Source organism: Microbulbifer sp. S227A (assembly GCF_049800935.1).
Genome location: NZ_JBNAFZ010000005.1, coordinates 285215 through 342082 on the forward strand (window position 1 = coordinate 285215; position 56868 = coordinate 342082).

Genomic DNA, 56868 nt, shown 5'->3' on the forward strand with positions numbered 1-56868 from the left:
CTGTCGCCGCCCTTTGGCCCCGCCGCCTTTTACCTCAAGAGCGTCGCGCCCCCGGACATCACGCTAGGCGACATCTTTCGCTCGATGGCCCCGTTCATCGCGCTCCAGGTGCTTGCGGTTGGCCTGTTGATCGCCTTTCCGGGCCTGACCGGGCATTGACGCCCGGCCTGCGCCATCGGGGTCATCCGCCCCGCTGAGCAACGGGTTTCAGGCCGCGTCGGGGGACCCGGCACGGGCGTGTTCAGGCAATGCGCGCCCGGCCATGCCCTCGAACCAGCGGGCAAATTCCCGCTGCTCGCCCCCGGTCAGGTGCAGCTGGTGCTTGGTCCGACGCCAGAGCACATCCTCGGCCGTCTGCGCCCATTCCTCGCGGTGCAGGTAACGCGCCTCGGCCTCGTAAAGCAGGCCGCCGAAATGCCGCCCCAGCCCGTCAACCGAGCCGGCCGCGCCAATCAGGCGGTGCATCCGCGTGCCATAAAGCCGCGCATAATGCAGCAACAGCGGCCGCGGCAGCCAGGGGAAATCGCCCTTGGCCCGGTTGACGAACAGGTCGAAATCCGCGCCATCCATATCGCCACCGGGCAGCGGCGCATCGGCGGTCCAGTCGCCCCCGATCCGCAGCGCGGTCTTGTCCAGCCGATGCAACGCCTTTTCGGCCAGTTCGCGATAGGTGGTGATCTTGCCGCCGAATATATTGAGCAACGGCACGTTGTCGGAGTCGTCCAGGTCGAGCACATAGTCGCGCGTCACCGCCGAGGGGTTGCCCTTGCCGTCATCAAAAAGGGCGCGCACCCCGGAATAGACCGCCAGAACATCGTCGCGCGACAATTGTTCCTTGAAATACCGGTTCACCACGTCCAGCAGATAGGTGATCTCGGCCTCCTCCGCCGCCACCGCATCCGCCGGGCCGTCATGGGCGATATCCGTGGTGCCGATCAGCGCCTTGTCGCCCTCGTATGGGTTGACAAAGATCACCCGCTTGTCGTGGTTCTGCACCAGATAGGCCTGTTCGCCACGCCAGAACTTGGGCACGATGATATGGCTGCCCTTGACCAGCCGCACGTTGCGGCGGCTAGAGGAGGCGGCGACATTGGTGATGACATCGCGCACCCAGGGCCCGGCGGCATTGACAAGCACCCGCGCCTCAAAATTGCGGATCTCGCCGGTCACGCTGTTGCGGGTTGTCACATGCCATTTGCCCTGTTCGCGCCGCGCCGAAACACAGGGTGCGCGGGTCAGGATGGTGGCGCCGCGCTCGGCCGCGTCCATCGCGTTCAGAACCACCAGCCGCGCATCATCGACCCAGCAATCGGAATATTCGAACCCCTTGCGGTACATGTCCTGAATGGCCTGCCCTTCGGGCGCGCGCCCCAGGTCCAGCACGCGGGTGCCGGGCAACCGGGCACGCCCGCCGAGGTAGTCATAGAGAAACAGCCCCAGCCGCACCAGCCATGCCGGGCGGTCGTTTCGCGAATGCGGCAGCACAAAGCGCATCGGCCAGATGATATGCGGCGCGTTGCGCAACAGCACCTCGCGTTCGATCAGCGCCTTGCGTACCAGCGAGAACTCGAAATATTCCAGATAGCGCAGCCCGCCATGCACCAGCTTGCCCGAGCGCGACGACGTGCCTTCGGCCAGATCGTCCTTTTCGCACAGCGCGACGCTCAGCCCCCGCCCGGCGGCATCCCGCGCAATGCCCACGCCATTGATGCCGCCGCCGATCACGAACAGATCGACCTCTTGCGTTTCCGTCATGTTGTCGCGCCCTCTTGCAATCTGTCCCTGGCCTCAGTCCTGATCTTGCAGCCCGTAGCCGCCAAAGGCCTCGTGCGTTTCGGCGATGTCGCGTTCACTCAACAGCACCGGCCCCCCGATGCACAGCGACAGGTAATATTGCTGGGCAATCGCCTCGAGTTCGACCGCGCGCCACAACGCCTTGCGCAGATCCTCGCCCAGGGCCAGCGCCCCGTGATTGGCCATCAGACAGGCGGTGCGATCACGCATCGCGTCCTTGACCAGCTCGGACAGTTCTTCGGAACCGAACCGCGCATAGCCGGCACAACGCACGTCATCGCCGCCAAAAGCCGCGACCATGTAGTGACAGCGCGGGATGGATTTGCGCGCGATCGCCAGCGCGGTGCAATAGGTCGGGTGGCCATGTACCACCGCGTTGATCTCGGGGCGGGACTGCAACATGTCGAGGTGAAAACGCCACTCGGTCGAGGGTTTCAACGGACCCGACCATGTGCCGTCATTCCGATCCAGTGGCATTTCCGCGATCAACTCGGGCGTCAGATCTTCGTAGGGCGTCGCCGAGGGCGAAATCAGCATTCGGTCGCCACAGCGCACCGAGACATTGCCGGAGGTGCCCTGGGTCAGGCCCAGCCCGGCGAGGCTCTGGCAGGCGTCGATCAGCGATTGGCGGAGGGAGGTTTCGGTATCTTTCATCTCTGTCTTTCTCAGCAAGGGTTCAGGGGAGGTTCACCGGCAAGCCAGCGCCGCACTTCGTCGGCGGCCTTGCTTGCGGCGACCCGGACGGTACGCAGCGATGCCCCGGCGATATGCGGGGTCAGGGTGACGTTCGGCATGGTCAACAGGGGCGAGTCCAGCGGCACCGGCTCGACCGGAAAGGTCTCAAGCATCGCGCCACGCAGGTGCCCGTCCTGCAGCGCGGCGATCAGGGCATCGTAATCCACCAGCGGGCCGCGCGCGGTGTTGATCAGCGTGCTGCCCCGTTTCATCGCCGCAAAGGTCGTGGCGTTCATCATGCCGGTGGTTTCCGCCGTCACGCGCGGGTGCAGCGACACGATGTCGGACTCGGCCAGAAGGCTGTCAAACGACACCATCTCGACCCCCGCCCGCATGTCTTCGGCGGTCAGTTGAACATAGGGGTCATAAACCATGATCCGGCATCCAAACGCCCGCAACAGCGTCACCACACGCTTGCCGATCTCGCCATAGCCGATGATGCCCACGGTCATGTCGCACAGCTCGTCCCCGGTGACATCGGCGCGATAGAGATCGGTGCGATAGTCCCCCGCCCGCAGGGATTCATGGCCCCGTGCGAGGTTGCGCAGTTCGGCGATGATGCCGCCTATGGTAAATTCGGCCACGGCGCTGGCATTGCGCCCGGGCGTGTTCACCACGGTGATGCCGCGGGCCCGCGCCGCCGCCATGTCGATATTGACCGGCCCGCCCCGGCTGACCGCCACGAGCCTGAGATCGGGCAGGGCCTCCATCATCGCCCCCGAGAGCGGCGCGTGGTGCAGGACCGCGATCCGGGCCGCGCCGATATGTGCCACCACCTCGTCGGGATCGCCCTGGAATTCCTGTATTCCTTCGATCCGCGAGCCGGCATACCCCTGTTCCAGCGGCGCGTCGGGCCAGTCGTAATCCATCCGGCGCACCGAGACACTGTCACCGCAAGCCGCGAGAATGTGCTCTTCAAAGGTCTCGGACAACATGAACCTGTCGCCGATGATCGCAATTTCCGTCGTCATGACAATTCATCCCTGATTTGCGCCTGGCTCTGCCACAGCGGCTGCATGGTGTGTCGCCCGGCCAGAAACACCGGGAACAAGCGGTTGTAGATCGGGGTCAGTTCGGCATCCGGCAGCACCGCCTCGCGCAGGAGCGGCGTGACCCAGGTGTCGTTCGCGGCGTCAAGCGACGGAAACACACCGGCCTGAACCGCCGCGATCATCGCCGCACCGGCGGCGCCGGTTTCCTCCTGTGCCACCGCGCGAACCGGCCGGTTCAGGGTCGAGGCCAGGATCAGGGCGAGTTGCCGCGAGCGCGCCGCGCCGCCCGCAATGCGGATCTCGCCGGGGATCTCGCCCATCGCCGCATAGCAATCGCGCGCCGCCATCGCCAGGCCTTCATAGACCCCGCGCACCATCTCGCCCCAGCCGACGGTGCGATCGAGCCCGCAAAAGCTCGCCCGGGCACAGGGGTCGGAGAACGGGCCGCGCTCGCCCGTGGTGGCAATATAGGGGTGATAGATCGCCCGTCCCGGACCGGCATCGGCCACAAGCCCGTCAAACCCCGCCACAATCTCCGGCAGGCTGCGCGCCTGCCCGGCATTGGCCAGAACATCACGGGCCAGCCCGGCAATCCAGTCGATATTGATCGCGGCGGCCATGTTGGTCTGCACCTGCCCAAAGGCCCCGTCCGCCAGCGCCACGGTATAGCCGGTGCGGTCCGGGTTGAGCACGATGTCATCGGCGCTCGCCGCGTGGCGGGTATGCACGCCGGTCGAGCCAAAGATCGACAATCCGGGCTGTCTTTCGCGGTCGCACAGGCCCGAGGCAATCCCCGAGGTGACGATATCCATGTATCCAAGACAAATCGGCAGCCCCGCGCGCAGGCCGGTTTCGGCGGCGGCACATGCGGTGAGCCCGTGGGCCGTCCGGCCGCCGTCGATGATCGGCGGCAGCAGGTGGCGCAACCCGTCAAGGCCAAGGGCCGCGATCACCTCGTCACTGTAGCCGCGCGTTCGGGTATCGCCGAAATTCAGCACCGCCTCGCTCACATCTGCGACGGTCTCGCCGGTCAGGCAGTGATACAGCCATTCCTTGCAATGCAGCGCATGGGCCGCCGCGTTCAGCCGCTCGGGCGCGTGGCGCTGCAACCACGGCATCTGGGCCCGCATCTGGCACAGGTTCACGCCGGTTGCCGTCGCCCGATAGATGCCGTCATACCGGTCCGATCCGGTGATCGCCTGCGCCTGTTGCACCGCGCGCGAGTCGAGCCAGAGCATTGCCTCGCCCACCGGCATGCCATCGCCATCGATCAGCCACGTGCCGTCCCCCTGCGCCGTCACCCCCATCGCCAGCGCCCGCCGCGCGAGGTCGGGGACGGTCTCGGACAGCTGGTACAGCATCTGCGCCGCAAGCTGCCAGGTCTGCGCCATGTCCTGCACCGCCCTGCCGTCAGACGCACTGTGATAGCGATTGCGCACCCCCGCCACGCCCAGTTGGCGGCCGTTCAGATCAAAGGCAACCGCCTTGATCACCGAGGTGCCCGCATCCAGCCCAATCAGGATATCCCGGCTCATCCCGCCTCTCCCCGCGCGGCGCGTTGCAGGGCGGTAAAGCGGCGATAACGGTTGAGATGCAGCGCGCGGATCTCGCCGCTGGCCGGGCGATAGAACCTGTCGAGGCTGGACATGTCGGCCATCGCGGTTTGCAGCGTGTCAAAATGCCCGCCCGCCACCGCGCCGAGCATCGCACTGCCCAGCAGCACCGGTTCCGCCGCGCCGGGCCGGGCCATGGTGATCCCGGCCGCGTCCGCCAGCACCTGTTTCACGAGGTCACTCGCCCCCGCGCCACCGCTGACCACCACCGTGTCCGGCGCGATTCCACAGGCGGCCTGGGCGTCGAGGATCTGGCGCAGCCCATAGCCGATCCCGGTCAGCCCGGCGATGTAGAGCGCGATATGCGACGCCAGGTCCGCGCGCAGGTCCAGCCCGGCGATGATCGCGCGTGCGGCAGGATCCGCCAGCGGCGCGCGATTGCCCAGGAAATCCGGCACCACGATCATTTCACCGGCCAGACGCCCGGCATCCTCGGGGCGGTCGATCATTTCGCTGGCCCGGGCCAGCAGGTACGCGATGACCGACACCCCCTTCCCGCGCGCCGCTTGTTGCGTTTCGGGATAATGCGGGTGCATCCGCACCAGGTGCGCGATCGCCTCGCCCGCCGCCGATTGCCCGCCCTCGTTCAGCCAGAGATCCGGCAGCATCGCCCCGTGATACGGCCCCCAGACACCGGGCACGGTGGTTTCACGCGCCGAGGACGTCATGGTGCAGGCCGAGGTGCCAAAGACATAGGCCATCCGGGTCTGCGCCGGCGCGCCACGGGCCCCCACCGTGCCGACCCCGCCCGCATGGGCGTCGATCAGACCGGCGGCTACCGGGATCCCGGCGGGCAGGCCGAGGGCGCTGGCCGCGTCCTGCGTCAACCCGCGCCCGAGCGCGGTGCCCGGCGTCACCACATCGCGCCCGATCCGGGCAAAACCATCATCGCACAGATCCGACAATCCGATCGCGTGGAAATAGCTGGCGTCATACCCGCCCGCATGGGCCAGGTAGGTCCATTTGCAGGTCACGGTACAGCTCGACCGCGACAAATCCCCCGTGGCCCGCCATGTCAGGAAATCGGTCAGGTCAAGAAAATGCCCGGCGGCGGCATATTGCGCAGGCAGGTTTTCCTTGAGCCAGAGCAGCTTGGGCGTTTCCATCTCGGGCGAAATCCGGCCTCCGACATAGTCGAGCACACGATGACCGGTGGCGTTGATCCGTGCGGCCTGTGCCCCGGCGCGCTGGTCCATCCAGACGATGATGTTGCGGGCCGGCTCGCCCGATGCGCTGACGCTCAGCGGGGTACCGTCGGCGGCCAGCGCCACCAGCGAACAGGTGGCATCAAAGCCGATCCCCGCCACCCGTTCGGCGGGAATCTCGGCCTGAATCAGTGCCGCGCGCACCGCAGCGCAAACCGCGGACCAGATGTCATCCGAGGATTGCTCGGCCCTGACACCATCACGCCAGATACGGATGTCGCGCTTGCCGGTGCCCAGCATCCGGCCATCCGGCGAAAACACCCCGGCCCGCGCGCTGCCGGTGCCGACATCGACCCCGAGAAACACCGGCTGTGTATGCTGCATTCCGGTCATGACGGCTCAGAGCTCGACACTGTTGGGCAGGATCACGATGTCGCGGATCGTGACATTGCGGGGCCGGGTCAGCATGAATTGCACGCAATCGGCCACTTCGCCGGGCTGCATCAGGCTGCCATTGGCAAGGGCCTCGTCCATCTTGGCCTGGGGCCAGTCATCCAGCAGCGCCGTCACCACCGGGCCGGGCAGAACCGCGCCGACGCGGATGCCATGCGGGGCCATCTGGCGGCGGACCGTATGGGTAAAGGCCTGAACCGCGTGTTTGGACGCGGTATAGATCGGCTCCCACATCACCGGCACGACACCGGCGATGGAGCTGGTCATGATGATGTCGCCGGTCTGGCGTTCTTTCATATGTGGCAACACGGCGCGCACGGATCGAAACGCCGCGTTGATATTGAGGTTCAGCATCCGGTCCCATGCGTCCGGGTCGCCTTCGGAGACATCGCCGCCGACATAGCCCCCGGCATTGGCGTGGAACACGTCGAGATGCCCGAACCGGTCAAGGATCTGCGGCAACATCCGATCGACGCTGGCCGGGTCCAGCAGGTCGGTGACAATCGGCTCCGCTCCCTCGCCCAGCTCGTCGCAGAGCGCCACCAGACGGTCCTCTGCCCGATCCACCAGCGCCACACGCGCCCCCGCCGCCAGCCCCATCCGGGCGCATTCCAGCCCGATCCCCGAAGCGGCACCGGTGATGGCGATGGTTTTTCCTGTCAAGTCCTGAGCCATGAAGCCCCTCGTCAGTTGTCAGGCATCAAAGGCGATGCGAAAGCCCTGATGCGATGTTGTCGATCCGGGCGGCACGCCAATTCGCGCCGCGATTCTGTAGCGATGGCAATAGCTTGGGTGACACAGGAACGATCCGCCCTTGAGCAGCGCGCGCGTGGGATCATCCCCCATGCCGTTGTTGAACCCGTCGCGGGTCCATTCCCAGACATTGCCGCACATGTTGTGCAACCCGGCCCCGTTGGGCCGCAGCGCCCCCGCCGGACATGTGCCCGCATCGGCGCGGGGCGTGGGAAAGTCGCCGCGAAAGATATTGCAGAACGCCCCGCCGCCTTCGGGCGGCTCGTCGTCCCCCCAGGGGAAGGTCACCCCGTCCAGCCCGCCCCGCGCCGCATGTTCCCATTCCGCCTCGCTGGGCAAACGTCCCCCGGCCCAGGTGGCAAAGGCCATGGCGTCGGCCTGCGAGACATGCACGACGGGGTGGTCCGGCCTGGCCGGGGTATCGCCGCCATGGGGGTGCCGCCAATTGGCCCCCTGCACCAGCCGCCACCATTCCGTGCCCCACGGCGCGCCCAGCACCGTCGCACCCGGCGCAAGCTGGCTGTGAAACACAAAGGATTGCCCGGCGCTTTCGGCTTCGGTCACATATCCGGTTGCATCGGCAAAGGCGGCGAACTGCGCCACGGTTGTTGCCGTGCAGGCCATGGCGAACGGGGCCAGGGCGACCGGTCCGCGCAACCCCTCACCATCCCCGGCGATCCGGGGGGTGGCAGTGCCGAGCATGATCCTGCCCCCCGGCAAGGCCGCACCGTCGATTGTGATCTGCCCCGCCGCAGCGCGCCGCCCATGGCGGCGCATGTGCAGCGCGGCCGAAACCGGCGCGGGCGCCATACAACACCCGCGCGGCGCAGGGGTTGGCTCAGTCCTGGGATTCATAGTCATTGGGTCCGGCGATATCGTTGCCCAGCGTCACACGAACCCGGTCGATTTCACCGGTAAAGGCAAAGCCCTGCCGCCCCTCATACACCGGGCTGACCGGCGAACCGGCATCGCGGCCAAGGCTGAACCCTTCCCAATCCATGAAATACCGATAGGTTTCGGGCAGCGCGATCTCGCCCGCCTGCTGGCCATTCAGGAACAAGGTTCCCTTGCCCTGGCGAATGCCGGTCTTGTCGAACTTGTACAGGATGTCGATCCACGCGCCGCCGGGCGGCACGTCGCCTTCGACCCGGTGCATGCTCTGGTAATAGTTGTATTCGTGGATGATGCGCCCGTCCTTCACATAGAGCGTATACCCTCCGCACAGCCCGCCACAGGCCGCGATCACCCCTTCACCACCCTCGGGCACCCGAACCCGGGCGGCCAACTCATAAGACCGGTCCATGGTAAAGGGCGATGCGCCGCCGGGAATGTTGGTCATGCCGGGGTAGAACACGAATTCCTGCTGGATCCGCGGCGATTCCTCGCGTGGGCGCGACATGGCGCGGCGTTCGGCAAACCCCCGGTCATCCAGCGGCAGCACATCGTATCGTCCGGCCTCGGCCCACCAGAGTTCCACCAGCTTGTTCAGGCGCTCGGGCTCCTGCTGTGCCAGGTCGGTGCTTTCAGAGAAATCCTCGGCCACGTGGTAGAGTTCCCACTGGTCCTCGTCATAATCGGAATAGCGCTTGTGATAGGCCACCGCCTTCCAGCCATCATGCCAGATCGCCCGGTGCCCGAACATCTCGAATATCTGGGCGTGTTTGCGGGTCGGCGCGGCGGCATCGTCAAAGGAATACTTCATGCTGGTGCCATGAATATTCATCTGCGGGATGCCCTTGATCCGGGCCGGGGCCTCGGTGTCGATCACCTCGAGAATGGTGGGCACGATGTCCATCACGTGATGGAATTGGTTGCGGATGCCGGTTTCTTTCAACCCCCTGGGCCAATGCACGATCAGCGGATCCTGCACCCCGCCCGCATGGGTGTTCTGCTTGTAGCGGCGCAGCGGCGTGTTCTCGACCTGCGCCCAGCCGATCGGATAGTTGTTCTTGGCATACATCGTGCCGATCTGGTCGATGCGTTCGAGGTTATAATCAAAGCTCTCGGCGTCCATGTTTTCATAGAACGTGGTGCTGGTCGATCCGTGGATCTGGCCTTCCTGGCTGGCCCCGTTGTCGGACATCAGAAAGATGATCGTGTTGTCCAGCTTGCCCAGCTTATCCAGGTGGTCGAACACCCGGCCCAACTCTGTGTCGGAATGGTCAAGAAAGGCGGCATAGGCCTCTTCGAACTTGCAATATACGCGCTTCTGGTCGTCCGACAGGCTGTCCCACGGTTCGACACCCTCGTTGCGCGGCACCAGTTTCGTGCCCTCGGGCGCAATGCCCATCTCGATCTGGCGGGCCAGACGACGTTCGCGCGCCACGTCCCAGCCTTCGTCGAACCGGCCCTTGTACTTGTCCAGATAATCCTGCGGCGCCTGATGCGGCGAATGCATGGCCCCCAGGGCGTAATACATGAAGAACGGCTTGTTCGGGGCCAGCGATGCGTGGTCGGTCAGGAACTTGCAGGCATTGTCGGCCAGATCCTCGTTCAGGGTATACCCCTCTTCGGGGGTGCGGGGCGGCTCGATATGCTGGTTGTCGCGCACCAGCGAGGGGCGAAACTGGTCGGTCAGCGCCTCAAGGAAACCGTAGAACTTGTTGAACCCCCGCCCCAGCGGCCAGTGGTCAAAGGGGCCAACCGCCGACATCTGGTCAGCCGGGGCAAGATGCCATTTGCCCACCGCATAGGAATTGTACCCCTCGGGGGCCAGCATGTCGGCCAGCGTCCCGGCATTGTGCCGGATCGCGCCGCGTTTGCTGGGAAAACCGCTGTCGGCATTGGCGATGATCGACATGCCGACAGCGTGGTGATCCCGCCCGGTTAACAGGGAGGCCCGGGTCGGGGAACACAGGGCGGTGGTGTGAAAATTGTTGTACCGCAGCCCGCCCTGGGCCAGACGGTCGATATTCGGCGTTTCCGCATCGCCGCCATAGCAGCCAAGGCTTCCGAACCCCAGATCATCAAAGAGGATCACGAGAATATTCGGGCTGTCCGCCTTCGGGCCCTTGACCTCGGGCCACCAGGGGGTCGAGTCCTTGTAGGTGCGGCCGATCTGGCCCTTGAAAACCTCGGTCACCGTATCGCTCGTGATGCTCATTCTTGATGTCCTTCTCTGGGAGTTACGGTCTTATTTTCGCAAGGCTTTCGCGGCCAACAGCACGTCGAGCGCCACCGGCTGCATCGATCCGAGATCGGGCACTTCGTCATAGGCGCCCGCCGCCACCAGCACCTCGGCCCCGGCGATCAGCGTGTTGATCGTGGCCCCGGATTCCATGTCGGCTATGGCCTCGTCCAGCGTCTGGAAATCGCGCAGGCCAAAGGCATAGGCGGCGGTTTCCTTGTCGCCCTCGATGCCGGTATCCGCGTAATATTGCAGCGCCAGGTCGACCGCCTTGTCCGGGTTTTCACGGATGTATTCATTGGCGCGATAGGCGGCCTCGACGAACTTGGCCGCCGCCTCGGGATCGTCCTGCCAGAACCGGCTGGTGATGATCCACGGCGCGATCACCGAGGTGCCCGCGATCTCGCCGTCACAGATCACCTCATAGGTATCCTTGTCCATCACGATGTCGAAATCCGCGCTTGCGGCGGTGGTGCCCGCGCCGACCTCGCCATTGCGCAGCGATTGCCGCGTCACCGGGGGATCAAGCGGCACGATCTCGAGATCGCCATGGGCCACGCCGAAATGATCGGCACAGGCAAAGAGAACCTGGCTCCAGGTCGAATTGGGCACCGTCCCGATCCGCACCTTGGCCAGCGCCTCGCCGGGCGTCATGCCCTGCATCGCATCCTTGCGCATGATCAGCTTGATGTTGCGATCTTCCTTTTGCATCGTGCCAAAGGAAATCAGCTTGAACTTGTCCCAGCCGGAAATCGCCGGCGGGCCGCCGGTCCAGCCGGCCTGCCAATCGCCGGAAACACCCGACGCCAGCGCCGCGCCGCCATTGGGGAAATAGGTGGTTTCCACCACCAGCCCGTTATCGCCGAAATAGCCCAGGTGATCGGCCAGCCACATCGGGTATCCCGCCTCGTTGGGCTGGCTGTTCAGGTGCAGCTTGGTCTCGGCAATTGCTCCGCCCGCGGCGAGCGCCGCGATGGCGACTCCGGCGGCAAGCTGCCTGATACGATTGAAAGTCATGGGTTTCTCCTCCGGTTGTTGGGTCGTTTTGATGGTTGCGCCCGCTTCACGCCGCCATGATCTCTTCGCGCACCAGCGCCCAGATCTCGCGGCGGGCCTCGATGAACTCGGGATGTTCGGCGGCCTGTTCGATGTCGCCGCGTTTCCAGACCACGTCGCGCGGCAGCTGGATTTCCTTCTTGATGCGTCCGGGGCGGCGCGACATCACCACCACCCGGTCGCTCAGGTACACGGCTTCTTCGACCGAATGGGTGATGAAAAGAACGGTGTAGTGCATCTCGTGGCTGAGCCGCTGCACCTCTTCCTGAAGGATCGTGCGGGTCTGGGCATCGAGCGCGCCAAAGGGTTCGTCCATCAACAGGATCTCTGGCTGCATCGCCAATGCCCGCGCGATGGCAACGCGTTGCTGCATCCCGCCGGACAATTGGCTGGGAAAGCTGTCGCGGAACTGGGTCAGGCCCATGATCTCGAGCTGCTCGCCCAGGCGGCGTTCCTGTTCCGCGCGCGGCACATTGGTCATTTGCAGGCCGAACTTGATGTTCTGGGCCACGGTTTCCGACGGGAAAAGGGCGAATTTCTGAAACACCACGCTGCGGCGCGGGCCCGGCTTGCCGGCCGGTTCGCCATCGATCAGAACCTCGCCCCGCGTCGCCTCTTCCAGCCCGGCCCCCACGGTCATCAGGGTGGATTTACCACAGCCCGACGGCCCGACGACACAGACGAATTCGCCCTTTTGCACCGATACCGAACAATCATCCACCGCCAGCACCCCCGACCCTTCGGGCCCGTACCATTTGGTGATGTTGCGCAGCTCCAGCTTGGGCGGAACGATGGTCTGGGACATGGCGATTTTCCTTGAATGGCTTGGGCCGGTTTGCGGTGAAATCCCGGCGGCGGTCATGATTGTTTCCAGGGCATCAGGCGGCGTTCGAGCCGTTGCACGCACAGGTCGATCACCACCCCCAGAACACCGATGGCGATGATCCCGACAAAGATCGTCGAGACCGAGTCGTTCTGCTGGCCCTGGGCGATCAGGAACCCGAGACCGGTCTTGCCAACCACGAGCTCGGCCCCCACCAGCGCCATCCAGCCATTGCTGATGGCGATGCGGATGCCGGTGAAAATGCTGGGCGTCGCCACCGGCACCACGACCCGGCTCAGGGTGCGGAACTGGTTGGCGCCAAAGACGCGCGCGGCCTGGATCAGGATGTTGTCCACATGTTGCACGCCCAGCTGCGCATTGATCACACAGGCCGGAAACGCGGCGATGAACACCACCATCGCCTGGGTCGCGGTCGAGGCCCCGAACCACAGGATCGCAATCGGCACCCAGGCAAAGGGCGGGATATAGCGCAGGGTTTCAAACACCGGGTTGACCACGGCTCGAAACCACGGGGCCCAGGCGAAAAAGATGCCGATCGGCACGCCAAAGACAATGGCCAGCAACACCCCATAGGACCAGCGTTCGAGCGAGGCCAGCACATGCCCCATCAGCGCCGCGCCGGCAAAGGGTTCGACGATCAGGCCGGCAAAGCGCGCGATCACCTCGAAGGGCGACGGCAGAACCTCGGGCCCGACCCAGCCCAGGACGCTGGTGGCCAGCACCCAGGCAAGGCCCAGGATCCCCAGCGACACGGCACCATAGGCCAGCGGGCGCGACAGGGTAGCGGCGTTTGTGTTGGCGGCCATGGTTCTTATCCCTTCTGCTGCGACAGCGACCACGGCGCGAGAATGCGCGTCGCCAGTTTCATCAGCGCCGACAACAGCACCCCCAGCAATCCGATCAGCAGCATCGCCACCACGAGCACATCGGTATCGAGCATCCGCGAGGCGTTGAGCGCCACATAGCCAAGCCCCGCCGTCGCGGCGAGCAGCTCGGCCGCCACCAGCGTCGTCCAGGCATTGCCAAGCGCGATCCGCGCCCCCGCGATCAACGTGGGCAGCGCCGTGCGGCACACGATGCGGGTCAGGATCCGGCGATCATTCGCCCCCAGCGTCCGCCCCGCGTCGATCAGCAACGGATCGACCGAACCGACTGCCTGCATCGAATTCATCAGCCAGGGCACCAGCGCCGCGATGAACACCACGAAAATCCGCGCCGGCTCGCCGATGCCCATCCACACCAGCGTCAGCGGGATCCACGCAAGTGGCGGCACCGGGCGGATCAGCTGAAAGATCGGAAAGACCAGCCATTTGACACGCGGCCACCACGCCATCGCCACCCCCAGGGGGACGCCGACAATCCCGCCAAGCGCCCAACCGGCAAGCACGATCGACAGCGAACTGAACACGTGGCCCAGCAGGGTCGAGCCGATATAGGGCTTGATCCACATCCGTCCGAACCGTTCGGCCACATCGCCGGGAGACGGCAGGAACAGGGACGACACCGGGCCACCGCTGCGCGTGATCCAGGCCCAGACCGCAATCCATGCGACACAGGCGATCGCGCTGACCAGGAACAGATTTCCATTGGCTAATCGTCGCATCGGCCCCTCCCCTTACCGATTTCCCGTTGCTCCGACTCGTCGGGCAATTGGCAATCTCTAGGTTAATCGTTTAACTGTCAATGCGGATTCCCCAGCACGCCGGCGAAATGACACCTTACCGGCATTCATTTCTATGTTTTTAAACGATTTAATTCGCCATGATTTTTCCTTGATCCTGCGCCCGCCGTGGCTTGAACCAGCGGAGCATCGCATCATCATTTGCATGAATGCGGCAAATGGTGTAACTGTTTAACAAGTCAGCCAGAGGGACAGAATGGGATCGGGAAAGGCGAAAAAGAAACCATCAATCAAGGATGTCGCCCGCGAAGCCGGCGTCTCGACGGCGACGGTATCACATGTCTTTTCCGGCAAGAAACATGTCAACGAAACCTCGGCCCAAAAGGTGCGAGAGGCCGCCGACAGGCTGGGCTATACAATCGACCGGGTTGCCGCCCAGCTGCGCGCGCGCCGCACCCGCATCATCGCGGTGCTGGTGCCCAACCTCGAAGACCTGTTCCTGAACCGGTTCATTTCGCTGATCGAATCCCGTGCCGAGAACGCCGGATACCAGGTGATCGTGTCGTGCTCGCGAGATGATCTGAAGACGGAACAGGACCGGCTGCGGGCGCTGATGGGCTGGCGGCCCAGCGGGCTGATCCTCGTGCCCTGTGTCGATACGGTGCCCGCGATGCTGCCCCGCGAACATCCCGACGTGCCGGTGGTGGCGGTCGACCGGGTCAACCCGGCCCTGTCGAAACACGACACCATCACCATCGACGATTTTGCCTCTGGTCGCGATGTGGCCCGGCACCTGATCGACCTTGGCGCCAGCTCGATCCTCGTGCTTGCGACCAGCGACGCGATCTTTACCCAGCAGGAGCGTATCCGCGGTTTGCAGGATTGCGCGCACGAGGCGGCGGGCGTGACGGTTGACACGCTGGTGGCGGGCCCGGACGCGGCGCTGGCGGCGGACCGGCTGGCGGGCTGGCTCGACCAGAACCCCGGAACCCAGGCGGTGATCGGGCTGACCAACGTGATGACGCTCGCCGCGCTGTCCGCCTTTGCCGCGCGCGGGATCGAACCGGCCAGGGATATCATGCTCGCGGGGTTTCACGACTCGCTCTGGATGACCGCCCGCCGGGTGCCGATCACCACCGTGGCACAGCCGGTGGACGCCATCGCCAATGCCGCGTGGGAGCGCATCAGCAGCCGGATCGCCAAGGAGGACGACCAGGTACGCAACATTATCTTCAAGAGCACCCTGATCGCACGCAAATCCACGCGCGGCCCATAGCCGCCCGCGTCAGGCCCCGCCTTCCAGCGTGTCCAGCAACGCGCGGAACTTGCTTCGGGCGCTGCCGGGGTGGCGCACCTTGCGGGCCGCCTTGAGATTGTGCAGGTCCTGGCCCACCACGATCAATCCGACCATGCCCCATTCGTAATGCGGCACACAGATATGACCGTAGATGCCCGGCACCGTCAGCTCAACGGTCAGCTCCTGATCCAGCCCGCCATTCCAGGGCGTTGCGCCCTCGGGGATCATGCCGCGCTTGGACGCCGAATTGTGCCCCGCGTCGGTCGCCAGAAAGGTAACCGAATCGCCCGGGGCGACATGCAGGATTTCCGGTGCAAAGACATTTGGCGTATCCGCGTCACCGCAGGCGGCATTCAGCATCAGAACCGAATGGCCATTGCCCACAGACCCCGGCACGGGACAGGCCAGCGCCGCCCCCGACCCGGCAAGCGCAGACAGGGAAATGACAAAGTTACGACGGGTAAGCATGAACCAGCAGATCCTCTCTCGGGCCGGTGGTGATCTCGACATCGACGCCATAGGTCGATGAAATCGCCGGGGAGCGCAGCACCTCGTTCGGATGCCCCTGCGCCAGAACCTCTCCGCCCCCGATCAGGATCAGGTGGTCGGCAAAGCGCGCGGCCAGGTTCAGATCATGCAGCGCCACCATCCCGATGGCCCCGCGTTCGGCCACGACGGTCTTGATCTGGTGCAGCACTTCGAGCTGGTGCCGCAGGTCCAGCGCCGAGGTCGGTTCGTCAAACAGGTAGACATCCGACTGGCGCACCAGCGCCTGCGCCACCGACACCATCTGCGACTGTCCGCCGGACAATTCGCTGACATAGGCCTCGGCCAGATGGCCGATACCGTATTTGTGCAACGCCCGGCCCACCGCCTGCATGTCATCCTCGGACACCCGCCAGCCGCGCAATTGCTTGTGCGCCATCATCACCACGTCAAACACGGTGAGGGCTGCGTTGGCGGCAAAGAACTGGGGCATGAAGCACACCCGCCTGAGCCGGGCACGCGATGACAGGGTGCCCAGATCGGTGCCATTCAGATGCACCGCGCCGCTGGCCGGCCTGAGCAGCCCCGCGATCAGCCGGAACAGCGTCGATTTACCCGCCGCGTTGGGCCCGATCAGCGCGGTCAGCTGGCCGGGCTTCAGCGGATCGAACCCCGCCCCGCCAAGCACCTGCCGCTTGCCATAGGAAAAACTCAGATCATGGGCGCTCAAACCGGTCATTGCCAGTGCCTCTTGCGTTGGCCAAGGATCAGCATGACAAAAAACGGAATGCCGATCAGCGACGTGATCATGCCGATCGGATAGACCAGCCCCGGCGTGATCGCCTTGGAGGCGATCGAGGTGCCCGACAGGATCAGCGCGCCGCACAGGGCCGAGAGCGGCAGAAACCCGCGCTGGTCCTCGCCGACGATCATCCGCGCGATATGCGGCCCGACCAGTCCGAAAAAGGCGATCGCCCCGACAAAGGACACCGCCACCGCCGCCAGGACCGACACCCCGCCCAGCACCGACACCCGCAACAGGCCGACATTGACACCCAGTGCCGCGGCCTTGTCCTCACCCATGCGCAGCGCGGTCAGCGCCCAGCTGCGCGACAGGAACCAGGGCAGGATCACCGCGAGCACCGCCAGACAGATCCCGACCTTGGGCCAGCTGGCGCGCGACAGCGAGCCCATCTGCCAGAAGATCAGCTGCGCCAGTTGAAACTCGGACGCGCCATATTGCAAAAACGCCAGGAGCGCGTTGAAGGTAAACAGCATGGCAATCCCCACGAGGATCATCGCCTCGGGCGACACGCCGCGCATCCGGGTAAAGGCAAACAGAAACAGCGAGGTCGCCATCGCAAAGACAAAGGCATTCACGCTGACGAACAGCCCGCCGACACCGGGGATCACCGACCAGCCCAGAACGATGGCCAGCGCCGCGCCGAAACTGGCCGCCGAAGACAGGCCCAGCGTAAACGGATCGGCCAGCGGATTGTTCAGGATGGTCTGCATCTCGGCCCCGGCGACACCCAGCATCGCGCCGATCATCACCGCCATCAGCGCCACGGGCAGGCGCACCTGCCAGATGATGACGCTTTCCTTGGCGCTGGCCACCGAGGGGTCAAGGATGACGTGCAGCGTGCGCAGAAAGCTCAGGGTTGCGGGGCCGGTGATGATGTCGACAACGACCATTGCCGCCAGCGACAGGATGGCCGCCGCGACCAGGGCCGCGCGGCGGAAATTGCGGCGCTTGTAGGCCGCGACAAGCGACCCGGCCGGGGATGCGAGGGTGTGATCGGTCATGAAATTTCTCTGTGGGGCGTCCTGCCCGCGACGATCTGTGTCCGCGCGCAGGACTCGGGATCAGTTGCTGACCTCGTTGGACATCCAGAAGGTGCCGGACGCCTCGAAGGGCAGGAATTTTTCGTGCAACTCGTCAAAGGTCGCCTGTGGATCGAGATCCTCGAAATCTTCGGGATAGAACCACTTGGCGAGCTGCTGAATCGCCACGAAGTGATAGGGCGAGTTATAGAACTGGTGGAAAATGACGTGGAAATTGCCGTTTTTCACCGCGTCCATATCGGCGAATCCGGGCCGCGCCGCCAGCGCGCTCAGCTTTTCGGTATTGATCGCGTCATCCGCCTCATAGCCCAGCAGAACCGAGGCCACCTCGGGCTTGAACTCGGCCCAGTTCGCGCCGGTCGCCACGATATGCACCGGATCGGCGGTGATCACCCCCTCCAGGCTTAGCGTCACGGAATAGGCATTGGCCAGGGTCGAGGCATAGTTCAACCCGCCCGCCAGCTCAACGAAGCGCCCGAAATTGTAGGGCCCAAAGGACCAGCAGCAGAAATCGGTTTGCCAGCCGGCGGCGTTTTCAACCACCACCATCGGGCGGTCCTCGGCGGGGATCGTGTCGATGATATTGGTCACCTTGCGCATCTGCGCGATGTAGAAATCGATGAACTCGGCGGCACGCTTTTCCTCGCCCAGGATACGGCCCAGCATCAGCAGCGATGGCACCACGTTCTCGGTGGCATTGCGGCGAAAATCGACAAAAGCGACCTGAACCCCCGCATCCGCCAGCTTGTCCATCAGGCCGGTTTCCTCGGCCTTGAACAGGCTGCCGGATTCCAGCAGCACCAGGTCGGCATCCGCCTCCAGCACCGCCTCGATGCTGAAATCTCCCGCATAGGGGTTGCCGAAATTGATCAGCCGCGCGGTGTCTTCGGGAAAGACGCTTTCGAATTTGCGGAACCCGTCAGGGTCATACAGGATCAGGTCGTTGTTCCAGCCGACGATCTTGTCGAACGGGTTGCCCTCGATCACCGGTGCGATGGCATACATCATGCGCCCCTCGCCCAGGATGATCTTGTCGGGCATTTCCGGCAGGCTGACTTCGCGGCCTGCGATGTCGGTAAAGGTCAGTGCTTGTGCTTGGACTTCAGTTGCTGACGCAAGGATTGCGCTGGCTGCCATGGCACCAAGAAAGCCGCCCATGGATGTCTGAAAGGACATTTGCGGTCTCCGTTAGGACAGGTGAATTTTCGCGCCCTCCTAAGGGCTCTGCGCGCCAAAGCCAAGTGATTTTGTCAGTTATTCTGCAAATCAGTGACCCACGGGCAGTTTCCGGCCCCCATATGCGGCACCCATGGTGGATCTTGGATAGAGGCGGGAATATAATCACCCCGTTTCAGACATACCCATTTGGCTAAGGGTTGATCCAAATGACACCCAGACAACTGACGCTTTTCCTGGCGGTGTGCCGCCACCGGTCGATGTCCAAGGCGGCGGAAGAGATGAACATTGCCCAACCCTCGCTGAGCAAGCAGATCGTTCAGCTGGAACATGCGCTCAAGACGCCGCTGTTTGTCCGCCACCATCGCGGTGTCGACCTGACCCGGCCGGGCGAACGCCTGCGCACCGAAGCCGCCGAGCTGGTCCGCCGGATCGACAACCTGTCCCAGGCGATCCGCAGCGAATCCGAACATGTCAGCGGTGACGTGACCCTTTGCGTGATAACCTCGCTGGCCTCGGCCTTTGCGGTCGAGCTCCTGCCCAAGATCGCTGCCGACATGCCCAAGGTAAAGCTGCGCATTCTCAACGGGTTTTCCGACCAGGCGGTGCGCGACGTGCTGCAACAGAATGTCGATCTTGCGATCATTCCGAACACCGCCGCCGACCTGCCGGTGGCCGCGAGCATGCCGCTGTTCAAGGAGAGCTTTGTCTTTATCAGCCGCTCCAGCCCGCAATTTCCCGATCGCCCGATCCGGCTGGCGGATGCGCTGGATCGCCCGCTGGTGCTGCCGCCGGTGGGCAGCGATCTGCGCCGCCGCGTCGACGAAGGCGCGCGCAGCATCGGCGTGCAGCTGACACCGCTGTTTGAAACCAACAGCATCGAGGCCATCGGCGAACTGGTCGAGCTTGGCATTGCCTGCAGCGTGGTGCCCCGGACCTATTGGCAGGGCAAGATCGCCGCCGGCGCGGTGGACGCACGCCCCATCGAGGCCCCCGAGATCAGCCGGGTTCACTCGCTCTGCTGGATGCCCGATATCGAGGCCGCCCCGGCGGTGGACGAGATTCGCAAGCGGATCGTGTCCAGCGTCCGCGGCATGCTCAACAGCGGCAAGTTGAGCGGCGACGCCATCGTCGACACGCGCCAGGCCCAGCGACTGGCGGATGACGGGTGATTTCAGCGGCTTGCGCGGCCCGCGAGGGCACGGGGCGGCCGTATCCAAGCCTTAAAGATACTTATTTATTATCAATATGCCTTGACCGATCGCATTTTCCGCCCTAATTAGCCACTTCAGGCATTTATGGAGGATTCGATGTCGATCAAAAAAGTGTCTATTGATCATTTCAAAATCCCCCTTCCGCGCGTTCTGACCGATGCAAAACACGGTGAGATGACAGATTTCGGCTTTGTCACGGTCCGGATTACCGATGACCAGGGCCGGACCGGACTGGGCTATACCTATACGGTCAACGCCGGCAGCGGCGCGGTGGCGGCACTTGCCCGTGAGCTTGAACCGCTGCTGTTGGGCGAGGACGCCGACTGCATCGAGGCATTGTGGCAAAAGATGTGGTGGCGCATGCACTTCGTGGGGCGCAGCGGGCTGGTCTCCTTTGCCCTCGCGGCGATCGATACGGCGCTCTGGGATCTCAAGGCGCACAAGACCGGGATGCCGCTCTGGAAGCTTCTCGGGGGGCATGATCCCGAGGTCTCGGCCTATGCAGGAGGTATTGATTTGTATCTTCCGCTTGAGGATTTGCTGGCACAGACCCGCGACAACCTCGCCTCGGGCCTGCGCGCCATCAAGATGAAGGTCGGGCGCGAGAATATCTCCGAGGATATTGCCCGGGTCGCCGCGATGCGCGATCTGCTGGGCGATGACATTCCCCTGATGGTGGATGCCAACATGGGCTGGAGCGTCGACAAGGCGATCCTCGCGGCCCGCCAGATGGCCGAATTGAACGTGACATGGCTCGAAGAGCCGACCGATCCCGACGATTTCCCCGGCTATGCGCGCATCCAGGCCGAAGGCGGGTTGCCCATCGCCGCCGGGGAAAACCTGCACAGCCTGTCCGAGTTCCGCCAGATGATCTCGGCCGGCGCGGCAACCTTTATCGAACCCGACGTGGCGACCTGTGGCGGCATTACCCCGTGGATGAAGATCGCGCGGCTTGCCGAAGCGCATAACCTGATGGTGACCTCGCACGGGGTGCATGATCTGCACCTGCACCTGCTGGCGGCAATTCCCAATGCCAGCTATCTCGAGATCCACGGTTTCGGGCTCGAACGCTTCATGACCGCCCCGCTTGCCTTTGTCGATGGCCGCGCCCGCGCCGGCGACCGGCCGGGCCACGGCATCACCCTTGATTTCAACACGCTGGAGGCCTTTCGCGCCGACAGTTGAATCCATGTCCGGAGGAGAATGACATGACTTCACTGAAACCCCTTGCGGCGGTTGCCGCGGTTCTGCTTGGCACCACATCGGCCCTGGCGGCGGAGTACGAGTTGAAACTCGCCCATGCCGCCATCGGTGCCAACAACCCGGTTCACCTGGCGTTGGAATCCTTTGCCGAGGACATCGCCAGCGCATCCGGAGGCCAGATCGAGGTGACGCTGTTTGGTGGCGGCCAGATGGGCAATGACCGCGAGTTGGTCGAACTGGCGCAGGAGGGCACCATCGATATCGCCGTGCCCACCGTGTCCAAACTCTCGGCCTGGGACCCGGCCTTTGCCGCGCCGGAAATCCCCTATGTCTTTCCCAGCCGCGATGTCGCGCTGGCAGTTCTGGGCGGCGCGTACGGCGCCTATCTTGAACCCAAGCTGAACGATCTCGGGCTGACCACGCTGGGCTGGTTCGAAAACGGCTTTCGCCAGATGACCAACAACCTGCGCCCGATTTCCAAGCCCGGCGACCTGGAGGGCATCAAGCTGCGCACCATGGCCGTCGAGGCCCATATCGAAGCCTTTGACCATCTTGGCGCAAACCCGACCCCGATGGCCTTTTCCGAACTCTACTCGGCATTGCAGCAGAATGTCGTCGACGGACAGGAAAACCCGCTGACCAACATCGTCAACAACAAGATGTACGAGGTGCAGGATTACGTTTCCCTGACCAACCATGTCTACAGCGCCTATATCGTGGTGATGAACCAGGGCAAGTTCGATGCCATGCCCCAGGAACTGCGCAGCCAGCTGCGCGAGGCGCTGGCCCGCGCGCTCCAGACCGAGCTTGACATCATCGACGCCGACGAGACCCGCAACCTCGAGGTGATCGAAGGCGCGGGTGTCAAGGTCAACGCCCTGTCGGATGCCGAGATCACCGCCTTCCGCGAGGCGCTCGGCGCGCTGTCGGGCCGCTTTGAGGAACTGGTCGGGGCAGATGCCTACCAGGCGCTCACCGCCGCCGTCGCACAGGCGCAGTAACCGCGCCGCGATAACCGGGGTGGCCATCGCGGCCGCCCCCTGCCCGTCGCCGGCATGGGAGGAACAGATGCGCGCAGTCAGATGGCTTGACGCCAATTTCGAACAGATCATCCTGGCCAGCTTCATGGCGTTGATGGCGGGGCTGATCTTTGTCCAGGTGGTCATGCGCTATGTCTTTGAAAACTCGCTGGTCTGGTCCGAAGAGCTGGTGCGCTGGCTGTTCATCTGGACGATCTGGGTCGGCATTGCCTATGCCTTTCGCACCGGCGACCACATCCGCATCACCATGCTGTCGGATCGGCTGGCCGCGCCCGCGCGGCAACGGCTCGAAACCGCACTCGGCCTTGCCATGATCGCATTTTTCCTGTGGATCGGCTGGCTTGGCGTGCAACAGGCGACATCGCCCATCGTCGCGCGACAAAGCTCGGTGGTACTGTACTGGCCGTTCAGCGACACCAAGGTCAGCCTGACATGGCTTTATGCCACGCTGCCCTTTGGCAGTTTCCTGTCGGTGCTGCGGCTGACACAGAACCTGCTGGACCGCCCGGACACCCGGGACTCCGGCCCACAACCGGAGGGTTGAACATGGCCACCGCGCTTCTCTTTGTGCTGTTTTTCGCGATGATCCTGCTTTCGGTGCCGGTCGGCGTTGCCATCGGTGCGGCAACGCTGCTGGTGATGGAGTTCCTGCCCGGAACACCGCCGGTGTCGCTGTTGATCAAGAACGCGATCGTCGGATCGGACAACTTTCCGCTGGTCGCCGTCCCGATGTTCATCCTGGCCGGGGAAATCATGCTGGCCGGTGGCCTGTCCGGGCGGATCGTCGGCATGGCGGCCCGGGTGGTCGGGCGGATGCGCGCCGGGCTGGCCTATGTCAACGTGCTGGCCTCGATGTTCTTTGCGGCGATTTCCGGATCCTCGCCGGCCACGGTTGCCGCCATCGGTTCGAACCTGATCCCCGAGATGGAGAAACGGGGCTATCGGCGCGATTTCTCCGCCGCGCTGACCTCGGCCTCGGGCATGCTGGGCGTGATGATCCCGCCGTCGATCCCGCTGATCATCTACGGGGTGGTGGCCAATGTCTCGCTGGGCTCGCTGTTCATCGCCGGGATCGTGCCGGGTATCCTGTTCGGCATCGGCTTCATGGTTGTCGCCCGCGTCAAGGTCGCCGGCAACGTGACCGAAATCCCGGAGGCGGGCGACGACACCCCCGCGATCCAGGGTGGACGGGGCGGGATCTGGGCGCTGTTTGTACCGGTCATCATCCTCGGCGGGATCTATGGCGGCATTTTCACCCCCACCGAAGCCGCCGGCGTGGCGGTTGTCTATGCGCTGTTTGTCAGCCTCGTGATCTATCGCGAAATGCGGCTCGGGGATTTGCCCGGCATCCTCGTGCGCAGCGGCCGGACCACCGCGACGATCATGATCATGGTGGCGATGGCCTTTGCCTTTGGCCGGTTCCTGACCATCGAGAGTGTGCCCGCGGACATGGCGGCGCTGATTACCGGGGCGACGACGAACCCGGTTGCGGTGCTGCTCCTGCTGAACCTGGTGCTGCTGGTGGCGGGGATGTTTCTCGAGCCGGTGGCGGCGATCATCATCCTCGCGCCGATCCTGCTGCCGATTGCCAAATCCGTGGGGGTCGACCCGGTGCATTTCGGCATCATCATGACCTGCAACCTCGCCATCGGCTTTTGCACCCCGCCGGTCGGCATCAACCTGTTCATCGCAAGTTCGATCGCGCAGGTGCCGGTCGAGGCGGTGATCCGCAAGGTTCTGCCCTTCATGATCGCGATGTTCGTGTCGATGGCGCTGGTGACGTTTTTGCCCGCGCTTTCCCTCCTGTTCCTTTAAGTGCTATCCATGCAATCTGTGACCAGGGAACGTGGCAAGGGCAGGAAACGGCGCGTGGCCAGAAGCTCGAAACTTACCGACGCGGCATATGGGGACATCCTGGGCCGCATCGAGGCCGGCGAATATTCCGTCGGGCTGCGGCTCCCTTCCGAGCAGGACCTGTGCCGCAAGCTCGACGTATCGCGCACAGTGGTGCGCAATGCCATTTCGCGCCTGCGCGACGAAGGGATCGTGGAAACCATCCGCGGCTCGGGGGCCTTTGTGCTGGAACGGCCCCGGGCCGGACCGGCCACCGCCACGGTGTCAGAGGCATCCATGCCCGGCATCCAGGTGGAATCCATGGCCGATGTGCTGGAATGCCAGCAGATGCGCATGTTGATCGAGGGCGAAATGGCGATGCTCGCGGCCGAGCGCTGGACCCCGGCGGACATGCAGCGCCTGGAGGCCGCCCTGACCCAGATGGCCCGCGAGGATGAAAACGCCCTGGGCACGGTGGACGAGGACCTGGCCTTTCACGAGGCTATCGTCGCCGCGTCGCATAACCGTGTCGGCATCGCGCTCTATGCCACGATGATCCCCGGCATCCGCATCGGCATGACCATGCAGCGCGGGCTGTACAAGCTGTTGCCGAAATCGCGTGGGCCGAACGGGCTGAAAGAGCATCGCGCCCTGCTCGACCTGATCCGCGAGCGCAAGGCGGCGGACCTGCGCGACGCCATTCACAACCACATTTCGTATTTCCATTCGGACCTGCGCCACCAATACGGCCAGCCCTGAACCGCGCTCAGGCGCGTGGCACCCCGTCGCGATGAAACGGCACGTGATACCCGGCCTGCACGGCGGGGCGCTGTGACATCCGCCGATACCAGGCCGCGACATTCGCAAATTCCGCCAGCGCCACCCGGTGGCGCGGATGCCGCGCGATCCAGGGAAAACACGCCATGTCGACAATCGAATAGCTGTCGCAGACATGGCTGCGCCCTTCCAGCCGGCGGTCGAGCACCGCGTAGAGCTTTCTGACCGTCGCGTGGAATTTTTCCTCGGCAAAGGGCGCGCGACCGGGATTGTCGTGCAGGAAGACATGCGCCTGCCCCGCCATCGGCCCAAGCGCCGCGCCCTGCCACATCAGCCACGAAATCGCCTGCGCCCGCGCCGCGACCTGCCCGGGCAGGAACCGCCGGTGTTTCTCGGCGAGATAGAGCAGAATGGCGTTTGACTCCGACAGGGTCAGGCCGGTCTCGCGATCGACCAGCAGCGGGATCTTGCGCGTCGGGCTGAGCGCGGCAAAGGTCTCGGAATGCTGCGCACCGCGCGTGATATCCACCGCGTGCACGCGATAGTCGACTCCAAGTTCCGCCAGCAGGATCGAAACCTTGCGCCCGTTGGGTGTGGGCCATGTATACAGGTCGATCACGACGCCGCGACCTTGCCGCGCATCCGCAGCGACAGGATCACGACCACGACCGAGGCCAGCATGAAGACCGCCGCGATCGGGCTGGAAAACAGAAAGAACGGATCGGCGCCCGTCGCGGAAAAGGCCTGCCGCGCCAGTTCTTCCAGCCGCCCGCCGAGCACGAAGGCGATGACAAAGGGCAAAGGCGAAATGCCGAACCGACGCATGAAATAGCCGAGCAGACCAAAGCCCACCGCAAAGATGATCGCCTCGAAACGCGTCTCCTGGATATAGAGCGAGGTCAGCGTCAAGAGCAGCACCACCGGCAACAGGTATTGCCTGGGCACGCAAGCCATCACCCCCATCGAGCGCATGAACATGCCGCCCAATGTCCAGTTGAACAGGTTGGCGAGCACCATCGTGGTAAACAGGCCAAAGGCGATCACAAGCTCGGTGTTCAGATCCTGCGAAAACTTGAAGACCGCCGGGCCGGGGTTCAGCCCGCCGATGCTCTCCATCGCGAGGATCAGAAAGACCGCCGCCGTGTTCCCCGGAATGCCCAGCGACAGAACCGGGATCAGGTTGGCCCCCGACACCGAACTGTTGGCCGCCTCGGTGGCGGCGATGCCCTCGGGTGCGCCCTCGCCAAAACTGGGGTCGCCGGGGGCCTTGGTGGCTTCGTGGCGCTTGCCGCCATGGGCATAACCAAGCGTCGCCGCGAGCGTCGAGCCGACGCCGGGCAGCGCCCCGATGATCGTGCCGATCACTGCCGAATGCCCGATGAAGGGCAACAGCCGGCGGATCTCGGCCCAGCTCATCCGCGCCTGTGCGTCCTGCGGCACCGATGTGACCCGCCCGCTCTTGCGACGGTCGCGCCACAGGGTCTCCATCTCGGCAAACACCGCACCCAGCACCAGCGTACCAACCACCGCCGCGATGATCGGGAAACCCTGGTTCAGCTCCGGCATCCCCAGCGACAGCCGGGGATAGAAATCTTCGCCGCTGCCCACATAGACGGCCAGCAGCCCGAGGCCCGCGCTCAGCAGCCCCTTGGCCACCGAGCTGCCGACCACCGCCGCGATGAAGCTGAGCGAGAGGATCAGCAGCGCGGTCTTTTCCGGCAGGTCGAGATAGGATTCCACCAGGATCGCAAGGAACGGCGCACAGACGAACAGCACGATGTCGGAAAAGGTGTCGCCGCTCACCGACGAGAAATGCGCAACCCGCAGCGCCCGGGCCGCCTGTCCGTTGCGCGCCATGGGATAGCCGTCCAGCGTGGTCATGTAGCTATCGGTCGTGCCGGGCGTATTGAACAGGATCGCCGGAACCGCGCCGCCCACCGTTGATCCCTTCATCACGCCGATCATGAAGCCCAGAACCGGCAAGAGCGCATCCGCCGAGAACCCGAAGGCCGAGATCAGGATCGGCAGCGAAATCGCCATCGCGATCACCCCGCCAAGCCCCGGCGTCGCGCCGACGATCACGCCCAGCACCAGCCCGGCGAACACCATGACCACGGTGATCGGCACCGGCAGACCCAGGACCGAAAACGCCGCCGGCCCCTGGAATACGGCCAGCACCCCGGCCAGAATGTAATCAAGCACCGACATCAGAAATCCCCATTGGGCGGCAGCAGCAGATCCTCGAAGGGCAGGTCATACAGCGCGGCAATGACCAGCGTCGCCAGCAGGCCGGTCACCGGTCCGCGCCAGCTGGGCCGGCCTTCGACGATGCTGATCATCCCGGCAACGGTAAGGGTGCCGCCCAGCACAAAGCCCAGGTATTTCCACGGGATGGTATCGCGCAGCTGCCGATAGCTGCCATGTTCGGTGAACAGCCAGGCCGCGACCGGCCCGGCATAGCGCATCACGAGACCGCCCACGACAAGCGTGGCGAACATGCTGCCGATAAAGAACATGTTGGCACGTTCCGGATGCGGCTGCCGCTCGGCCCGTCCCTCGAACAGGATCAGCAACAGGCCGGACAGCAGCACCAGCCCCCCGGCAAGTGTCGGCGCAAGGGCATCGCCGATCGCGTAGTCGCCGCGCACCCGGGCCACGACGCCGCCTTCTGTATCCATCGGTATCCAGACCGCAAGCACCAGCCCCGCAAAGGCCACACAGACCGCCCCGAGAACGATATTCACGCGCATCACGAGACCTCCGCTGACTCCGCCCGTCCGCACCCGGCCCCGCGGGGCCGCGACCGGCCCGCCGTCATTCGTTGACCGCGTTCATCAACGCGCCCGCGTCGTCATAGCCTTGCTGAATCCCGGTCGCCAGCGCGTCACCCATCACCACCTTGGGGCCGCCAAATGCCTTGTTGATGAATACGTGCGGCTTGCTGGCCGCGTCCTGCACGATCTCGGCAATGGCATTTGCAATCGCGTCCCGCGCCCTGGGGTCCATATCCTTGGGTCCGGCGAACATGAAAGTCGTGTCGCTGACGAATCCGAGATTGAAATCGCGCAAGAGCGGCGCATCCGGGGTCGAGACCAGCGGTTCGTCAAGCGCCGAGGCCAGTTCCACCATATCGCCGCTTGCCACGGCCTTGGCCTGGATTCCCGCGCCGAATCCCACATCGAGATCACCCGCGTTCAGCCCGTCGATCACCGCCTTGCCACCGGTCAGGGAAACGATGTTGAAATCCACGTCATTGCGTTTTTCAAGCACATACACCATGTCCCCCAGGCGCGGCGTCATCACCCCAAAGCGGATCGGGGTGCCGGACCGGGCCGCGTCGAGCACGTCGTCAAAGGTCTTCCAGCCTTTCGAGGCAAGCGCCACAACGGCCATCTGCGTGCCCGCAGTGGTCACAATCGGGGTGACATCGGTGGGCTTGCCCGCCCGCGCCGCGGCCATGTTGTACCCCAGCGAACCGGTTACGATCATCGCGATGGCCGTGCCGTCGCCCGGCTCGCCGATGATTGCCTTGACCGCGTTCAGACCGCCCTTGCCCGGCACCTGTTCGGGTATCACCGACCAGCCATGCCGCGCTTCGAGCTCTTCCGCGATCAGCCGCGCCTGGGTATCGGCACCGCCCCCCGCGCGAAATGCGATCAGCATCTTGATCGGACCCTCGGGCATCCATGCCTCGGCCGCGACCGACAGGGGCGCAGCCATCGCCGCCACGGCGACCGCCGCCGCCTTCAGAACCGTTTTCATGTTGATCCTCCCATAATCCGTTGTTTTCATGACATGTTTAGATGAACGGGCCTCCCGCCGCCCATTTGGCCGAGCCAACCTCCCCAAGGCCAATTTCCCCCACCCTACCGGCGTCCCTGCCCTGGCGGAAACGCCAATACGCTAGACCGGCCATAGCGAAAACCTATGGCCAGCCTGGTGCCATTCGAAGTTTGGCTATGCGCGGGCCTGGGGCGGCATTTGCCCCGTCCGTACCCGCAGCGCAATGGACCCGGCGCAACAGGCATAGACAAAAAGGTATCGCTACCATGTCCGATTTATATTTCTCCGCCCTGTAACGTTTCAGTAGCGTCGCTCACGGGATGACCGGACCTGATACCCGGCAAAGGAGGATTTCCCCAATGAATACAACGCCCCCGATCGAATACGAAGATGCCAGCCCCGAAGTCAGGGCGATCTTTGACGACATCAGGCAGACCCGCAATACTGACTATATCAACAATATCTGGAAATGCCTGGCCCATCACCCCGCCGTGCTCAGACGCACATGGGAGGGTGTCAAAGAGGTCATGGGCCCCGGCGTGCTGGACCCCGTGACCAAGGAAATGATCTATCTTGCGATCAGCATCACCAATAATTGCGGGTATTGCGTGGCCAGCCATGGTGCAGCCGCGCAAAAGGCCGGCATGAGCGACGACATGTTCGGCGAAATCATGTCGATCGTCGGAATGGCCAATGAAACCAACCGCCTGGTGAGCGGCTACCGCGTCCCGATCGACGAGATCTTTCAGCAGCTCCGGGACTGAGCCGCACCTGTCACCCTATTGGCCAGGCTCCGGATCATGGCTGCCTGGCCGCGATACCCCCAGTTCACAACCGGAGACCCCCGATGCAGCCGCACAGCCCCCCGAGCGCCGATATTGACCCCGACGAAACGCGGGATTGGGTGGAGTCGCTGCTGGGCGTCAAGCGGGCGTGCGGAGATGCGCGCGCCACTTTCCTGTTGCGCCAACTGGAAGAGACGGCACGGGTCGAGGGGCTATATGCGGGCGAAGCGCCGTATTCGGCCTATCGCAATTCCATCCCGCTCGAGGCGCAAGGGGTCTATCCCGGTGATCTGGAGGTCGAAAAGCGCCTGACCGCGATCCTGCGTTGGAACGCGTTGGCGATGGTGATCCGTGCGAACGAGGCCTATGGGGGACTGGGCGGGCACATTGCCTCTTACGCCTCGGCGGCAGAGATTTTCGAAACCGGGTTCAACCATTTCTTCCGCGCCCGCACCGAGGATTTCGCCGGTGATCTGGTGTTCTATCAGCCCCATTCCGCGCCCGGTGTCTATGCCCGCGCCTATCTCGAGGGGCGGCTGGGGCGCGCGCATCTGGACAAGTACCGCCAGGAAGTGGCGGGCGATGGGCTGTGCTCGTATCCGCATCCCTGGCTGATGCCGGATTTCTGGCAGTTTCCCACCGGCTCGATGGGGATCGGCCCGCTGAACGCGGTCTACCAGGCACGGTTCATGCGCTATCTCGCGGCGCGGGGCCAGGCCGAGACCGATGCACGTCATGTCTGGGGCGTCTTTGGCGATGGCGAGATGGACGAGCCTGAATCGATTGCCGGCCTGACCCTTGCGGCACGCGAGGGGCTCGACAACCTGACCTATATCGTCAACTGCAACCTGCAAAGGCTGGACGGGCCGGTGCGCGGCAACGGGCAGGTGATCCAGGAGTTGGAATCGCTGTTCATCGGGGCCGGATGGAACGTGATCAAGGTGCTCTGGGGTTCGGAATGGGACCCGCTGTTTGCCCGCGATGGCGACAATGTCCTGCTGCGCCGCTTTGCCGAGACCGTGGATGGCGAATACCAGACGCTGGGGGCCAAGGGGGGCGATTACAACCGCGACACGTTCTTTTACGCCGATCCCGGTTCGCGCGCGCTGGTCGAGCACATGTCCGAAGACGAGATCCATGCGCTCAAGCGGGGCGGCCATGATTTCAGAAAGCTTTACGCCGCCTTTGCCGCCGCCCGCGCGCACAAGGGGCGGCCAACCGTGATTCTGGCCAAGACCAAGAAGGGTTATGGCATGGGGCGCGCCGGGGAGTCGCGAATGATCGCGCACCAGGCCAAGAAACTGGATACCGGGGCGCTGTTCGAGTTCCGCGAGCGGTTCGGGCTGGCGATCTCGGACGAGGATGTCGAGTCGATGAACCTGTTCACCCCCGATCCCGACAGCGCCGAGATGCGCTATCTGCACGAACGCCGCGAGGCCCTGGGCGGCTATATGCCCCGGCGCGCGCCGCGTGCCCCGCAGGCGGCGGTGGCCCCGGTGCCGGCGCTGGACACCTATGCCAGGTTCGCTCTGCAGGCCGACGGCAAGGAGATGTCCACCACCATGGCCTTTGTCCGGATGTTGGGCGGGATGCTCAAGGACAAGGAATTCGGCCCGCGCATCGTGCCCATTGTGGCCGACGAGGCGCGCACCTTTGGCATGGACAACCTGTTCCGCCAGATCGGCATCTATGCGCCCGATGGGCAGCTTTATACGCCGGAAGATGCGGGTTCCATGATGTACTACAAGGAATCCAAGGACGGGCAGCTGCTGGAAGAGGGCATCAACGAGGCCGGGGCGCTGGCGTCGTGGACGGCGGCGGCGACCTCGTATTCGATCCACGGGCGGCCAATGCTGCCGGTCTATATCTATTACTCGATGTTCGGCTTCCAGCGGGTGGGGGACATGATCTGGGCGGCTGCCGACCAGCGCGCGCGAGGTTTCCTGATTGGGGCCACTGCTGGCAAGACGACCTTGTCGGGCGAAGGTCTGCAACACCAGGATGGCACCAGCCAACTGGTCGCCGCGACGATCCCCAATTGCCGCAGCTATGACCCGGCCTATGCCTATGAGCTGGCGGTCATCACGGATCACGGCAGCCGGCGGATGATGCAAGACCAGGTGGACGAGTTCTATTATCTCACCGTGATGAACGAAAACCACCCGATGCCAACCATGCCCGAAGGGGCGGAAGAGGGCATTCTTAAGGGGCTCTACAAACTGGGCAGCCGTGGCGACGACAAGGCGAAGGTGCGCGCCCGCCTGATCGGTTCGGGCACCATCTTGCAAGAGGTGATCGCCGCCGCCGGGATCCTCGCGCGGGATTTCGGCATCGCTTCGGACATCTTCAGCGCCACGAGCTTCAGCGAACTGGCGCGCGACGCCGAAGAGGTGGCGCGACACAATCGCCTGACACCGGGTGCGGCACGGACAAGCCATGTACAGACCCAGTTGCCCGGCCCCATGCCGGTGATCGCCGCCACCGATTACGTGCGCGCCGTGCCTAACATGATTGCCCCGCATGTGAGCGGGCGGTTCGTGGCGCTTGGTACTGATGGCTTCGGTCGCAGCGACCAGCGCGCCGAGCTGCGCCGGTTCTTCGAGGTCAGCCGCGAACATGTGGTGCTGGCCGCGATCGAGGCGCTGGTGCGCGACGGCCATGTGCCGCCCGATCTCCACGCCCGCGCGGTCCGGCAGTTCGCGCTGCCCGCTGCCCCCGCCCCCTGGACCGTGTGAGGGTGGCGGCATGAGCGGGCTCATCGACATTCGCGTCCCCGATATCGGCGATTTCACCGACGTACCGGTGGTCGAGATCATGGTTGCCCCGGGCGAGGGCATCGAGGCCGACCAGAGCCTCGTGGCGCTGGAATCCGACAAGGCAACGCTGGACGTGCCCGCGCCGGAGGCGGGCGAGCTGATCGAGCTGCTGGTGGCCGAGGGCGACCGGGTTTCCGAGGGCAGCCTGATCGCGCGCCTGCGCAGGACCCGGCCCGACACCGCCGGGGCGGCGGACGCGCCCGGCCCGATCCCCCCGGACCCCGAGCATCGGACCGCCGCCGCTCTTGCAGACGACCCGACACCTGACGACAACACCGCCCCCGACCCGCAACCCGCCGGCCATGCAACGCCTTCGGTGCGCAAATTCGCCCGCGAGCTGGGGGTTGACCTGGGCCATGTAAGCGGCAGCGGACGCAAGGGACGGATCACCCGCGAAGATGTCTCGGCCCATGTCAAGGCGGCGCTTCGGTCTCCGGCCCCCGCGCCATCCGGCGGGATTGCCGATCTGGGCCTGCCGCCCTGGCCACAGGTGGACTACGCGGCATTCGGCCCGGTGCGCCGCGAACCCCTGTCGCGCATCGCCCGGATTTCGGGGCCAAGCCTGGCGCGGAACGCGATGATCATCCCGCATGTCACCAATTTCGACAGCGCCGACATCACCGAGCTTGAACAGTTTCGCAAGACCATCAACGCCGAGACCGCGCTCGAGGCGAAAATGTCGATCCTGCCCTTTGTGGTCAAGGCCGTGGTCACCGCGTTGCAGAGCTTTCCCCGCTTCAACGCCTCGCTCGACGGCGACGCGCTGGTGATCAAGGAATATTATCATATCGGCATCGCCACGGACACGCCTGGCGGGCTCGTGGTGCCGGTGATCCGGGATGCCGACCGCAAGGGTGTTCGGACGATCGCGGCGGAAATGACGGCGCTTGCGGCCCGCGCCCGCGACGGCAGGCTGGCACCGGCCCAGATGCAGGGCGGCAGCTTTACCATCTCGTCGCTTGGCGGCATCGGCGGCACCAATTTCGCCCCGATCATCAACGCCCCCGAGGTTGCGATCCTCGGAATGACCCGCGCCGCGATCCAGCCGGTCTGGGACGGCACCGCCTTCCAGCCCCGCCTGATGCAACCCCTCAGCCTGGCGTGGGACCACCGCGTCGTCGACGGCGTTGCCGCGGCGAAGTTCCTCGGCTCGGTGACGACCACGCTGAACGACTTTCGGCGAAACACGCTCTGACAGCCATCGTTCTGTACGACACAAGAGAAAGGACCCTCCCAATGAAAGCCGCCTTCAACATCGCGCGCGGGACCGCCAGCGAAACCCTGGTGATCCGCGACATCGACACCCCCGCCCCCGCACCGGGCGAGGTTCTGGTCGCCATGCGCGCCTCGGGCGTGAACCCGTCGGATTCCAAATTGCGCAGCGGCGCCCAGGGCCCGATGGTGGCCGACCGCGTTCTGGTCCACAATGACGGCGCCGGCATCATCGAACGGGTTGGCGAAGGCGTCGACCCCGCGCGCATCGGCCAGCGTGTCTGGCTTTATGGCATCAACCGCTCGCCGGACGGGCTGGGCCAGGGCCGCAACGGGACAGCCGCCGAATTTGCCACGGTGCCCGCAGACCAGGCCATCGCGCTTCCCGAGCGCGCCTCCTTTGCCCAGGGGGCCTGCATCGGGGTGCCGGCAATGACGGCGCACCGGGCGGTGATGTGCGCAGAGCGCCCGCTTGACGGGGCCACCGTGCTGGTGACCGGCGGGGCCGGGTCGGTCGGCCATTCCGCGATCCAGATCGCCAAGGCCGCTGGCGCGCGCGTCATCGCCACCGTCAGCACCGCGGACAAGGCGGCCATCGCCCGCGACGCCGGGGCGGATGTGACGATCAACTACCGCAGCGAGGACCTGCAGGCGCGGGTGATCGAAGAGGCCCCCGACGGGGTCGACCACGTGGCCGATGTCGACCTTGCGGCGCATGTTGCGATGTATCCCGCGATCCTTTCGATGAACGGCACCGTCGGCAGCTATGCCACCGCCACCAACCTGACACCGGCGCTGCCCTTTTATCCGCTGGCCTTCCGCAACATCCGGATACAGCCGATCTTTGTCTATTCGATGAGCGCTGCGGCCAAGGCGCGGGCGATTGCCGATATCACCGCGCTCTTGTCCGCCGGCAAGCTGGCCCCGCGCATCGACCGGCACTTTGCACTGGATGACATCGTCGCCGCGCATGAGGCCATCGAATCCGGCACGCTGATCGGCAATGCCGTTCTGACCATCGGCGACGCCTGACGACACGCTGCGGTCCCGCCCGCGACAAACCGGCACGGCGCATCCCCGGGGCGCGCCGTGCCCGTTTCGCAGGTCGCTGACCGCATTGTTAGTTTTTTCAACGTTACTTTCAATAATTGCTCGTTTAGAGAAAGTTCCTCAAACATGTTAAGACCTCTCCAGTGAAACAAGGGGGGCTCTTTCATGACCGAATCGTCGCTGGGGAATCTCCGTATTCTGGACCTGAGCAGGATCCTGGCGGGTCCGACCTGCACCCAGATGCTCGGCGATCTTGGTGCGGACGTCATCAAGATCGAGCGCAAGGATCACGGCGATGATACCCGCAAATGGGGTCCGCCCTTTGTCGCGCCCAAGGATGGCCCGGCAACCGAAAGCGCCTATTACATCGCCGCGAACCGCAACAAGAAATCCGTCGAGATCGATTTCGGCGACCCGGCCGATCTGGATCGGCTGCTGGCGCTGATGGCCGGGGCGGACGTGGTGGTCGAAAACTTCAAACCCGGTGGGCTGAAGAAATTCGGGCTGGATTATGAACAGGTTGCCGCGCGGTTTCCACAGCTGGTGTGGTGCGCGATCTCGGGGTTCGGCAAGACCGGCCCCAACGCCCACCGACCGGGATACGATCTTTTGGCGCAGGGCTATGGCGGCTTGATGAGCATCACCGGCGCGCGCGATGGCGAACCGATGAAGGTCGGCGTCGGGATCACCGACCTGTGTACCGGGCTGCATGCCACGGTGGCGATCCTCGCCGCGCTGCGCCACCGCGATGCGACCGGCCAGGGGCAGCTCATCGACCTGTCGCTGGTGGATGTGCAGATGGCGATGCTCGCCAACCAGGGCACCAATTACCTGGTCTCCGGTCAATCGCCGACGCGGGCGGGCAACGAGCACCCCAATATCGTGCCCTACCAGGTGTTCGAGGTCGCCGATGGCCATGTCATCGTCGCGGTCGGCAATGATGAGCAATACCGGCGGTTCTGTGCCCTGATCGGCCGTCCCGAACTGGCCGATGATCCACGCTTTGTCACCAACGCCCTGCGGATCGAGAACCGCGCCGAGATCATTTCCCTGATCGCCGCGACCCTGGCGGACCTCTCCCGCGACACCCTGCTGAGCGGCATGGAAGCGCGCGGGATACCCGGCGGGCCGATCAACACCATTGGCGAGGTGCTGGAAAGCGACCAGGCCCGGGCCCGCGGCATGAAGATCGAAATGACCCAGGACCATGCCAATGCCGGGACGGTGCCGCTGATCGGGAACCCGATCAAGATGTCCAGAACCCCGGTCACCTACCGCTTTGCTCCGCCGAAACTCGGCGCGGATACCGAGTCCGTGCTGGGCGACCTGTAATCCAGACAATCCGTGAGGACATGATGAACCACCAACCCGCATTCAGCACCCGGACACTTGGCGACAACCCCTGGCTTGACAGGATGCAAGCCCTGTCACCGGTGATCGCAAGCCGTGCCGCCGAATGGGACCAGAGCCGCGAATATTGCTGGCCCAATGTCAGCGCGCTTGCCGAGGCGGGCCTTATGGGAATGTCGATCCCCACGCGTTTCGGCGGCGGCGGGGCGAGCTTTCTGCAAGTCGCCCAGGTGGTCGAAGAGGCGGCGCGCCATTGTACGCTGACCGCCCGGATCCTGGTCGAGGCCAACATGGGCGGCATCAGCGCGGTCATGACCTATGGCACCGACGCACAGCGGGCCTTTTGCGCCCCCATCGTGCTGGCCGGTGACAAGCCCGCCATCTGTATCACCGAACCGAATGCCGGCAGCGCCGCCACCGAAATGCAAACCCGTGCGGACAGGCGCGGCGACCGCTGGATCCTGAATGGCTGCAAGCACTGGATCACCGGCGGCGGCGTTTCCAAGCTGCACCTGATCTTTGCCCGCGCCTTTGACGAGGATGGCACCGAACTCGGGATCGGCGGTTTCCTGGTCCATGTGGATCGCGAAAAGGGCATCGAGCCCAAGGGCTTTGAGGTGGCGCGCCGGGAACGGACCATGGGACTTTGCGGCATGCCCGAGGCCGAGCTGCGATTCCACGATCTAGACGTGTCCGAAGACATGCGCATCAGCACGCCGTCGGGTTTCCGCCGCGGATTTGCCGACCTGATGACCGCCTATAACAGCCAGCGCGTCGGCGCGGGCACCATTGCCATGGGCGTCGCCGCCGGGGCGCTCGAACATGCCAAACGGTATCTGCGCGAGCGCCGGCAATTCGGGCGCCCGCTGGCGGAATTCCAGGGGCTGCAATGGATGATCGCCGACATGGAGGCCACGGTTCATGCCTCGCGGCTGATGCTGATGGAGGCCGCCCAATCCGCCGACTGGAACGGCAACCGGTTCCCCGACATGATGATGGCGGCGCGCGCCAAGGCCTTTGCCTCGGAAAATTCGATCAAGGTGGTAAATGACGCCTTGCAAATGTTCGGTGCGCGGGGCTACGGCGATCTTGAGCCGCTGGAGCGCATGTATCGTGACGTGCGCATGTTCACGATCGGCGGCGGCACGGCGCAGATTCTCAAAACCCAGGTGGCAGGCGCCGTTCTGGGATTGAAAACACCGCAAACCCGCAACGGTTACGCGCAACAAGATGCCTGATGAGAGGGGCAAGCCAACATGACGATGAAAGGTTACACGGATCAGCACGGCCTTGAATTCACCGCCTCATCGCCGGAGAGCGCCAACCGCTTTGCCGATTTCACCTCGTCCTACATGGGGTTCCGCCGGGAAACCGGCGAGATCCTGAAGGACATCATCGAGACCGACCCCGACATGCCCATGGCGCGTTGTGCCAAGGGCTATCTGGCCAAGCTGATCGGCAGTTCCAACCATTCGGCCCGGGCAATCCGGATCTCCGGGGAACTGACCGAGCATCTGGCCAAGGTCGACGCCAATGACCGCGAAAAGATGCACGCCGCCGCCCTCGCGGCCTGGTGTACCGGCGATCTCGAAAAGACAACCCGCATCTGGGAAGGCATTCTGCTGGATCATCCGCTGGACGGGCTAGCGCTGCGCCTGGCGCATTTCACGCATTTCTACTCGGGCGATGGCCGCAAGATGCGCGATTCCATGGCGCGTCACCTGCCGCTCTGGCCCGAAGACCACCGCGATTACGGCTTTCTGCTGGGCATGTATGCCTTTGGACTCGAGGAATCGCGCCAGTACGACAAGGCCGAACGCTATGGCCGGGCCGCCGTCGCGCGCAACCCCAAAGACGCCTGGTCGGTGCATTCGATCGCCCATGTCCTTGAAATGACCGAGCGCCAGGAAGAGGGCATCGAATGGATCGCCGGATTGGAAAGCGACTGGTCCACGGTCAACAATTTCCGGTTCCACCTGTATTGGCACAAGAGCCTCTTTCACCTGGAGCGGGGCGAATTCGACGCGGTTCTGAAACTCTACGATGAACAGATCTCGTCGGATATCGAGTCGGATTTCTACCTTGATATCTGCAACTGTTCCTCGCTGCTGTGGCGGCTTGAAATGTTCGGCATCGATGTCGGCGAACGCTGGGGTGCCCTGACCGACGTGGCCAGGAAACACCTGAACGACCGCGACCTGATCTTTGTCACCTTGCACTACCTGATGGCGCTGATCGCCAATGGCGACACCGTCGCCGCCAAGCAGATGACCGACGGCATGCGCGAATGGGCCAAGATGGACGACACCCAGGCGCGGGTCTGTGCCGAGGTCGGGCTGGCGGTGGCCAGGGGGCTGCAATACGCGCGCGATGGCAAATTCGCCAAGGCGGTCGCGGCCATCGATCCCGTGCGCTACCAGCTTGACCTGGTCGGCGGCAGCGCGGCACAGCGGGACGTGTTCATCATGATCCTGCTGGATGCGGCCAAGGCCAGCAGCGACGCGCTGGTGGCGCGGGCGCTGTTCTCGGAACGCCTCGGCGAGAAGGTGCATTCAAGCTGGACTTGGAAGAACTACAGCTCGATCCTGAACTCGGTCGGCAAGACCGAAGAAGCCGAAGCCGCCGCCGCGCGGGCACGCGAGATCCTGGTCAACTAGGGCCTCTTGCCAGCGCCACGCCCCTTTCAACGCGCCGGAGCAACCGCGCTCCGGGCCGCGTTGCAAGGGTCATGGCGCGTCGCTGGCGGCCGCAACCTGCCCGTCGATCAGCGACAACAGAACCTCGTGGATGCGATAGACCAGTTGCTTGCGCGGCGAATTCCTGCGGCTGGCCAGCACGATCTGGCGTTGAAACCCGTGATCCCCGAGATCCAGCAGGCGGATGCCCTGGGGCGGTGTCGACAGCGCCCGCCGTGGCAGGATCGAGATCCCGAGATTGTGCCGCACCAACGCCTCGACTCCTTCAAAGGAATCGACATCCATCTTGGACAACACATCGATCTTGTTGCCGCGCAGGAACCCGTCCACCCGGCGCGACAGGGCGGTGTTGCGCGCGAACCAGATGAACGGTCGGTTGCGCAGAAGGTCGTGACAGTCATCCGATGTTTCACGGTCCGAAACAAGCAGCTGGAACGGCTCGGCACAGATCGGAAAGGTCGCGAGGTTTGACTCCGACGCGCCCGGATCGGTGACCAGCGCGACATGGATCGACCCGTCCAGCACCATGTTGATCAGATCATGCGACAGCGCCGAGATCACCTCGATTTCCAGGTCCGAATGCTCGGCGTTCAACCGGGCAAGGGTCGGCGCGGCAAGGCTCTGGATGGTCGACGGCGCCGCCCCCAGCGACACCCGGCCAAAGAACCGCTTGGTATCCGCCAGCGCGTGAATGTCGCTCACGATGTCTTCCATGCGGCGGGCATGTTCCACCAGCGCCAGCCCCTGCCCCGTCAGCACCGGCGGCCGCATCGAGCGATCGAGGATCGACATCTGAAGCTCTTCCTCCAGCGCCTTGATCTGCAGGCTGACCGCCGAGTGGCTGAGGTTCAGCTTCTGGGCCGCCGCGTTCAGCGACGGAGATTGCGACACTTCGACAATCGTGCGCAGGAAACGAAGATTCACAGGGTATCCTTGCAAGAATTTCCAACATTATATTCACAAATTTCAAACTAACAACAGGTTGTTTAAACATCATAAGATGCGGGCCTAGTACCGGATACGGCCCACGGCCCGAGCGATGCTCATGAATTTTCACACCGCACGGGGCCGCATCGCAACTTCGGGTCCCCAGGTGTGCCGTGCTCGCAAAGGCCGCCACCATGCACTTTCCAACCCTTGTCAAAAGCCTGATACCGGGCGTCCTGCTCTCGGGGCTGATCGCGATTTCATCGCAATTCCTGTCCGATCACTATGGCGCGCCCGCCATGTTGATGGCCTTGCTGATCGGGATCGCGCTGAATTTCCTGTCCGAGGATAACCGCTGCGGCATCGGCATCACCTTTGCCTCCAAGAAAATACTGCGCTTCGGCGTCGCCCTGCTGGGGGTGCGGATCAGCTTTGAAATGGCGTCGGATTTGGGCTGGACGATCGTGTTGCTGGTGATCGGCGGGGTTTTGGCCACCATCGCCTTTGGCATGCTGATCGCCAAAAGCTTTGGGCATGGGCCGCGCTTTGCCTTTCTGTCGGCGGGGTCGGTCGCGATCTGCGGGGCGTCCGCGGCGATGGCGATCTCGGCGATCCTGCCCCGCGACGACAGAACCGAGGAACGGCTGGTGTTTACCGTCGTGGGCGTTACCCTGCTGTCGACGGTGGCGATGATCGCCTACCCGATCCTTGCAGAGCTGCTGGGTTTTGACGCGCGCTTAACCGGGGTGTTCATCGGGGCATCGATCCATGATGTCGCCCAGGTGGTCGGCGCGGGGTTTTCGGTATCAGACGAGGTCGGCGAGATCGCCACGGTGGTCAAGCTGCTGCGAGTCTCGACCCTGGCCCCGGTCATCCTTGTTGCGGCCATCGTCATCCGGCGGTGGGCTGGCGGTGCGGATGCCTCGGATCGGCCGGCGATCATCCCCGGCTTTGTCGCGTCCTTTGTCCTGTTGGTCACGCTGAATTCCTTTGGGGTCATTCCCCAGCCGGTCATCGCGCTGGCGGTCGAGCTGTCGCGCTGGTGCCTGTTGACCGCGGTGGCGGCGGTGGGCCTGCGCACCAACCTGCGCGACGTGGTCGATGTGGGCGGCGCGGCCATGGCGCTGCTGGTGCTGGAAACCGCGTTCCTGGGCTGCCTGACCGCCGGTTTGCTGATGCTGCTGTCATAACGGATGCCGCCGCGACCGGTCCGGAGCCGGTCGCGGCGGTTGGTTGCATCACGGCGCCGGCCACAGTGGCCTGACCGTGACCCCCCCGGTCAGCGCGATTGCTGTATCGCCGCCTGTTTCCGGTCCTTGATCGTGCGCAGCGAGATGAACCCCACCGCAAGCACGGTCAGCACCAGGAACAGCACCGAGATCACCGACGAGGTGAAGATCCACCAGCTCCCCGAGGAAATCGTCAGGGCCTGGCGCACCGATTGTTCGCCGATGGGTTCGAGTACAAAGCCGATCATCATCGGTGCCAGCGGAAAGGACAGCTTGCGCATTCCGTATCCCAGAACCCCGAAACCGATCATGATCCAGAGATCCGTGGTGCTGGAATTGAACCCGTAGACACCCAGCATGCAGAGGATCGCGATCACCGGATAAAGGATGTATTGCGGAATCATCACGATCCGCGAGAACAGCCGGATCGCCGCCAGCCCGATCACCGGCAACATCAGCGCCGCGATCAGCAGCGCGATGAAGATCGCGTAGACCAGATCGAGATTCTCGGCAAAAAGCTGCGGCCCCGGTGCCAGCCCGTGGATCAGGAACGCACCCAGCAACACGGCCGTCACCACGTCGCCGGGCACGCCGAGGGCCATCAGCGGGATCAACGCGCCGCCGGCGGTGGCGTTATTCGCCGATTCAGCCGCCGCCACACCGTCCAGCGACCCCTTGCCGAATTTCTCCGGGGTTTTGGAGGCCCGCTTGGCCTCGGAATAGGACAGGAACGCCGAGGGCGTCGCGCCAAGGCCGGGGATCGATCCAAGGATGATGCCGATCACCGAGCCGCGCGCAATCGTCGGCAGCTTGGCGCGGATCTGGCCCCAGCTGATCCGGGCCTTGGGCACGATGATCTTCTTGATTGAACCCACCGCGGCCTCGGACTGGATAAACAGCTCGGACACCGCGAACAGGCCGATCAGCATCGCCATCAGCGAAATCCCCTCGAGCAGGGTCAGCTCGCCAAAGGTAAAGCGCGGCGTGGCCATCATCGGGTCAAGCCCGACCGTGCCAAAGATGAACCCGACCGCCGCCGCGACAAGCCCCTTGATCAGCGAGTCGCCGGAAACCCCGGCGACGATGGTCAGGGAAAAGAGCACGAGGCAGGCAAATTCCGCGGGGCCGAACCTGGTCGCCAGCTGGGCAAGGAGGATCGCGCCAAAGATGAGCGCAACCGTCGAGATCGTGTCACCAATCACCGAGGCCCACAGCGCCATGCCCATCGCCTCGCCGCCGCGCCCCTCCTGGGTCAGCGGATACCCGTCAAGCACCGTGGCCGCCGCCGCGGGCGTGCCGGGCGTGTTGATCAGGATCGCCGGGATGCAGCCGCTGAACAGCGACCCCTTGTAGGTGCCCAGCAGCAGCGCAAAGGCGGTGATCGGCTCGATCGTGTAGGTCAGCGGGATCACCAGCGCGATACCCATGGTTCCGGTCAGGCCCGGAATCGCGCCCATGAAGACGCCAAACGCGACCCCGGCGAATATGGCGACCAGGTTCGCCACCGAGATCAGCATCTCGAGAGCGGAAAGTAATTCTACGAACATCGGTTTCTCTTCAAATCAGGGGCAGGTTCAGGGCGTAGTTGAACAACAGGAACAGCACCCCCGTCGTGACGGCCGCAACAAGGGCGATGACCACGGGGTTTCTGCCGCCAAAGATCAGGATCAGCGACACAATCAGGGCCGGAGCCGCGACGAAATAGCCAACCCATTGGAACAGGACGACAAAACCCGCCATCGCAAGCGCCGCCAGCAAGGCACGGAGCGGGCGGCCGCCAACTGGCGGCGCGCCGTGAACCGCGATGCCGGATTTCAGCGTCCAGAGCGCGGGCAGCACCAATAGTACCCCGCCCCCAAAGATCAGCATGGCCCCCAGGTTAGGGAAGAAACGCGGTGACATCGTGTTGTCGAACTCGGATCCGTCGACATAGTTCGGTATCAGGTAATAGTAGAGAACGAGCGCAAAGGCAGCCAGCGCCAGGCCCGAAAACAAATCCACCCTTGCCTGTTTCATTTTCCCCTCCCAGTGAGAAAACCCGCCGAGGGTGTCGGCGGGCGTTGGTCTCGGTTGATGTTACTTGCCCAGGCCGGCGGCACGGATGATTTCGCCCTGAACGTCATGGTTTTCGCGCACGTTCCTTTCGAAATCGGCGCTGTCGAGATAGTTCAGCCGCATGGCCAGAGTATCGAAGATCTCCTTGAGCTCGGGGCTTTGGGCGGCCTTGGCGATCGCGTCATCCAGCCGGTCGCGGGCCTCGTCCGGAATGCCGGCCGGGCCGGCAATGCCGAGGATCGATGGCGCTTCGATGTCGTGGCCCAGATCCTTGAGTGTCGGCACATCCGGGAATTCTTCCATGCGGCTGCCGGTCAGCATCGCGATCAGCTTGAACTCGCCCGAGCGCACCTGCGGCAACCATTCGGTCGCGCCGGCCATGATGTCCACATGCCCGCCAATCAACGCCGTCACCGAAGGCGCGCCGCCCTTGAACGGCACCGGTTTCCAGTCCACCCCAAGCTCGTTGCCAAGGCGCACCATGGTCAGGTGCTGCGGCGTGCCGGTGCCCGAGATGGCATAGCTGATTTCGCCGGGATGATCCTTGGCATAGGCCACCAGTTCATCAAATGTCTGATAGGGCGCGTCCGCCGGCACCACGATCCCCAGGTTCCAGGCACCGTATTGGGAAATAAAGGTGAAATCCTCCAGCGGATCATAGGGCAGGTCCTGGCGATGCGGCGAGATCACCGCCGCGCCGGTCACATAGGTAAAGATGTTGTAGCCATCGGGCCGCTGCGCCGAGGCCAGCGCCGCCGCCACCGAGCCGCCGCCGCCGGGCTTGTTGACCACCGTGACCGTGGTATCAAGCTCGGACTCAAGCAGCGCCGCCAACACGCGCGCCGTCGAATCCGTGGTACCGCCCGCGCTGTAGGAAACCGTCAGGTTGATCCCCCGCTCGGGCCAGCCATCGGCCATCGCCGCTCCGGACAGCAGCGTCAAACCCATGGCCGCCGCATGCAGAATGTTCTTCATGTCTTCTCCTCCAACTTATCGGATACCGATTTTTATTATAACTTTCTATATTCAGAACCTGATTTTTCAGATAGTCAACTATGTTTTTCGATTTACTGCTTGCACATTGTGTATCAATAGCGTCATTCTGTGGGTGAAAGGAGTGCCCCGACATGAGTTCCAATGCGCTGCTCAAGGCCCTGCATGTGCTTGAAACATTTCAGCAACCCATCGAGTCGATGACGGTACGGGACATTTCCGCCGCCACCGGCGAAACAGAAAGCTCGGTCCAGCGCAGCACGTATACGCTTGAACGGCTCGGCTATCTTGAGCGCGCGGACGCGGGCAATCGCTATGTGCCGGGGCGTTCCTGCCTGGGGCCGGTCTATGGCTTTCTGCGCAACAACAAGCTCCTGGAAACGGCGACGCCCTACCTGATCGATCTGGCCGAACGGGTGGCAACCCGCACGCATCTGTCGGTGCTGGACGGCACCGAGATCGTGTACCTGTCGCGCATCCCGTCCCAGGAAGAGCGCCTGAACCTGTCACCGCTGGGCCGCCGCTGGCCCGCGATCAGCACAAGTTCGGGGCGCGCCATCCTGGCGGCCCTGCCCGAGGACGCGCGCGAAGAGATCATCGCCGCCTCGCAATTCAAAAAGATCACGCCCAAGACCGAAACCGACCCGGCGGCGATCCGCGCCGCGATCGACCTGGCGCGCCAGGACGGCTATTCCTACCAGGATGGCGAAGTTCTGCCCGGTGCGGCCTCGGTCGGCTCGGCGGTTGTCTCCGCCGACGGGCGGGTGCATGGCGCGGTGATCCTTGGCGGACCGGCCTCGGCCTTTGCCGATCTCGACCAGCGGCGCGCCCTGGGCGAGGCGGTGAAACAGGCGACGCGGGCCATCGGGGCATGTAACCTGTCATGAAACATCACGGCACCGACAATGCGATACCGGAACCGAAACAGGACCCGCGATACCTGACCTCGGTCGAGCGCGGATTCCGGGTGATCGACGCGCTTTCAACCAGCCCGGACCCGCTGTCGCTCACCGAGATTTCGCGCAAGACCGGGCTGGCCGTGCCGACGCTGCAACGTCTGGTCTCGACCCTTGTCGAAGCCGGCTATGCCGAGCGCGAGCCGAACTCGAAACGCTATCGCCTGACGATCAAGACGGTCGACCTGCTGTTTGCCTACCTGTCGCGCAACCAGTTCGCGGAACGCGCATGGCCGCACCTGGTCAAACTCAAGGAATCCCTGGGCGTCGGCGTGTCGCTGTCGATCCCGCTGGACCGGTCGATGATCTATGTGCACCGGCTGCCCGGCTATGCGGGCAATTTCGAGAACACCCTGCCCGGCAAGAAAATCCCGATGCACCTGTCCGCCAGCGGGCGCTGTATCCTGTCGCAGCGCCCCCAGCCCGAGGTCGAAGCCTATCTGGCAACCGCCGACCTGACGGCGCTGACGCCCTGGTCGCTGACCGATCCCGGGCAGATCATCGACGAGATCAACCTGTGTCGCGCCCGCGGATATGCGCTGGTCAAACAGGAAAGCTCGCCCGGGCTGATGGCCCTCGCCTGCCCGGTGATGCGGGAAACCCAGGTGGTGGCCGGCGTGTCCGCACATGCACCCATGGCCGGTTCGGACGAAAACGGCTTTGTCGAAAAAACGCTCTTGCCGGTGGTGTCCGTATCCCGCGCCCTGGGCTCGGGATAACACCAATCGCTACATTTCCAGGAGAACCCACGTGAAGATTGTATCCGCAGAGATATTCAGCGCCAACATCGTGCTGTCCGAACGGCACAACACCAAGACCGGTTGGCGGCCGATCATCCTCAGGCTGATGACCGACGAGGGCATCACCGGCATCGGCGAGGTCGGGCTGGCCTATGGCGCGGCGCATCACGGCGGTGTCGGGGCCCTGCGGGATTTTGTCGAAGGTTTTGTCATCGGCACCGACCCGTTCGAGCGCGAGACCATCTTTGACGCGCTGACCCGGCACACGTTCTGGGGTGGGGCCTGCGGGCCGGTGGTCAACGGCGCGATGAGCGCGATCGACATCGCCTGCTGGGACATCATGGGCAAGGCGCTGAACATGCCGGTCTGGAAGCTGCTGGGCGGCAAGATCAACGACAACCTGCGCACCTATGCCAGCCAGACCCAGTTCGGCTGGAATGACGGCATGGACCCCTGTGGCTCGGTCGAGCAATACGCCGCCGCGGCGCAGCGTGCGGTCGACGAGGGGTATGACGCGATCAAGGTCGATCCGGTGATGATCGACGAAGAGCTCGGGATCCAGTCGCCGCTCAGCCTGAAGGGCGCGCTGACCCGCGAGATCGTGGACCGGACGGTGGCCCGGATGACGGCCATCCGCTCGGCCATCGGCCCGGATATCGACCTGATCCTCGAACTGCATTCGCTGACCTCGCTGACCGGCGGGCAACGGCTGGTCGAGGCGCTTGCGGATCTTGACCTGTTCATGGTCGAAGAGGCGGTAAACTACAACAACGCGATCCCGGCGAAACGGCTGAAGGAACGGATGCCAGGCACCCGCATGACCGGTGGCGAACGCATCTTTACCCGCTGGCAGTTCCGCGAGTATCTCGAAGACGGATCCTTTGACATGATCCAGCCGGATTTCTGCCTGGTGGGCGGCATCACCGAAGGCAAAAAGGTCTGCGACATGGCGCATATTCACGAGGTTACGGTTCAGGGTCATGTCTGCGGCACGCCGATCTCGACCGCTGCGGCGCTGCATGTGGAAGCCTCGATCCCGAATTTCGAGATCCACGAACACCACATCTATTCCACGCTGGCCGGCAACCGCAACATCTGCCAGCAGGACCTGCAACCGGTCAAGGGCCGCTTTGCGGTGCCCGATGCGCCGGGGCTTGGTCTCGATCTTGACGAAACCTTTCTGCGCGCCCATTCCAACGTCATCACCCTGTCGTAACCCCGGCGCGGATACCTGCCTTGCCGGTCGCGGCCGGGACATATGAAGGAGACGCAGCGATGCGCAAACGTATCCCTCATTGCAGCCATTGGGGCGCCTATACCCTGCTGGTGGAAGATGGCCGGATCGTCGGCAGCGAGCCTTTTGCCGACGACCCGGACCCCTCGCCGATCGTCGGCTCGGTCCCGGAATGGACGAAACCCGAGCGCCGCGTTCTGCGGCCGATGGTGCGCGAAGGCTGGCGGCCCGGCGGCGGGGCGGCCAACCGGGAACGCACCGGCAATGACCGCTTTGTTCCGATCGAATGGGACGAGGCGCTGACGCTGGTTTCGGCCGAGATCAACCGGGTGGCCGGGGATCACGGCAATGCCTCGATCTTTGCCGGGTCTTACGGCTGGACCAGCTGCGGACGCTTTCACCATGCCGCGACGCTGCTCAAGCGGCTGATGAATCTGGTGGGCGGCTATACCGGCCATGTGGATACCTATTCGATCGCGGCGGGCCCGGCGATCCTGCGGCATGTGCTGGGCGATGCGGATGCCTGCATGGGGCGCGCCACCACGCTCGACACGCTGATCGGCACCACCGAGACCCTCGTGGTGTTTGGCGCGCTTTCGCCGCGTACCGCGCAGGTCGAAGCCGGCGGCGCACCGGTGCATGGCCTGCCCGAAACGCTGCGCAAGCTGCGGGCCGCGGGCACGCGCATCATCCACGTGTCGCCCTGCCGCGAGGATATGCCCGACTGGATGCAGGCCGAATGGTGGCCGATCCGCCCCAATACCGACGCCGCGCTGATGCTTGGCATGGCTGGTGAAATCCTGCGCGCCGGGCGTCATGATCAGGCGTTTCTGCAACGCTGCACCAGCGGCGCGGAGCGGTTCCTCGGCTACCTTGCGGGCAAGAGCGACGGGGTCGCGAAAACCGCCGACTGGGCCGCCGAGATCACCGGCCTGCCTGCGGACGATATCCGCGCCCTGTCGCAGACGCTGGTCGAAACCCGCAGTTTCCTGTCGCTGAGCTGGGCGCTGCAACGGGCGCATCATGGCGAACATACCTATTGGGCGGCCCTGGGCCTCGCGGCGATGATCGGACAGATCGGGCTGCGCGGCGGCGGCGTGGGCTATGGCTATGGCTCGCTCAACGGCATCGGCGGCCCGTTTGGCACCGGGGTGTCACCGGCCATGTCACAAGGCCGGAAACCCATCGACAGCTTTATCCCCGTGGCCCGCATCAGCGACCTGCTGCTCTCGCCGGGCGCGCGGTTCAGCTATCAGGGCGAAACGCGGACCTATCCGGATATCAGGCTGGTCTATTGGGCGGGGGGCAACCCCTATCATCACCACCAGGATCTGAACCGCCTGCAAGAGGCGTGGAACCGGCCGGAAACCATCATCGTGCAGGACCCGATGATGACCCCCACCGCCCGGCGTGCCGATATCCTGCTGCCGGCCTCGACCTCGCTCGAACGCAACGACATTTCCGGCACCAAACGGTCGGATGTCTACGTGGCGATGCACCAGGCCATCGAGCCGATGGGCGAAGCGCGCTCGGACTACCGGATCTTCAGCGACCTGGCCCGCCATCTTGGCGTCCAGGCGGACTTTACCGAGGGGCGCGACGAGATGGCGTGGATCCGCCACCTCTATGACACAAGCGCCGCGTATGAACGCCGCGCCCATGGCGTGACCATGCCCGATTTCGACACGTTCTGGGCCCGCGGCAGCGCCCGCGTCACGGTCAAGCGGGACAACGTGCATCTGGCCGGGTTCCGTGAACAGCCCGAGCAGCACCCGCTCGCCACCGAGAGCGGCAAGATCGTGCTGGGCAGCGACCGGCTCGCCGCGCTTGCATTGCCCGATTGCCCGGACCATCCCACCTGGATGGAACCGGCGGAATGGCTGGGCATGCCGGCGGCGGACGGGCGGCTCCACCTGCTCTCGAGCCAGCCACAGGGCCGCCTGCACAGCCAGCTGGACACCGGCCCCGCCAGCCTCGCCCACCGGCGCAACGGGCGCGAACAGCTGCGCATCCATCCCGAAGATGCCCGCGCCCGCCAGATCGGCGACGGCGATACCGTGCGTCTCTGGAACGATCGCGGGCAATGCCTGGCCACCGCCAGCCTGACGGAAAACCTGGGTCGCGGGGTTGTCGTGCTGCCGGTCGGGGCCTGGCTGACACCGGACGGGCGGACCGGACTCGATCTCGCCGGGAACCCGAACGTGCTGACGCTGGACATCCCGTCATCGGGCTGGGGCCAGGGTCCTTCTGCCCATACCTGCATGGTGCATGTGGAACCGGCAACGGCGGACCCGACAGACAGCCACGACATCTATCTGAAACAGATCGAAGAACAGAGTATATGACCCACCGCAACCCCGGTGCCATACCGGGCGTTGACGATCAGCCGAAAGGATTTCCCATGGCCGACAAACCCATCAGCCGCTTTCCCGTGCCCGCGCTTGACGACATGCCCGAGGACATTCGCGATACCATCCTCGGGGTTCAGGAAAAGGCCGGTTTCATTCCCAACGTGTTCCTGACCCTGGCCCACCGCCCCGACGAGTTCCGGGCCTTCATGGCCTATCACGATGCGCTGATGGAAAAGGACAGCGGGCTGAGCCAGGCCGACCGGGAAATGATCATCGTCGCCACCTCCAACGACAACAACTGCCTGTATTGCGTCGTTGCCCATGGCGCGATCCTGCGGATCCGCGCCAAGGACGCGTTGATAGCGGACCAGGTTGCCACCAACTATCGCAAGGCCGACATCACCCCGCGCCAAAAGGCGATGCTGGATTTCGCCATGAAAGTGTCCAACAACGCCCGCGCGGTCGGGGATGAAGATTTCGCAACGCTGCACAGCCACGGGTTCAGCGACGAAGACATCTGGGACATCGCTGGCGTGACCTCGTTTTTCGGATTGTCCAACCGGATGGCAAACGTCACCTCGATGCGCCCCAATGACGAGTTCTATATGATGGGTCGCGGCTGATCGGCGGGTCTTGGCCGGACAGGCATCCGCTGCCTGCCCGGTCCTTCATGTGCCGCCCGCGACACGGTTCGTTGTCACAGGTTCGGGGCGCGCCTGACCTGGGTGGCCTGTTCAAACGCATAGCCCAGCCGGAACAGATCGCGCTCGTGATTGGGCAAGACAACAATTTCCATGCCCACCGGACGCCCGTCATCGGTAAAGCCCGCCGGAACCGCGATTGACGGCATCCAGGTCTGCGACGCGATCAGGGTGTTGGTCGGAAAGGTCAGGACCTGGTGTTTGCCCTCGCGCACATCCGCCTTGGTGGGGGGCGGCACCTGTACCGAGGGAAAGACCAGCGCATCCAGCCGGTTCTCGGCCATGATCCCCACCACCAGCCGCTGGAACTGGTCGCGCGCGGCCAGCTTTCGGTAATAGTCGGGGTCGTCGGTTGGTTTGACCGGGCCGTCAAAGATCTCGATCAGCAGGTCGAGGACCGGGTCATAAAGCTCTTTTTCGCGGATTTCCTCGAGGCTCGACACCGGGATGTCGGGCCGCGCCGCCAGAAAGGCATTGATGTCGTTGCGCGAGTGGGTGAGGTAAAGCGAGGTTTCCATGATGTGATCAATCATGTCGGGGATCGTGACATCGACACAGTCCGCCCCCGCCCCGCGTGCCGCCGCCAGGCCGGATTCGATCACCGCGTTTACCGCCGCCGCACCGTCCAGATCCGCGCTGCCAAAGGCGTTTCGCACCACCCCCAGACGCGCGCCGTTCAACGCCCCCGCATCGAGCGACCGGGTATAGCTTTCGCCGGGATCGGCAATCAGCGCGGCGCTGGTATAGGGATCGCGCGCGTCATAGCCGATCAGGCTGTCCAGCAGGATCGCCGCATCGGTCACGGTCCGGGTCATCGGCCCCGCCGTGTCCTGGAAAACCACCAGCGGCGACATGCCATCGCGGCTGATCAGGCCCGGTGTCACCCGCACCCCCACGAGGTTGGTAAAGCTGGCGGGCAGCCGGATCGATCCGCCGGTATCTTCACCGATGCCCACAAGCCCCAGATTCGCGGCGATGGCGGCGGCGGTGCCACCGCTCGACCCGCCCGGATCATGCGCCAGCGAATAGGGATTTCTGGTCTCGCCCGCCTTGGAGCTGAACGCGAACCACGATGTCGCGTAATCCGGCAAGGCGGTTTTCCCGAGGATGATCGCCCCGGCCTCTTTCAGCCGGGTGATGAGCGTCGCGTCACGCGCCGGCACATATCCGTCCTGCGCGATCGAGCCGAAGGTCGTCATCATGTCGGCGGTTTCGGCCTGGTCCTTGACCAGCACCGGCACCCCGTGCAGCGGCCCGCGAAACCCGCCGGTCTCGTTGAATTCGCGGTCCAGATCGGCGGCCACCTCCATCGCCTTGGGATTGACGGTGATGATCGAATTCAGCGCCGGCCCGTTGCGGTCGATCCGGTCGATCCGGTCCAGATAGGCGGCCACCAGCTCGGCGCTGGTATAGGTTCGGGCGCGCAGGGCGGCATGCATCCCGGCAATCGTGAGCTCTTCGACATCTATCGGGGTTGAGGGCATTTCAGGCTTTCCTTTCTGCAAAACTGCAATGGCTGGCGCAACTGGCTCAGCGTAGTCTCTTGAGGAGTGAATCAAGTGCCAGGGCACCGACGATCAGACAGCCCTTGATGATGTTCTGGTAGGACGGGCTGATGTCGAGCAACACGAAACCGTTGCTGATCGTCGCGATCAGGATCAGCCCGACACAAGTGCGCCAGATGCTGCCGATCCCGCCGCCCAGCGGCGTGCCGCCGACAATGACGATGGTGAGAACATCAAACAGGATGTTGGGGTCCATGACCGCCTGCGCCGAACTGAGCTGTGACGCCGAGATCAGACCGGCCAGCCCCGCCAGCGCCCCCAGCAGCGCATAGGTGCTGCCGATCACCAGCGGCACGTTCAGCCCGGACAGGCGGCTGGCCTCGGGATTGCCGCCCACCGCGAAAACCTGGTGGCCAAAGACGCTCTTGTGCAGGATGACCGCGGACAGGATCAGCACCGCGATCAGCAGCATCCCGGAATAGGGGAACCCCATCAGACGCCCGGCACCCAGTACGCCAAAACCCGGCGCGGACACAAAGAACGCCGCATTGCCCGTCACCACAAAGGTCACTCCGGTCACGATAAATCCGGTGCCGACGGTGGTAATGAACGGGTTGATGTCAAGCCGGGCGATCAGGCTGGCATTGACCGCCCCGACCAGCCCGCCCACCAGAAGGGCCGCGACAAGGGCCACTGGCACGCCCATCGCTTCGGCGGCAATGGCGGCAACCACCGAGGACAGCGAAAAGATCGCGGCAATCGACAGGTCGAACCCGCCGGCGATCACCACAAAGGTCATACCGACCGCCATCAACCCCGCCGGGGCCCATTGCGACAGCATGTTAGCCAGGTTCAGGTAGGACAGGAAATTCGGATTGGCCAGGGTCACGCCGATCACGAGGATCAATGTCATGATCGCAACCGCATGGTTCTGAAGAAAAGTCAGCCCGTTGGCACCGCCGCGCCGGGGGCGCCCGGCCACGGTTGCACCGGCGATGTGGGCGGTTTGGGTCTCGTTTGACGGGGTCATTGCGTTTCCTCAACCAAGAAAATTTCCCTGAGCGTGCCCTGCACGGTCTTGCCGGCGGCGGGGGCTATGCTCTGGAACCGTCCCGCGGCCAGCACCGCAACCGTGTCGGAATATTTCAACACTTCTTCCAGCTCGGACGAGACCAGCACGACACTCAGCCCGGATTGCGCCAATGCGCCGATCACCCGGTAGATGTCTTCCCGCGCGCCGATATCCACGCCCCGCGTCGGTTCATCCAGCAACAGGATCGCCGGTTGCATATGCAGCCATTTGCCGATCACGAGCTTTTGCTGATTGCCGCCGGACAGGTCCCGCACCTCCTTGCCCAGGTTTTCCGGCGCAAAGCCGATTGCACCACATTCCTCGCCCGCGCGGCGCAGCGCCGTGGGTTTGCGCACCAGCCCCCACATGCTGACCGCGTTCAGGTCGGTCAGCCACAGGTTCGTAGCCCCGTCCAGCAGCGGCACGAAGCCCTCGGCCTTGCGATCCTCGGGCACCATGGCGATGCCGCGCCGGATCGCCGCGCGCACCGAGCCGGGCAACGGGCCGCACCGGCCATTCATCTCGATCGTGCCGCTGGCCGTGGGATCATCCCCCGCCAGCGCCCGCAGGATCTCGCTGCGCCCGGACCCGACCAGCCCGGCAATGCCGAATATCTCTCCTCGCCGCAGGCAAAAGGATATGTCCGAAACCTTGCCCTGAATGCTCAGCCCCTGAACCCGCAGCGCCGGTTCGGTGCCAAGACCGGAACGCGACCGGCGCGCCACGGGGTCGATCTGCTGTCCGGCGATTGCCTCGACCATCCGAGCCTTGTTCCACTCCCCGGTCGGCGCGCTGGCGACAAGACGGCCCGCGCGCATCACCGAGATCCGGTCCGAGAGCTGGCGCACCTCGTCCAGGTCGTGCGAGATATAGATCACCGCCACCCCGCCGCGCCGCAATTCACCGATGATGGCATATAGCCGGTCGCGCTCGGAAGCGCCAAGCGCTGCGGTCGGTTCATCCATGATCAGAACCCGGCAATCCGTCGCAAGCGCCCGCATGATTTCAAGCGTCTGCCGCTCGGCAATCGACAGTGCCGCCGCCCGAATGCCGGGCTCGATTTCGACACCGAGCCGGGCACAGAGCGCACCGAACGCGGCGTCCATGTCATCGCGCAAGAGCATCAGCCCCCGTTGCCGCGGAGCACCAAGGAACACGTTCGCCGCCGCCGTCATCTCGGGCACGGTCATCAATTCCTGATAGACCGTGGCGACGCCCGCCGCGCGATGCCGCCGGATACCCGCGCCCCGGCCCAGATCGCGGCCAGCACAGCGCAGGCTGCCCTGATCCGCCTGATCGGCCCCGGCCAGGATGCGCATCAGCGTCGATTTGCCCGCGCCGTTTTCCCCGATCAGCGCGTGAACCTCGCCAGGCATGGCCGCGAAATCCACATCCGTGAGTGCCGCGATCCCGTGAAAACGCCGGCCTATGCCACGCATTTCCACGATGGGGGCCGCCGGATCGGCGGTAGTGAACATGGTCTCGGCCTGCACCTCGCGATCCCCTGTCAGAACCGTGGCGTGAAGCTGTCGGCGTTGCCGGCATCGATAAAGATGGTGCCCGGCCCCCCGGTCACCGCCGGCAGCCTGGCCTCGTCGATATAGCCGTTGGGGGCCTCGCCCTGAACCGCCATCACCGCCGCGACCGCCCCGTAATAGCTCTCTTCGTAAGGCAGCAGGATCGTGGTGCCCGAATAGCTGCCCGACCTGACCCGCGAAATACCGTCACTTGTGCCGCCGACCGAATAAATACGCACATCCTCACCCGGTGTCTTGCCGGCGCTGCTCACGGCCTGAACAACCCCGCGCGTCATGTCATCCCACGACGAGATCACCACCGAGATATCGGGATGTGCCAACAGGCCGTCCTGGATCACCCGCAAGGCGGTGCCGGGATCGAAATTCCCCGCCTGTTCCACGACAACCCGGGCGTTCGGATACTTGGCCACGCCGTTTTCGATTGCCCGGGTCCAGAGGTTATAGAGATCCGAGCCGACAAACCCGCCAACCGCCGCGACCTCGCAAGGTTCGGAACAGGAGGCAAAGGCGTTTTCCACATGCGCGTCGAAATAGGCCTGCCGCTGCATCGTGACCGTGCCCGCCAGCCCGGCTGTATGGTCGGTGTCGCCGCACATGGGCAGGTCGACCGTCACCACCGGCTTGCCCGTGGGCACCAGGAACTGCTTCCACATGTTGCAGGATTGCGCGGCGGCGGTCGGCCCAAGGATGTAGGCGTCAAAATCGCCCACGGCGGCGTTCTGCACCTGCTTGAGCTGTTCGGCCGGGTTGAAATTCGCGTCAAATGTCTGGAATTCGAAATTGAACCGCGCTGCCGCGTCCTCCATCCCGCGCAGGCGTTGCTGGCAATAGGCGTTCTGGACGCATTCCGTCAGATAGGCAAAGCGCCGGGTCGTGGCAAAGGGCGCACCGGTTTCGTCAAAGGCAATCACCTTTTCGGCGGCGTTCTCCGCCGCATGCGCCCCGCCCGCAAGGGATGCGGCAAGCGCAAGATGCGCGGCAAAGTGCAGGATCGAAGAGATTGAATTGGGCTTGGTATCTGGCATGGCAGCCTCCCGGTTGCGTTTATCGTGTCTTGTTCTGAAGGATCCGCGCGATCCGCCTGGACAGGTCGGCCGCGTTGGGCGTGTCGGAATGGATGCAGATCGTGCTGGCCCTGAGCGGCAATTCGCCCCCGTCGCGGGTCAGCAACCGGCCCTCCAGCGCGGCATGCACGCGGGCTTCCACCAGCGCGGCGTCGATCTGCGGATGGGTCCGCGTGATCACCAGCTTGCCCTGCGGGTCATAATCGAGATCGGCGAAATACTCGGGCCAGAATGCGTGACCCCGCGCGGTATAGACGCTTTCGTGCAATGTCCCGGCCAGGCCCATGATCGGCACGTCAAAGACATCGGCGGCATCCGCCATCGCCCCGGCGGCCTCGGGATCGCGGGCGGTCATGCCATACAGCGCGCCATGTGGCTTGATATGGCTGAGCCGCGCGCCCGAGGCCCGCAGGAACGCCGTCAGGGCGCCGACCTGGTACAGGATGACGTTGCGCAATTCCTCGCGCCCGATCGCCATCTCGCGCCGCCCGAACCCTTGCAGATCGGGCAGCGAGGGATGCGCGCCGATGGCCACCCCGTGCCGGATCGCCAAACGCACGGTGGCGGACATGTGATTGGCGTCCGAGCCATGGAAACCGCAGGCGACATTCGCAAGATCGATATGGGGCATGATCGCGGCATCCGCCCCCAGAGAATAGATCCCAAAGCTCTCGCCCATATCGCAATTCAACAGCATTTCAGATACGGGCCTCCTGTTCCGCCAGGGCGGGTCATCTGCGTCAACGCGATGATTTCTTGTTGTTCTTTCAGGTTATCCGCGCCAACCACCTCGGTAAAATATTAATTTCTCTCGCCTGGTATCGAAAATTCAGATACCTAAGGTCGCATGGAGTTGACCCTCAAACACGCCCGGTATTTTGTCGCCGCCGCACAGGCCGGTCAGGTCAGCCGCGCCGCGGTGGAGCTCAACGTCTCGCAATCGGCGGTCACCACGGCGATCCGGGATCTGGAGGCCAATCTCGGGGTGCAGCTGTTTGAACGCCGTCCCAGGGGTGTCGCGCTGACCGAGGCGGGAACACGGTTCCTGCGTCATGCCAAGGAATTGCTGGCGGTAGCGCATGAGGCGATGAACCTGAGCGCGGATGATCAGACCAGGCTGCGGGGCCGGGTGCGGATCGGGATGAGCTATACGGTCGCCGGGTATTTCGCGATCCCGGTGCTGGCCCGCGTCAAACGGCGGTTTGCGGGGCTAGACCTGTCGCTGTGCGAAGATCGCCGGGACGTGATCGAACAGGAGCTGGTACAGGGCAGGCTCGACCTCGCGATCATCCTGACATCGAACCTGGGCGAGCGCGCGCTGCTGGATCACGTGACGCTGGTGCAATCGAAACGGCGGCTCTGGCTCCCCTCGGGGCACCGGCTGGCCGGTCGCGATGACCTGCCCCTGTCGGTGATCGAGGACGAGCCCTATATCCTGCTCACGGTGGACGAGGCCAAGAACACCCAGATCCGCTATTGGCAAGACCGGCAGGTGTCACCGCGCATTGCCTTTGAAACCAGCTCGGTCGAGGCGGTGCGCACCATGGTGGCCTCGGGCATGGGCATCACCGTGCTGTCGGACATGGTCTATCGGCCATGGTCGCTCGATGGGCAGCGTATCGAAACATCGGACATCACCGAAGGCGTGGTTCCACAGATGATGATCGGCGTCTGCTGGAACGCGCAGGCTCCTCTTGGTCCGGCCCCGCGCGCCATCGTGGATTTCCTGATGCAGATTTTCGGCATCGACCACCAGACCCCGCCCGATCCGCGCCCATCGCATCATCCGCAGGTCTGAAATTGCGCC

Annotated in this window: 51 protein-coding genes (1 of these 51 running past the window's edge); 22 read left to right on the forward strand and 29 right to left on the reverse strand. The window is 64.3% G+C overall.

Annotation, left to right across the window (positions count from 1 at the left end):
- Positions 1 to 159: the final stretch of a TRAP transporter large permease gene (locus ACP15R_RS14500; protein WP_424987144.1), read on the forward strand. The gene continues 1146 nt to the left of window position 1, outside the view; only the last 159 of its 1305 coding nucleotides appear in the window; its start codon lies beyond the left edge, outside the window; its stop codon occupies positions 157 to 159.
- A 48-nt stretch (positions 160 to 207) separates the two neighbouring features.
- On the opposite strand, the gene ACP15R_RS14505 is transcribed toward ACP15R_RS14500, so the two are convergent.
- The 12 genes from ACP15R_RS14505 to ACP15R_RS14560 are packed head-to-tail and all read right to left on the reverse strand — an operon-like array spanning position 208 to position 14115.
- On the reverse strand, positions 208 to 1755 hold the full coding sequence (locus tag ACP15R_RS14505) for a glycerol-3-phosphate dehydrogenase (protein ID WP_424987145.1): 1548 nt from the start codon (positions 1753 to 1755) through the stop codon (positions 208 to 210).
- 33 nt (positions 1756 to 1788) lie between these two features.
- Positions 1789 to 2448, reverse strand: a complete 660-nt coding sequence (locus ACP15R_RS14510) for a class II aldolase/adducin family protein (RefSeq protein WP_424987146.1) — start codon at positions 2446 to 2448, stop codon at positions 1789 to 1791.
- Positions 2449 to 2459: 11 nt separating this feature from the next.
- A complete protein-coding gene (locus tag ACP15R_RS14515) occupies positions 2460 to 3500 on the reverse strand; it encodes a 2-hydroxyacid dehydrogenase (protein WP_424987147.1) in 1041 nt (346 codons plus the stop codon).
- Positions 3497 to 5056, reverse strand: coding sequence for an FGGY family carbohydrate kinase (locus ACP15R_RS14520; RefSeq protein ID WP_424987148.1), 1560 nt, complete (start codon positions 5054 to 5056; stop codon positions 3497 to 3499). Before ACP15R_RS14520 ends, ACP15R_RS14515 begins: the two co-directional genes overlap by 4 nt.
- Entirely contained in the window at positions 5053 to 6672 is a 1620-nt protein-coding gene (locus ACP15R_RS14525) for an FGGY-family carbohydrate kinase (protein ID WP_424987149.1), read from the reverse strand. The genes ACP15R_RS14520 and ACP15R_RS14525 overlap by 4 nt, the downstream gene beginning before the upstream one ends.
- 6 nt (positions 6673 to 6678) lie before the next feature.
- The gene (locus ACP15R_RS14530; protein ID WP_424987150.1) at positions 6679 to 7407 is read right to left on the reverse strand and encodes an SDR family oxidoreductase; all 729 of its coding nucleotides are present in this window, start codon (positions 7405 to 7407) and stop codon (positions 6679 to 6681) included.
- An 18-nt stretch (positions 7408 to 7425) separates the two neighbouring features.
- Positions 7426 to 8295, reverse strand: coding sequence for a formylglycine-generating enzyme family protein (locus ACP15R_RS14535; RefSeq protein WP_424987151.1), 870 nt, complete (start codon positions 8293 to 8295; stop codon positions 7426 to 7428).
- Between the two features lie 28 nt (positions 8296 to 8323).
- A complete protein-coding gene (locus ACP15R_RS14540; RefSeq protein WP_424987152.1) occupies positions 8324 to 10588 on the reverse strand; it encodes an arylsulfatase in 2265 nt (754 codons plus the stop codon).
- A 30-nt stretch (positions 10589 to 10618) separates the two neighbouring features.
- On the reverse strand, positions 10619 to 11629 hold the full coding sequence (locus ACP15R_RS14545) for an ABC transporter substrate-binding protein (RefSeq protein WP_424987153.1): 1011 nt from the start codon (positions 11627 to 11629) through the stop codon (positions 10619 to 10621).
- 46 nt (positions 11630 to 11675) lie between these two features.
- Positions 11676 to 12473: an ABC transporter ATP-binding protein gene (locus tag ACP15R_RS14550; RefSeq protein WP_424987154.1), complete on the reverse strand. Its 798-nt coding sequence runs from the start codon at positions 12471 to 12473 to the stop codon at positions 11676 to 11678.
- A gap of 53 nt (positions 12474 to 12526) precedes the next feature.
- Complete coding sequence (locus ACP15R_RS14555; protein WP_424987155.1) at positions 12527 to 13318, reverse strand: ABC transporter permease; 792 nt, start codon at positions 13316 to 13318, stop codon at positions 12527 to 12529.
- 5 nt (positions 13319 to 13323) lie between these two features.
- Positions 13324 to 14115 carry an ABC transporter permease gene (locus ACP15R_RS14560; RefSeq protein WP_424987156.1) on the reverse strand — a complete coding sequence of 264 codons (792 nt, stop codon included), beginning with the start codon at positions 14113 to 14115 and terminating at the stop codon, positions 13324 to 13326.
- Between the two features lie 274 nt (positions 14116 to 14389).
- On the opposite strand from ACP15R_RS14560, the gene ACP15R_RS14565 reads away from it, so the two are divergent.
- On the forward strand, positions 14390 to 15409 hold the full coding sequence (locus tag ACP15R_RS14565; protein ID WP_424987157.1) for a LacI family DNA-binding transcriptional regulator: 1020 nt from the start codon (positions 14390 to 14392) through the stop codon (positions 15407 to 15409).
- 9 nt (positions 15410 to 15418) lie between these two features.
- Here the strand turns inward: ACP15R_RS14565 and ACP15R_RS14570 are convergent, their stop codons facing one another.
- Genes ACP15R_RS14570 through ACP15R_RS14585 form a run of 4 tightly spaced genes read right to left on the reverse strand, consistent with a single transcriptional unit; the run spans position 15419 to position 18937 of the window.
- Entirely contained in the window at positions 15419 to 15898 is a 480-nt protein-coding gene (locus ACP15R_RS14570) for a pseudoazurin (protein ID WP_424987158.1), read from the reverse strand.
- Positions 15882 to 16655: an ABC transporter ATP-binding protein gene (locus ACP15R_RS14575; protein ID WP_424987159.1), complete on the reverse strand. Its 774-nt coding sequence runs from the start codon at positions 16653 to 16655 to the stop codon at positions 15882 to 15884. Before ACP15R_RS14575 ends, ACP15R_RS14570 begins: the two co-directional genes overlap by 17 nt.
- A complete protein-coding gene (locus ACP15R_RS14580; RefSeq protein WP_424987160.1) occupies positions 16652 to 17722 on the reverse strand; it encodes a FecCD family ABC transporter permease in 1071 nt (356 codons plus the stop codon). The genes ACP15R_RS14575 and ACP15R_RS14580 overlap by 4 nt, the downstream gene beginning before the upstream one ends.
- A gap of 60 nt (positions 17723 to 17782) precedes the next feature.
- Entirely contained in the window at positions 17783 to 18937 is a 1155-nt protein-coding gene (locus ACP15R_RS14585; RefSeq protein WP_424987161.1) for an ABC transporter substrate-binding protein, read from the reverse strand.
- 209 nt (positions 18938 to 19146) lie between these two features.
- Here ACP15R_RS14585 and ACP15R_RS14590 point away from each other — a divergent pair, with 209 nt between their 5' ends.
- The 6 genes from ACP15R_RS14590 (at position 19147) to ACP15R_RS14615 (ending at position 24986) form a co-directional block, all read left to right on the forward strand.
- The gene (locus ACP15R_RS14590; RefSeq protein ID WP_424987162.1) at positions 19147 to 20109 is read left to right on the forward strand and encodes a LysR family transcriptional regulator; all 963 of its coding nucleotides are present in this window, start codon (positions 19147 to 19149) and stop codon (positions 20107 to 20109) included.
- Between the two features lie 138 nt (positions 20110 to 20247).
- Entirely contained in the window at positions 20248 to 21336 is a 1089-nt protein-coding gene (locus ACP15R_RS14595) for a mandelate racemase/muconate lactonizing enzyme family protein (RefSeq protein ID WP_424987163.1), read from the forward strand.
- A gap of 23 nt (positions 21337 to 21359) precedes the next feature.
- Complete coding sequence (locus ACP15R_RS14600) at positions 21360 to 22355, forward strand: TRAP transporter substrate-binding protein (protein WP_424987165.1); 996 nt, start codon at positions 21360 to 21362, stop codon at positions 22353 to 22355.
- A 67-nt stretch (positions 22356 to 22422) separates the two neighbouring features.
- The gene (locus ACP15R_RS14605; RefSeq protein ID WP_424987166.1) at positions 22423 to 22938 is read left to right on the forward strand and encodes a TRAP transporter small permease; all 516 of its coding nucleotides are present in this window, start codon (positions 22423 to 22425) and stop codon (positions 22936 to 22938) included.
- 2 nt (positions 22939 to 22940) lie between these two features.
- Positions 22941 to 24209, forward strand: a complete 1269-nt coding sequence (locus ACP15R_RS14610) for a TRAP transporter large permease (RefSeq protein WP_424987167.1) — start codon at positions 22941 to 22943, stop codon at positions 24207 to 24209.
- Positions 24210 to 24263: 54 nt separating this feature from the next.
- Entirely contained in the window at positions 24264 to 24986 is a 723-nt protein-coding gene (locus ACP15R_RS14615; RefSeq protein WP_424987168.1) for a FadR/GntR family transcriptional regulator, read from the forward strand.
- 7 nt (positions 24987 to 24993) lie between these two features.
- Here ACP15R_RS14615 and ACP15R_RS14620 read toward each other — a convergent pair whose 3' ends face one another.
- The 4 genes from ACP15R_RS14620 to ACP15R_RS14635 all read right to left on the reverse strand — a co-directional run bounded on the left by ACP15R_RS14620 (position 24994) and on the right by ACP15R_RS14635 (position 28766).
- Positions 24994 to 25623, reverse strand: coding sequence for a glutathione S-transferase family protein (locus ACP15R_RS14620; RefSeq protein WP_424987169.1), 630 nt, complete (start codon positions 25621 to 25623; stop codon positions 24994 to 24996).
- Positions 25620 to 27212: a tripartite tricarboxylate transporter permease gene (locus tag ACP15R_RS14625; RefSeq protein ID WP_424987170.1), complete on the reverse strand. Its 1593-nt coding sequence runs from the start codon at positions 27210 to 27212 to the stop codon at positions 25620 to 25622. Before ACP15R_RS14625 ends, ACP15R_RS14620 begins: the two co-directional genes overlap by 4 nt.
- A complete protein-coding gene (locus ACP15R_RS14630) occupies positions 27212 to 27754 on the reverse strand; it encodes a hypothetical protein (protein ID WP_424987171.1) in 543 nt (180 codons plus the stop codon). The genes ACP15R_RS14625 and ACP15R_RS14630 overlap by 1 nt, the downstream gene beginning before the upstream one ends.
- A 64-nt stretch (positions 27755 to 27818) precedes the next feature.
- Complete coding sequence (locus ACP15R_RS14635; RefSeq protein WP_424987172.1) at positions 27819 to 28766, reverse strand: hypothetical protein; 948 nt, start codon at positions 28764 to 28766, stop codon at positions 27819 to 27821.
- Between the two features lie 380 nt (positions 28767 to 29146).
- Here ACP15R_RS14635 and ACP15R_RS14640 point away from each other — a divergent pair, with 380 nt between their 5' ends.
- From ACP15R_RS14640 to ACP15R_RS14670, 7 genes are all read left to right on the forward strand, one after another.
- On the forward strand, positions 29147 to 29551 hold the full coding sequence (locus ACP15R_RS14640; protein WP_424987173.1) for a carboxymuconolactone decarboxylase family protein: 405 nt from the start codon (positions 29147 to 29149) through the stop codon (positions 29549 to 29551).
- Positions 29552 to 29634: 83 nt separating this feature from the next.
- Entirely contained in the window at positions 29635 to 32307 is a 2673-nt protein-coding gene (mdeB, locus tag ACP15R_RS14645) for an alpha-ketoglutarate dehydrogenase (RefSeq protein WP_424987174.1), read from the forward strand.
- A 10-nt stretch (positions 32308 to 32317) separates the two neighbouring features.
- Positions 32318 to 33583: a 2-oxo acid dehydrogenase subunit E2 gene (locus ACP15R_RS14650; RefSeq protein ID WP_424987175.1), complete on the forward strand. Its 1266-nt coding sequence runs from the start codon at positions 32318 to 32320 to the stop codon at positions 33581 to 33583.
- Between the two features lie 41 nt (positions 33584 to 33624).
- Entirely contained in the window at positions 33625 to 34632 is a 1008-nt protein-coding gene (locus ACP15R_RS14655; protein WP_424987176.1) for an NADPH:quinone reductase, read from the forward strand.
- 183 nt (positions 34633 to 34815) lie between these two features.
- Positions 34816 to 35982, forward strand: a complete 1167-nt coding sequence (locus ACP15R_RS14660) for a CaiB/BaiF CoA transferase family protein (RefSeq protein ID WP_424987177.1) — start codon at positions 34816 to 34818, stop codon at positions 35980 to 35982.
- A 23-nt stretch (positions 35983 to 36005) separates the two neighbouring features.
- Entirely contained in the window at positions 36006 to 37238 is a 1233-nt protein-coding gene (gene acdA, locus ACP15R_RS14665; RefSeq protein WP_424987178.1) for a 3-sulfinopropanoyl-CoA desulfinase, read from the forward strand.
- 18 nt (positions 37239 to 37256) lie between these two features.
- A complete protein-coding gene (locus ACP15R_RS14670; protein WP_424987179.1) occupies positions 37257 to 38657 on the forward strand; it encodes a tetratricopeptide repeat protein in 1401 nt (466 codons plus the stop codon).
- A 69-nt stretch (positions 38658 to 38726) separates the two neighbouring features.
- Here the strand turns inward: ACP15R_RS14670 and ACP15R_RS14675 are convergent, their stop codons facing one another.
- Positions 38727 to 39620: a LysR family transcriptional regulator gene (locus ACP15R_RS14675; RefSeq protein WP_424987180.1), complete on the reverse strand. Its 894-nt coding sequence runs from the start codon at positions 39618 to 39620 to the stop codon at positions 38727 to 38729.
- Between the two features lie 197 nt (positions 39621 to 39817).
- On the opposite strand from ACP15R_RS14675, the gene ACP15R_RS14680 reads away from it, so the two are divergent.
- Complete coding sequence (locus tag ACP15R_RS14680; RefSeq protein WP_424987181.1) at positions 39818 to 40813, forward strand: YeiH family protein; 996 nt, start codon at positions 39818 to 39820, stop codon at positions 40811 to 40813.
- 89 nt (positions 40814 to 40902) lie between these two features.
- Here ACP15R_RS14680 and ACP15R_RS14685 read toward each other — a convergent pair whose 3' ends face one another.
- From ACP15R_RS14685 to ACP15R_RS14695, 3 genes are read right to left on the reverse strand one after another with little or no spacing between them, the layout of a single operon-like run.
- Positions 40903 to 42399, reverse strand: coding sequence for a tripartite tricarboxylate transporter permease (locus ACP15R_RS14685; protein ID WP_424987183.1), 1497 nt, complete (start codon positions 42397 to 42399; stop codon positions 40903 to 40905).
- A 10-nt stretch (positions 42400 to 42409) separates the two neighbouring features.
- On the reverse strand, positions 42410 to 42868 hold the full coding sequence (locus ACP15R_RS14690; RefSeq protein WP_424987184.1) for a tripartite tricarboxylate transporter TctB family protein: 459 nt from the start codon (positions 42866 to 42868) through the stop codon (positions 42410 to 42412).
- A gap of 60 nt (positions 42869 to 42928) precedes the next feature.
- Complete coding sequence (locus ACP15R_RS14695) at positions 42929 to 43882, reverse strand: Bug family tripartite tricarboxylate transporter substrate binding protein (RefSeq protein ID WP_424987185.1); 954 nt, start codon at positions 43880 to 43882, stop codon at positions 42929 to 42931.
- 152 nt (positions 43883 to 44034) lie between these two features.
- Between ACP15R_RS14695 and ACP15R_RS14700 the strand changes: the two genes are divergently transcribed.
- The 5 genes from ACP15R_RS14700 to ACP15R_RS14720 are packed head-to-tail and all read left to right on the forward strand — an operon-like array spanning position 44035 to position 49804.
- Positions 44035 to 44787 (forward strand): IclR family transcriptional regulator, encoded by a 753-nt coding sequence (locus tag ACP15R_RS14700; protein ID WP_424987186.1) that lies wholly within the window; start codon positions 44035 to 44037, stop codon positions 44785 to 44787.
- On the forward strand, positions 44784 to 45575 hold the full coding sequence (locus tag ACP15R_RS14705) for an IclR family transcriptional regulator (protein ID WP_424987187.1): 792 nt from the start codon (positions 44784 to 44786) through the stop codon (positions 45573 to 45575). Before ACP15R_RS14700 ends, ACP15R_RS14705 begins: the two co-directional genes overlap by 4 nt.
- Before the next feature lie 31 nt (positions 45576 to 45606).
- Positions 45607 to 46812 (forward strand): mandelate racemase/muconate lactonizing enzyme family protein, encoded by a 1206-nt coding sequence (locus ACP15R_RS14710; RefSeq protein ID WP_424987188.1) that lies wholly within the window; start codon positions 45607 to 45609, stop codon positions 46810 to 46812.
- Between the two features lie 59 nt (positions 46813 to 46871).
- Positions 46872 to 49175, forward strand: coding sequence for a molybdopterin-dependent oxidoreductase (locus tag ACP15R_RS14715; protein WP_424987189.1), 2304 nt, complete (start codon positions 46872 to 46874; stop codon positions 49173 to 49175).
- Between the two features lie 56 nt (positions 49176 to 49231).
- A complete protein-coding gene (locus tag ACP15R_RS14720) occupies positions 49232 to 49804 on the forward strand; it encodes a peroxidase-related enzyme (protein ID WP_424987190.1) in 573 nt (190 codons plus the stop codon).
- Positions 49805 to 49878: 74 nt separating this feature from the next.
- Here the strand turns inward: ACP15R_RS14720 and ACP15R_RS14725 are convergent, their stop codons facing one another.
- The 5 genes from ACP15R_RS14725 to pxpA are packed head-to-tail and all read right to left on the reverse strand — an operon-like array spanning position 49879 to position 55758.
- Positions 49879 to 51366 (reverse strand): amidase, encoded by a 1488-nt coding sequence (locus ACP15R_RS14725; RefSeq protein WP_424987191.1) that lies wholly within the window; start codon positions 51364 to 51366, stop codon positions 49879 to 49881.
- 46 nt (positions 51367 to 51412) lie between these two features.
- Positions 51413 to 52417 carry an ABC transporter permease gene (locus ACP15R_RS14730; RefSeq protein WP_424987192.1) on the reverse strand — a complete coding sequence of 335 codons (1005 nt, stop codon included), beginning with the start codon at positions 52415 to 52417 and terminating at the stop codon, positions 51413 to 51415.
- On the reverse strand, positions 52414 to 53952 hold the full coding sequence (locus tag ACP15R_RS14735; protein ID WP_424987193.1) for a sugar ABC transporter ATP-binding protein: 1539 nt from the start codon (positions 53950 to 53952) through the stop codon (positions 52414 to 52416). Before ACP15R_RS14735 ends, ACP15R_RS14730 begins: the two co-directional genes overlap by 4 nt.
- 14 nt (positions 53953 to 53966) lie before the next feature.
- Positions 53967 to 55022 (reverse strand): sugar ABC transporter substrate-binding protein, encoded by a 1056-nt coding sequence (locus tag ACP15R_RS14740; RefSeq protein WP_424987194.1) that lies wholly within the window; start codon positions 55020 to 55022, stop codon positions 53967 to 53969.
- Positions 55023 to 55041: 19 nt separating this feature from the next.
- A complete protein-coding gene (pxpA, locus tag ACP15R_RS14745) occupies positions 55042 to 55758 on the reverse strand; it encodes a 5-oxoprolinase subunit PxpA (protein WP_424987195.1) in 717 nt (238 codons plus the stop codon).
- Between the two features lie 150 nt (positions 55759 to 55908).
- On the opposite strand from pxpA, the gene ACP15R_RS14750 reads away from it, so the two are divergent.
- Positions 55909 to 56859: a LysR family transcriptional regulator gene (locus tag ACP15R_RS14750; protein ID WP_424987196.1), complete on the forward strand. Its 951-nt coding sequence runs from the start codon at positions 55909 to 55911 to the stop codon at positions 56857 to 56859.
- Positions 56860 to 56868: the final 9 nt, after the last annotated feature.

Excerpts from the sequence above, each read along its gene's own strand:
- ACP15R_RS14505 (WP_424987145.1), bottom strand. The coding sequence starts at position 1,755 with ATGACGGAAACGCAAGAGGTCGATCTGTTCGTGATCGGCGGCGGCATC.
- ACP15R_RS14640 (WP_424987173.1), top strand. The coding sequence starts at position 29,147 with ATGAATACAACGCCCCCGATCGAATACGAAGATGCCAGCCCCGAAGTC.
- ACP15R_RS14510 (WP_424987146.1), bottom strand. The coding sequence starts at position 2,448 with ATGAAAGATACCGAAACCTCCCTCCGCCAATCGCTGATCGACGCCTGC.
- ACP15R_RS14585 (WP_424987161.1), bottom strand. The coding sequence starts at position 18,937 with ATGTCCTTTCAGACATCCATGGGCGGCTTTCTTGGTGCCATGGCAGCC.
- ACP15R_RS14530 (WP_424987150.1), bottom strand. The coding sequence starts at position 7,407 with ATGGCTCAGGACTTGACAGGAAAAACCATCGCCATCACCGGTGCCGCT.
- ACP15R_RS14550 (WP_424987154.1), bottom strand. The coding sequence starts at position 12,473 with ATGTCCCAGACCATCGTTCCGCCCAAGCTGGAGCTGCGCAACATCACC.
- acdA (WP_424987178.1), top strand. The coding sequence starts at position 36,006 with ATGAACCACCAACCCGCATTCAGCACCCGGACACTTGGCGACAACCCC.
- ACP15R_RS14680 (WP_424987181.1), top strand. The coding sequence starts at position 39,818 with ATGCACTTTCCAACCCTTGTCAAAAGCCTGATACCGGGCGTCCTGCTC.
- ACP15R_RS14700 (WP_424987186.1), top strand. The coding sequence starts at position 44,035 with ATGAGTTCCAATGCGCTGCTCAAGGCCCTGCATGTGCTTGAAACATTT.
- ACP15R_RS14590 (WP_424987162.1), top strand. The coding sequence starts at position 19,147 with ATGACACCCAGACAACTGACGCTTTTCCTGGCGGTGTGCCGCCACCGG.
- ACP15R_RS14670 (WP_424987179.1), top strand. The coding sequence starts at position 37,257 with ATGACGATGAAAGGTTACACGGATCAGCACGGCCTTGAATTCACCGCC.
- ACP15R_RS14650 (WP_424987175.1), top strand. The coding sequence starts at position 32,318 with ATGAGCGGGCTCATCGACATTCGCGTCCCCGATATCGGCGATTTCACC.
- ACP15R_RS14720 (WP_424987190.1), top strand. The coding sequence starts at position 49,232 with ATGGCCGACAAACCCATCAGCCGCTTTCCCGTGCCCGCGCTTGACGAC.
- ACP15R_RS14600 (WP_424987165.1), top strand. The coding sequence starts at position 21,360 with ATGACTTCACTGAAACCCCTTGCGGCGGTTGCCGCGGTTCTGCTTGGC.
- ACP15R_RS14740 (WP_424987194.1), bottom strand. The coding sequence starts at position 55,022 with ATGCCAGATACCAAGCCCAATTCAATCTCTTCGATCCTGCACTTTGCC.
- ACP15R_RS14570 (WP_424987158.1), bottom strand. The coding sequence starts at position 15,898 with ATGCTTACCCGTCGTAACTTTGTCATTTCCCTGTCTGCGCTTGCCGGG.
- ACP15R_RS14540 (WP_424987152.1), bottom strand. The coding sequence starts at position 10,588 with ATGAGCATCACGAGCGATACGGTGACCGAGGTTTTCAAGGGCCAGATC.
- ACP15R_RS14750 (WP_424987196.1), top strand. The coding sequence starts at position 55,909 with ATGGAGTTGACCCTCAAACACGCCCGGTATTTTGTCGCCGCCGCACAG.
- ACP15R_RS14725 (WP_424987191.1), bottom strand. The coding sequence starts at position 51,366 with ATGCCCTCAACCCCGATAGATGTCGAAGAGCTCACGATTGCCGGGATG.
- ACP15R_RS14525 (WP_424987149.1), bottom strand. The coding sequence starts at position 6,672 with ATGACCGGAATGCAGCATACACAGCCGGTGTTTCTCGGGGTCGATGTC.
- pxpA (WP_424987195.1), bottom strand. The coding sequence starts at position 55,758 with ATGCTGTTGAATTGCGATATGGGCGAGAGCTTTGGGATCTATTCTCTG.
- ACP15R_RS14705 (WP_424987187.1), top strand. The coding sequence starts at position 44,784 with ATGAAACATCACGGCACCGACAATGCGATACCGGAACCGAAACAGGAC.
- ACP15R_RS14560 (WP_424987156.1), bottom strand. The coding sequence starts at position 14,115 with ATGCGACGATTAGCCAATGGAAATCTGTTCCTGGTCAGCGCGATCGCC.
- ACP15R_RS14610 (WP_424987167.1), top strand. The coding sequence starts at position 22,941 with ATGGCCACCGCGCTTCTCTTTGTGCTGTTTTTCGCGATGATCCTGCTT.
- ACP15R_RS14595 (WP_424987163.1), top strand. The coding sequence starts at position 20,248 with ATGTCGATCAAAAAAGTGTCTATTGATCATTTCAAAATCCCCCTTCCG.
- ACP15R_RS14575 (WP_424987159.1), bottom strand. The coding sequence starts at position 16,655 with ATGACCGGTTTGAGCGCCCATGATCTGAGTTTTTCCTATGGCAAGCGG.
- ACP15R_RS14535 (WP_424987151.1), bottom strand. The coding sequence starts at position 8,295 with ATGGCGCCCGCGCCGGTTTCGGCCGCGCTGCACATGCGCCGCCATGGG.
- ACP15R_RS14625 (WP_424987170.1), bottom strand. The coding sequence starts at position 27,212 with ATGTCGGTGCTTGATTACATTCTGGCCGGGGTGCTGGCCGTATTCCAG.
- ACP15R_RS14685 (WP_424987183.1), bottom strand. The coding sequence starts at position 42,399 with ATGTTCGTAGAATTACTTTCCGCTCTCGAGATGCTGATCTCGGTGGCG.
- ACP15R_RS14715 (WP_424987189.1), top strand. The coding sequence starts at position 46,872 with ATGCGCAAACGTATCCCTCATTGCAGCCATTGGGGCGCCTATACCCTG.
- ACP15R_RS14520 (WP_424987148.1), bottom strand. The coding sequence starts at position 5,056 with ATGAGCCGGGATATCCTGATTGGGCTGGATGCGGGCACCTCGGTGATC.
- ACP15R_RS14515 (WP_424987147.1), bottom strand. The coding sequence starts at position 3,500 with ATGACGACGGAAATTGCGATCATCGGCGACAGGTTCATGTTGTCCGAG.
- ACP15R_RS14655 (WP_424987176.1), top strand. The coding sequence starts at position 33,625 with ATGAAAGCCGCCTTCAACATCGCGCGCGGGACCGCCAGCGAAACCCTG.
- ACP15R_RS14630 (WP_424987171.1), bottom strand. The coding sequence starts at position 27,754 with ATGCGCGTGAATATCGTTCTCGGGGCGGTCTGTGTGGCCTTTGCGGGG.
- ACP15R_RS14605 (WP_424987166.1), top strand. The coding sequence starts at position 22,423 with ATGCGCGCAGTCAGATGGCTTGACGCCAATTTCGAACAGATCATCCTG.
- ACP15R_RS14695 (WP_424987185.1), bottom strand. The coding sequence starts at position 43,882 with ATGAAGAACATTCTGCATGCGGCGGCCATGGGTTTGACGCTGCTGTCC.
- ACP15R_RS14545 (WP_424987153.1), bottom strand. The coding sequence starts at position 11,629 with ATGACTTTCAATCGTATCAGGCAGCTTGCCGCCGGAGTCGCCATCGCG.
- ACP15R_RS14565 (WP_424987157.1), top strand. The coding sequence starts at position 14,390 with ATGGGATCGGGAAAGGCGAAAAAGAAACCATCAATCAAGGATGTCGCC.
- ACP15R_RS14555 (WP_424987155.1), bottom strand. The coding sequence starts at position 13,318 with ATGGCCGCCAACACAAACGCCGCTACCCTGTCGCGCCCGCTGGCCTAT.
- ACP15R_RS14730 (WP_424987192.1), bottom strand. The coding sequence starts at position 52,417 with ATGACCCCGTCAAACGAGACCCAAACCGCCCACATCGCCGGTGCAACC.
- ACP15R_RS14635 (WP_424987172.1), bottom strand. The coding sequence starts at position 28,766 with ATGAAAACGGTTCTGAAGGCGGCGGCGGTCGCCGTGGCGGCGATGGCT.
- mdeB (WP_424987174.1), top strand. The coding sequence starts at position 29,635 with ATGCAGCCGCACAGCCCCCCGAGCGCCGATATTGACCCCGACGAAACG.
- ACP15R_RS14690 (WP_424987184.1), bottom strand. The coding sequence starts at position 42,868 with ATGAAACAGGCAAGGGTGGATTTGTTTTCGGGCCTGGCGCTGGCTGCC.
- ACP15R_RS14660 (WP_424987177.1), top strand. The coding sequence starts at position 34,816 with ATGACCGAATCGTCGCTGGGGAATCTCCGTATTCTGGACCTGAGCAGG.
- ACP15R_RS14580 (WP_424987160.1), bottom strand. The coding sequence starts at position 17,722 with ATGACCGATCACACCCTCGCATCCCCGGCCGGGTCGCTTGTCGCGGCC.